The 57,671-nt window shown below is 35.5% G+C and carries 41 protein-coding genes (2 of these 41 only partly in view); 29 read left to right on the top strand and 12 right to left on the bottom strand.

Translation table 11 applies throughout. The annotated features are described in order from the left end of the window. The 4 genes from ABEB23_RS09070 to ABEB23_RS09055 all read right to left on the bottom strand — a co-directional run. Positions 1-1,519 carry the 5' portion of a tetratricopeptide repeat protein gene (locus tag ABEB23_RS09070; protein WP_348812255.1) on the bottom strand. It extends 260 nt beyond the left edge of the window, so only the first 1,519 of its 1,779 coding nucleotides appear in the window; it begins with the start codon at positions 1,517-1,519; the stop codon falls past the left edge of the window. An 88-nt stretch (positions 1,520-1,607) separates the two neighbouring features. Continuing rightward, positions 1,608-2,879, bottom strand: coding sequence for a serine--tRNA ligase (gene serS / locus ABEB23_RS09065; RefSeq protein WP_348812254.1), 1,272 nt, complete (start codon positions 2,877-2,879; stop codon positions 1,608-1,610). Between the two features lie 216 nt (positions 2,880-3,095). Further along, positions 3,096-3,635, bottom strand: coding sequence for a DMP19 family protein (locus ABEB23_RS09060; RefSeq protein ID WP_348812253.1), 540 nt, complete (start codon positions 3,633-3,635; stop codon positions 3,096-3,098). A 68-nt stretch (positions 3,636-3,703) separates the two neighbouring features. Continuing rightward, complete coding sequence (locus ABEB23_RS09055; protein ID WP_348812252.1) at positions 3,704-3,874, bottom strand: hypothetical protein; 171 nt, start codon at positions 3,872-3,874, stop codon at positions 3,704-3,706. A gap of 317 nt (positions 3,875-4,191) precedes the next feature. On the opposite strand from ABEB23_RS09055, the gene metG reads away from it, so the two are divergent. The 6 genes from metG to ABEB23_RS09025 all read left to right on the top strand — a co-directional run bounded on the left by metG (position 4,192) and on the right by ABEB23_RS09025 (position 10,228). After that, positions 4,192-6,261, top strand: coding sequence for a methionine--tRNA ligase (gene metG / locus ABEB23_RS09050; RefSeq protein WP_348812251.1), 2,070 nt, complete (start codon positions 4,192-4,194; stop codon positions 6,259-6,261). A gap of 68 nt (positions 6,262-6,329) precedes the next feature. Further along, entirely contained in the window at positions 6,330-7,013 is a 684-nt protein-coding gene (locus ABEB23_RS09045; protein WP_348812249.1) for an HAD family hydrolase, read from the top strand. A gap of 290 nt (positions 7,014-7,303) precedes the next feature. After that, on the top strand, positions 7,304-8,569 hold the full coding sequence (locus ABEB23_RS09040) for an OmpA family protein (protein ID WP_348812248.1): 1,266 nt from the start codon (positions 7,304-7,306) through the stop codon (positions 8,567-8,569). A gap of 139 nt (positions 8,570-8,708) precedes the next feature. Continuing rightward, positions 8,709-9,338, top strand: coding sequence for a CatA-like O-acetyltransferase (locus ABEB23_RS09035; protein WP_348812247.1), 630 nt, complete (start codon positions 8,709-8,711; stop codon positions 9,336-9,338). Positions 9,339-9,377: 39 nt separating this feature from the next. Beyond that, positions 9,378-9,890, top strand: coding sequence for a ferritin (locus ABEB23_RS09030; protein WP_348812245.1), 513 nt, complete (start codon positions 9,378-9,380; stop codon positions 9,888-9,890). Between the two features lie 158 nt (positions 9,891-10,048). Beyond that, on the top strand, positions 10,049-10,228 hold the full coding sequence (locus tag ABEB23_RS09025; RefSeq protein WP_438861674.1) for a hypothetical protein: 180 nt from the start codon (positions 10,049-10,051) through the stop codon (positions 10,226-10,228). A 69-nt stretch (positions 10,229-10,297) separates the two neighbouring features. Here ABEB23_RS09025 and ABEB23_RS09020 read toward each other — a convergent pair whose 3' ends face one another. Then, complete coding sequence (locus tag ABEB23_RS09020; protein ID WP_348812243.1) at positions 10,298-10,630, bottom strand: single-stranded DNA-binding protein; 333 nt, start codon at positions 10,628-10,630, stop codon at positions 10,298-10,300. A gap of 228 nt (positions 10,631-10,858) precedes the next feature. Between ABEB23_RS09020 and ABEB23_RS09015 the strand changes: the two genes are divergently transcribed. The 12 genes from ABEB23_RS09015 to ABEB23_RS08960 all read left to right on the top strand — a co-directional run bounded on the left by ABEB23_RS09015 (position 10,859) and on the right by ABEB23_RS08960 (position 28,790). Continuing rightward, complete coding sequence (locus tag ABEB23_RS09015) at positions 10,859-11,209, top strand: hypothetical protein (protein ID WP_348812242.1); 351 nt, start codon at positions 10,859-10,861, stop codon at positions 11,207-11,209. Between the two features lie 95 nt (positions 11,210-11,304). Then, positions 11,305-13,617: a M28 family peptidase gene (locus tag ABEB23_RS09010; RefSeq protein ID WP_348812334.1), complete on the top strand. Its 2,313-nt coding sequence runs from the start codon at positions 11,305-11,307 to the stop codon at positions 13,615-13,617. Between the two features lie 63 nt (positions 13,618-13,680). After that, a complete protein-coding gene (locus ABEB23_RS09005; RefSeq protein WP_348812241.1) occupies positions 13,681-14,484 on the top strand; it encodes a Rossmann-fold NAD(P)-binding domain-containing protein in 804 nt (267 codons plus the stop codon). A gap of 28 nt (positions 14,485-14,512) precedes the next feature. After that, positions 14,513-15,409 carry a DMT family transporter gene (locus ABEB23_RS09000; protein ID WP_348812240.1) on the top strand — a complete coding sequence of 299 codons (897 nt, stop codon included), beginning with the start codon at positions 14,513-14,515 and terminating at the stop codon, positions 15,407-15,409. A gap of 903 nt (positions 15,410-16,312) precedes the next feature. Further along, positions 16,313-18,631, top strand: coding sequence for a TonB-dependent receptor (locus ABEB23_RS08995; RefSeq protein WP_348812239.1), 2,319 nt, complete (start codon positions 16,313-16,315; stop codon positions 18,629-18,631). Between the two features lie 189 nt (positions 18,632-18,820). Beyond that, positions 18,821-19,486: an SCO family protein gene (locus ABEB23_RS08990; RefSeq protein WP_348812238.1), complete on the top strand. Its 666-nt coding sequence runs from the start codon at positions 18,821-18,823 to the stop codon at positions 19,484-19,486. Positions 19,487-19,653: 167 nt separating this feature from the next. Next, the gene (locus ABEB23_RS08985; protein ID WP_348812237.1) at positions 19,654-19,896 is read left to right on the top strand and encodes a FeoA family protein; all 243 of its coding nucleotides are present in this window, start codon (positions 19,654-19,656) and stop codon (positions 19,894-19,896) included. Beyond that, positions 19,890-21,992: a ferrous iron transport protein B gene (gene feoB, locus ABEB23_RS08980; protein WP_348812236.1), complete on the top strand. Its 2,103-nt coding sequence runs from the start codon at positions 19,890-19,892 to the stop codon at positions 21,990-21,992. Before ABEB23_RS08985 ends, feoB begins: the two co-directional genes overlap by 7 nt. Before the next feature lie 6 nt (positions 21,993-21,998). Continuing rightward, positions 21,999-22,127 carry a FeoB-associated Cys-rich membrane protein gene (locus tag ABEB23_RS08975; protein ID WP_348812234.1) on the top strand — a complete coding sequence of 43 codons (129 nt, stop codon included), beginning with the start codon at positions 21,999-22,001 and terminating at the stop codon, positions 22,125-22,127. 644 nt (positions 22,128-22,771) lie between these two features. After that, positions 22,772-25,633 (top strand): TonB-dependent receptor, encoded by a 2,862-nt coding sequence (locus tag ABEB23_RS08970; RefSeq protein WP_348812232.1) that lies wholly within the window; start codon positions 22,772-22,774, stop codon positions 25,631-25,633. Between the two features lie 63 nt (positions 25,634-25,696). Beyond that, a complete protein-coding gene (locus tag ABEB23_RS08965) occupies positions 25,697-26,221 on the top strand; it encodes a YfiR family protein (protein ID WP_348812231.1) in 525 nt (174 codons plus the stop codon). Positions 26,222-26,330: 109 nt separating this feature from the next. Next, the gene (locus ABEB23_RS08960) at positions 26,331-28,790 is read left to right on the top strand and encodes a PAS domain S-box protein (RefSeq protein WP_348812230.1); all 2,460 of its coding nucleotides are present in this window, start codon (positions 26,331-26,333) and stop codon (positions 28,788-28,790) included. A 53-nt stretch (positions 28,791-28,843) separates the two neighbouring features. On the opposite strand, the gene ABEB23_RS08955 is transcribed toward ABEB23_RS08960, so the two are convergent. After that, positions 28,844-29,497, bottom strand: a complete 654-nt coding sequence (locus ABEB23_RS08955; RefSeq protein ID WP_348812229.1) for a metal-dependent transcriptional regulator — start codon at positions 29,495-29,497, stop codon at positions 28,844-28,846. 87 nt (positions 29,498-29,584) lie between these two features. Continuing rightward, positions 29,585-31,456 carry an Nramp family divalent metal transporter gene (locus ABEB23_RS08950; protein ID WP_348812228.1) on the bottom strand — a complete coding sequence of 624 codons (1,872 nt, stop codon included), beginning with the start codon at positions 31,454-31,456 and terminating at the stop codon, positions 29,585-29,587. A gap of 108 nt (positions 31,457-31,564) precedes the next feature. On the opposite strand from ABEB23_RS08950, the gene ABEB23_RS08945 reads away from it, so the two are divergent. The 5 genes from ABEB23_RS08945 (at position 31,565) to ABEB23_RS08925 (ending at position 41,642) form a co-directional block, all read left to right on the top strand. Then, entirely contained in the window at positions 31,565-33,817 is a 2,253-nt protein-coding gene (locus ABEB23_RS08945; protein ID WP_348812227.1) for a TonB-dependent receptor, read from the top strand. Further along, complete coding sequence (locus ABEB23_RS08940) at positions 33,817-34,281, top strand: thioredoxin family protein (protein ID WP_348812226.1); 465 nt, start codon at positions 33,817-33,819, stop codon at positions 34,279-34,281. The genes ABEB23_RS08945 and ABEB23_RS08940 overlap by 1 nt, the downstream gene beginning before the upstream one ends. A 35-nt stretch (positions 34,282-34,316) precedes the next feature. Next, a complete protein-coding gene (locus ABEB23_RS08935; protein ID WP_348812225.1) occupies positions 34,317-35,462 on the top strand; it encodes a lycopene cyclase family protein in 1,146 nt (381 codons plus the stop codon). A 508-nt stretch (positions 35,463-35,970) separates the two neighbouring features. After that, positions 35,971-40,965 carry a RemA C-terminal-like gliding motility protein gene (locus ABEB23_RS08930; RefSeq protein ID WP_348812224.1) on the top strand — a complete coding sequence of 1,665 codons (4,995 nt, stop codon included), beginning with the start codon at positions 35,971-35,973 and terminating at the stop codon, positions 40,963-40,965. A 266-nt stretch (positions 40,966-41,231) separates the two neighbouring features. Beyond that, the gene (locus tag ABEB23_RS08925) at positions 41,232-41,642 is read left to right on the top strand and encodes a BrxA/BrxB family bacilliredoxin (RefSeq protein ID WP_348812223.1); all 411 of its coding nucleotides are present in this window, start codon (positions 41,232-41,234) and stop codon (positions 41,640-41,642) included. 78 nt (positions 41,643-41,720) lie between these two features. Here the strand turns inward: ABEB23_RS08925 and ABEB23_RS08920 are convergent, their stop codons facing one another. From ABEB23_RS08920 to ABEB23_RS08910, 3 genes are read right to left on the bottom strand one after another with little or no spacing between them, the layout of a single operon-like run. After that, positions 41,721-43,088, bottom strand: coding sequence for an efflux transporter outer membrane subunit (locus ABEB23_RS08920; RefSeq protein ID WP_348812222.1), 1,368 nt, complete (start codon positions 43,086-43,088; stop codon positions 41,721-41,723). Further along, entirely contained in the window at positions 43,078-46,251 is a 3,174-nt protein-coding gene (locus ABEB23_RS08915; RefSeq protein ID WP_348812221.1) for an efflux RND transporter permease subunit, read from the bottom strand. The genes ABEB23_RS08920 and ABEB23_RS08915 overlap by 11 nt, the downstream gene beginning before the upstream one ends. 33 nt (positions 46,252-46,284) lie before the next feature. Next, positions 46,285-47,421, bottom strand: a complete 1,137-nt coding sequence (locus tag ABEB23_RS08910) for an efflux RND transporter periplasmic adaptor subunit (RefSeq protein WP_348812220.1) — start codon at positions 47,419-47,421, stop codon at positions 46,285-46,287. 622 nt (positions 47,422-48,043) lie between these two features. Between ABEB23_RS08910 and ABEB23_RS08905 the strand changes: the two genes are divergently transcribed. The 6 genes from ABEB23_RS08905 to ABEB23_RS08880 all read left to right on the top strand — a co-directional run bounded on the left by ABEB23_RS08905 (position 48,044) and on the right by ABEB23_RS08880 (position 55,805). Beyond that, positions 48,044-48,583 (top strand): hypothetical protein, encoded by a 540-nt coding sequence (locus tag ABEB23_RS08905; protein ID WP_348812219.1) that lies wholly within the window; start codon positions 48,044-48,046, stop codon positions 48,581-48,583. Positions 48,584-48,973: 390 nt separating this feature from the next. After that, on the top strand, positions 48,974-50,176 hold the full coding sequence (locus ABEB23_RS08900; protein ID WP_348812218.1) for a hypothetical protein: 1,203 nt from the start codon (positions 48,974-48,976) through the stop codon (positions 50,174-50,176). Between the two features lie 214 nt (positions 50,177-50,390). Beyond that, the gene (locus ABEB23_RS08895) at positions 50,391-52,610 is read left to right on the top strand and encodes an FG-GAP-like repeat-containing protein (RefSeq protein ID WP_348812217.1); all 2,220 of its coding nucleotides are present in this window, start codon (positions 50,391-50,393) and stop codon (positions 52,608-52,610) included. A gap of 72 nt (positions 52,611-52,682) precedes the next feature. Continuing rightward, a complete protein-coding gene (locus ABEB23_RS08890) occupies positions 52,683-53,591 on the top strand; it encodes a hypothetical protein (protein ID WP_348812216.1) in 909 nt (302 codons plus the stop codon). Between the two features lie 5 nt (positions 53,592-53,596). Beyond that, positions 53,597-55,150 (top strand): phosphatase PAP2 family protein, encoded by a 1,554-nt coding sequence (locus ABEB23_RS08885; protein WP_348812214.1) that lies wholly within the window; start codon positions 53,597-53,599, stop codon positions 55,148-55,150. Between the two features lie 178 nt (positions 55,151-55,328). Further along, positions 55,329-55,805, top strand: a complete 477-nt coding sequence (locus tag ABEB23_RS08880; protein WP_348812213.1) for a DoxX family membrane protein — start codon at positions 55,329-55,331, stop codon at positions 55,803-55,805. Between the two features lie 100 nt (positions 55,806-55,905). On the opposite strand, the gene ABEB23_RS08875 is transcribed toward ABEB23_RS08880, so the two are convergent. Both ABEB23_RS08875 and atpD read right to left on the bottom strand, forming a co-directional pair. Beyond that, positions 55,906-56,187: a F0F1 ATP synthase subunit delta/epsilon gene (locus ABEB23_RS08875; protein WP_348812212.1), complete on the bottom strand. Its 282-nt coding sequence runs from the start codon at positions 56,185-56,187 to the stop codon at positions 55,906-55,908. Between the two features lie 71 nt (positions 56,188-56,258). Continuing rightward, positions 56,259-57,671, bottom strand: partial view of a F0F1 ATP synthase subunit beta gene (atpD, locus tag ABEB23_RS08870; protein WP_348812210.1) — the 3' portion only. It continues 99 nt past the right edge of the window; 1,413 of the gene's 1,512 nt are visible here — the last part of the coding sequence; its start codon lies beyond the right edge, outside the window — the gene reads right to left on this strand; it ends in the stop codon at positions 56,259-56,261.

Below are 57,671 nucleotides of genomic sequence, written 5' to 3'. Positions count from 1 at the left end.
GCAACAAAGTTACACCTTCTATTTCCTGACCTTTAAAACGTTGCAAAATCATCTGAAATTGCTTTATGGCTTCCTGATTTCTATTTTGATATAAAAAGTAATCCCCTTTTGCAAATGCTGCCAAAGCCGTTTGTGTCGAATCGGCAACAGTATTATCGTTTATTAAAAGAAAATACTCCAAAGCATCATTGGCAATCAATTGTGTGTTGGCTGCTTTCAATTCCTTGAACTGTTTCAAAGCCCACGCAAAATCGGTTTTGAAATAACTTGTTTTAGCCGCTTTCAAACTTGCTTCATGCGCCACGACATCATTCTTCAAATCCAATTCAATCTGTGAATAATAAATTAAAGCCTGATTGAATTTTTCTTCGAAAAGCAAGATATCAGCCAGTTCCATTTTGGCCTGAGCTTCTTCGTAATCATTCAGTTGCAATTCGAGTGCTCTTTTTACTATTGCTTTTCCTTCTTCAGGTTTTTTTAAATTAAAAGCCACAAAATGCGCCTGAATCAGCTGCAAAGATAAGGTAAAAGGACTTATTTCAAACTGTTTCAACAAAGTGTCTAATTCTGTATTAATCGCTGCGAAGTCCGTTTCCTGTGCTTTATTAATTTTCATCTTCAGCAAATAGGAATTTGCCTGTACCAATAACTCTAAGTCTTTCGTGTTTTCCAGAACAAAACCCAGAATTTCCTTTGCCGCCTCCTGATTGTCTTCTTCAATGGCCAATTGCCCCAAATTAACAATATTGGAAAGCGATTCCGGATCCCGTCTGTAAATGGCTTTTTCCTGAATAAAGGCTTTGGTCAATTCTTTCTTCTGGACATAAAACCAACTCAAATAATGATTCCAAAACAGGTCCTGATTTTTTTGGGTTCTAATAATTAACGCTTTACGCAAGGCATCATCAAAACTGGTATCAGCTTCATCCGCCATGAAACGAGTCAATTGATTTTGAATCAACATCGAACTCTGTGGATTAGCAAAAGCTTCATCCAAAAAAGTATTGATCATCATCTCCTGATTGCCCAACTGACCGTAAAGCAATCCCATCTGATAATTAAAATTAAAATTGGGTTCCAGTTCCACTGCTGTTTGATAGGCTTTCAAAGCGTATTCCAACAATACTTTTCTCTCAAAGGAAGCCGCAATACTATACACTTCATTTGGATTTTTCTTTATCCGATCTAAAGCCTGCTGATAATAGTTTTGGGCTTTGACATCATTTTTTTGAAGTTGAAAATTGTACCCCAATTCCACCAGAAGACTTCCCTGTTTGTATTTGTCCAATCGGGTCTGAATGGCTTTTTCGGCTACATTATATTGTTTCAATTGTTGGTAACAATCGACTGTTTTTAAAAAATATTGTGAATTTTGAGGGATTTCCTGCAGTAACTCTTCAAAGCTGACCAATGCTTTTTCAAAATCCCCTTTGTCATAATAATAATATGCCAATTGTTCGTTTTGAGCGAACGCAAATAGTGAGAATGACAAAGTGATATAGAGAAAAAGCTTTTTCATTTTCAATATCTGTTTTTAGTCGCAGTCACAGTTTTCAGTCACAGCATCCCGATATCTATCAGGACTGTGACTGATAACCGCAAACTAATTAATTTATAATATCAAACCCGCAGTACGGACGCAACACTTCTGGAATTACGATTCCTTCCGGAGTTTGGTAATTTTCTAAAATTCCTGCCAACACTCTAGGCAAAGCCAATGAACTTCCGTTTAAAGTGTGTGCCAATTGGTTTTTCCCTTCTTTATCTTTGAAACGCAATTTCAAACGATTCGCCTGGAAAGTTTCAAAATTTGAAACAGAAGAAATTTCTAACCAACGATCTTGCGCTGTAGAAAACACCTCGAAATCGTACGTTAATGCTGAAGTGAATCCCATGTCACCTCCGCAAAGACGCAATATTCTGTATGGCAATTTCAATTCCTGAAGAATATTCTTAACGTGTTCTACCATTCCGTCTAATGCTTCATATGATTTATCAGGATGCTCTACACGTACTATTTCTACTTTATCAAATTGGTGCAAACGGTTTAACCCACGTACATGCGCTCCATAAGAACCAGCTTCGCGACGGAAACAAGGCGTGTAGGCCGTAGTTAAAATTGGCAATTCATTTTCGTTTAAGATTACATCACGAAACAAATTCGTTACCGGAACCTCAGCGGTTGGAATTAGATATAAATCATCCGTAGCATCATGGTACATTTGCCCTTCTTTGTCCGGCAATTGTCCCGTTCCGTACGCAGACGCTTCGTTTACCATATGTGGAACCTGAACTTCATTGTAACCTGCAGCAGTATTTTTATCCAAGAAATAATTGATTAAAGCACGTTGTAATTTGGCTCCTTTTCCTTTATAAACCGGAAATCCCGCTCCAGTGATTTTTACTCCTAATTCGAAATCAATGATGTCGTATTTTTTCACCAATTCCCAGTGCGGTTGTGCTCCTTCATGCAAAACTGGAACTTCCCCTTCTTCAAAAACGTTTAAGTTTTCCTCTGGTGTTTTTCCAACAGGCACAATATCAGCCGGAAGGTTAGGTAAAGTATATAATTTTTCCAAAAGTTCTGCAGCAAGCGCATCAGCAGTTTCTGCTAATTTTTTGCTTTTCTCTTTTAATAAAACCGTTTTTTCTTTTAAAATAGCGGCTTTTGATTTCTCACCGCTTTTCATCAATTCGCCAATGTCTTTGGATAATTTATTAGATTCGGATAAAGTTCCGTCTAACTCCACTTGCGTAGCGCGACGTTTTTCATCCAGTTGTACCACTTCTTCAACAACACTTGTAGCATCGATGTTTCTCTTTGCCAAAGCCTTGATTACTTTTTCCTGATTCTCTCTAATAAATGCGATTTGTAACATAGCTTGATTTTTAAAACTCTTCTTATATAATAAAGGAAGCAAATTTAAGGAAATGTTTGATAGGAACGAGACAAAGTTTCTATGAAAAATTATTTCGCGAAGATGCACAAAGCAGACACAAGGACCCTCAGAGTTTTAAAACTTTAAAACACTTTGTTGTATCTTCTTTGAATGCCTTTGTATTTTCTTCGTGCGCCTTTGTGAAACAACTGTGATCTATTCTCTTTTAATCTCATGTCCCACGAATTCTTCTAAAGTTGCAAACATTTCGTCTACAGAAAGCACTTCAAAATCCGGGTGAGTTTTTAAAAAATCGGCATTCAAGATAACCAAGTTTTCTTCTATTTCGAAGAAAGTATCGTTATTGAGTAAATCTCTAATAGGATTTACACCCTCTAATTTCCCAGACAGAAATTTATTGAGTTTAACGCTGCTCATTAATTTCACTTTTTTGGATTGTTGTTGAAATAATTCCAAGTGTTTTTCGGCACCAAGTAATGCCAAACCTTCTTCTATCAATTCATTTAATTCGGTATTCCAACGAGAATTATAAACAAATTGAGCAAAGTTACCCGCAGCATATTGGGAGTAATAATAATCTAAATAATAACTCATCAAAGCATCATCATGAATCAAATCGTCATTAACACCTTCTTCGCGCATTAAGTTAACTACTGAAATATTAGAGTTCACCACATCTTGTGGATTTTCACTATTCATTGCAGTTTCTGAAATAATTATTCTACCAAATTCCATACTTTTATATTTAAATACTAGAGTGCAAATTTCAGTTAAAATACAACAGAAAAGAAATACAATCTGATTTATATACTATCCGATTCATTACTACTCTTCTTCTGATTCATTTTTGCAACTAAGGTTTTTAAACGCAAGGCTTTTTCTTTTTTTTCCTCCTGAAGTTTAGCTTTTTTTCGATTTAGCAATTTGGTATGTAAAGCCTTATTTTTGGTGTTTTTTTCGGGTCCTTTTGCCATGATTTCTAATCTTCAATAATTATGATGGCAAATATAAACAAAGCCATATTAAAAATGAGGAATGGATGAAAAACCCATATTCCTAGCCCCGATTACTTCACTTAATTTTTATTTTCAGCGGAGTTCAGTGAACTTCGTTTGCAGTGAAAATCCTTTTGTGCAGGGGTTCAGCACAAAAGATTGCAACGAATAAACAAATAAAACAAAAAATGCAATTTATTTACACTAGTACGAGCAAGTCGCGACTTGTCCCTACCATAAAAAATCTTATTTTTGCACCTCGTTCTGAATTAATTTCAGAATCTAAAAATAATTTTATGATACAGAATCCAAAAAGATATACGATTACAGCAGCATTGCCTTATACAAATGGACCAATCCACATTGGCCATTTAGCGGGTGTTTACGTGCCTTCAGACATTTATTCCCGTTACCTGAGATTACAAGGAAGAGACGTTTTGTTTGTTTGCGGAAGTGATGAACATGGTGTTGCCATTTCGATGAAAGCCAAAAAAGAAGGTATTACACCACAAGAAGTAATCGATAAATATGACGGAATTATTCGTAAATCATTTTCGGATTTTGGAATTTCATTTGACAATTATTCCAGAACCTCGGCTAAAATTCATCATGACACGGCTTCAGAATTTTTTAGAACACTTTATGATAAAGGTGATTTTATTGAGGAAGTAACCGAACAACTATATGATGCAAAAGCGGACCAGTTCTTAGCAGACCGTTTTGTAACCGGAACTTGCCCAAAATGTGGTAATGAAGAAGCGTATGGTGATCAATGTGAAAAATGTGGCTCTACCTTAAACGCTACAGATTTGATTAATCCAAAATCGACTATAACAGGGGAAACTCCGATTTTGAAATCAACAAAACACTGGTTTTTACCTTTAGACCGATATGAAGATTTCTTGAAAGAATGGATTCTTGTTGGACACAAAAACGACTGGAAACCGAATGTTTACGGTCAAGTAAAATCATGGATCGACGGTGGATTAGAGCCTCGTGCCGTAACCCGTGACCTGGATTGGGGAATTGATGTTCCGGTTGAAGGAGCTGAAGGCAAAAAATTATATGTGTGGTTTGATGCGCCAATTGGCTACATTTCTTCTACCAAAGAATGGGCTTTACGCGAAGGAAAAAATTGGGAACCATACTGGAAAGATAAAGACACCAAACTGGTTCACTTTATCGGAAAAGACAATATTGTTTTCCACTGCATTATTTTCCCGGCAATGTTGAAAGCCGAAGGAAGTTATATTTTACCTGATAATGTCCCTGCGAATGAGTTCTTGAATTTGGAAGGAAATAAACTATCTACTTCTAAAAACTGGGCAGTTTGGTTGCACGAGTACCTGGAAGAATTCCCGAATCAGCAAGATGTTTTGCGTTACGCTTTAACCTCAAATGCACCGGAAACAAAAGATAATGACTTTACCTGGAAAGATTTTCAGGCAAGAAATAATAATGAATTAGTAGCGATTTTTGGAAACTTCATCAATCGTGTTGTGGTTTTAACCAATAAATATTACAACGGTATTGTTCCGGAACCAAACGAACTTTCAGAAGTTGACGAACAAACTTTGACTGAATTGAAAGCATATCCAGCGGTAATTTCGAGCTCTATAGAAAGGTACCGATTCCGTGAAGCTTTGGGTGAATTAATGAATGTGGCTCGTTTAGGAAATAAATATCTGGCCGATGAAGAGCCTTGGAAAGTAATCAAAGACAATCCGGAACGTGTACAAACACAAATGTATGTGGCGCTGCAAATTGCTGCGGCATTGAGCTCTCTATGTGAACCCTTCTTACCATTTACTGCCATAAAATTAAAACGTATCCTAAATGTTACATCAAACGCAGTCGAGATGAACTGGAATACTATTAGTGAAACATCTGATTTAATTCCGGCAGGACACCAGATTGGTGAAGCTGAATTACTTTTTTCTAAAATTGAAGACGAAGAAATCCAAAAACAAATAAACAAATTGGAAGCAACAAAAACGGCTAATATCGCTGAAAACAAAAAAGCAGAACCACAAAAAGACCTAATTCAGTTTGAGGATTTTGCAAAAATGGATATCCGTGTAGGAACCATTTTGGAAGCTGAAAAAATGCCAAAAGCGAATAAACTTTTGATTTTAAAAGTAGATACTGGAATTGATGTTCGCACGATCGTTTCGGGAATTGCAGAGAGTTTTTCACCAGAGGACATTGTCGGAAAACGTGTTACTGTTTTAGTGAATTTGGCTCCAAGAAACCTTCGTGGCGTGGAGAGTCAAGGAATGATTTTAATGACTACCAATGCAGAAGGAAAACTGGTTTTTGTAAATCCTGATGCAGATGGTGTTGCAAATGGAGAGACGATAAACTAATAAAAATTAACCGCAGATTCTCTGATTATTTCTCATTAATCGGAGAATCTGCGGCAAAATAAATAAAAATGAACCTAAAAGTAATTGCTTTCGACGCTGATGATACCTTATGGATCAACGAAACCTATTTTGATGAAACCGAGAAAAAATTCTGTGGTTTGATGGAAGATTATTTGTCGCATCAAGGAATTTCAAAGGAACTTTTTAAAATTGAAATCGATAATCTAAAATTGTATGGATACGGAATTAAAGGCTATATCCTTTCGATGATTGAAGCGGCAATGCGAATTTCGAATAATACTATTCCCATAGAAATAGTTGAAAAAATCATTCAGTACGGAAAAGAATTGCTTGAAAAACCAATTGTTTTGTTGGATGGAGTAGAAGAAACCTTGGAAGCATTGCATGGAAAATATAAATTAGTGGTTGCCACCAAAGGAGATTTATTGGACCAACGCCGAAAATTACACAATTCTGGTCTTGGCCATTACTTTCATCATATTGAAGTAATGTCAGACAAACAAGAAATTGATTATTCTGATTTGATCAAACGTCTGGAAATCGAACCTTCCGAATTTTTCATGATTGGCAATTCGCTAAAATCAGATGTTCTGCCGGTTTTAGCCATTGGCGGACACGCAGTTCATATTCCGTTTCACACCACTTGGGCGCACGAAAAAATTGACCATAAAGTGGAGCATGACAACTTCAATGCTTTTGACAAAATAACGGAAGTCTTAACAAGATTATAATTAATAAATCCTCATCAAATAAAACATAATAAACTGCTCAAAACTACATTACCTTACAGTTTTTTTCCTTCCATACATTGAAATATTACCAAACCCCTTAGATTATAACATAAAAGTGAGGAATTTTTATTTTTTTAAAATCCCTCGCAAACAACTCATCTACAATCATTTAAAATCATTACCATTAATTACATTTTAACAAGATAATCATTATTTTTTATAAGTTGCTATTTGGAACCTTTTCATTAAACATTTAATTGTACTTTTGCGCAAAATCTAAAATTTAAAATATGAAAAAACTTTTACTTACGTTAGTTTTTGCTTCGGTAATATCAAATTTAAATGCGCAAACAGAAACTGAAAAAAACTCAAAAAACATTTTCAACAAGTGGTCTATAGAATTCGCTGCTGGTTTCAATACGGTTCAAAAACCGCTGACTCCAGGATATTGGACAGCTACTCCAGGCCTATTTGTAGCTGATTTAGGTGCACGTTACATGTTCAATAACAAATTTGGTTTGAAAGCAGATTTCGGATACAACAATTTTGAATCTAAAGACGATTCAAAAGATTTTCAGTCTAAATACTATAGATTTGACGTCCAAGGAGTTGCCAATCTTGGAAGAATAATGAATTTTGAAACTTGGACAAAAACTATTGGGTTATTAGGACATACTGGCTTCGGTTTGTCATACTTAGAGAATACAGATGCTTCGATTGACGATAAAATGATTAACTATATCGCTGGTGTTACAGGTCAAATCAAATTATCTGAAAAATTTGCTTTAACAGGAGATTTCTCAACTATCATACACGCCAAACAATATTTTAATTTTGATGGTTATGGTCTAAACCCGGCTCCTAGAGGGTTTAGCGGCATTGTCTTTAACACTACAGTGGGTCTAACATATTACTTAGGCAAAAACAGCAATCATGCGGACTGGCAGATCGATAATCAAAAAGAATTAGAAATCGAAGCATTGAAACAACAAATTGGTAAAATTGAAACATCCTTGCTAGATACAGACAGAGATGGTGTTACTGATTATATAGATCTTGAACCGAATACCATTTCAGGCGTAACAGTTGATACAAAAGGGAGATCAATTGATTTGAATAAAAATGGCGTTCCTGATGAATTGGAAAGCTATTTTGAAAAAACTTATGGAAAATCATCTGACCAATCTTCAGACCCAAAATACAATGAATCAATTAAGAAATTAATCAATAATGGCTACATTACTGTCTATTTCGATTCAAATAGTTCAGTTCCTACAAATTTCTCAACAGATAACATTAATTTTATCTTAACTTATTTGAGAAATAACCCTACAGCTTCAATCGACATTGTTGGTCACGCTGATGAATTAGGAAAATCAGAATACAATAATAAACTATCTAAAGCGAGAGCTGAAGCTGTTAAAAGTATTTTAGTAAAAGCTAACATCAATGCTTCAAGATTAAATATTATTGCTGCTGGGGAAGACAATTCAGTTGTAAAAGATTCGGAAAGCGCTAGAAAATTAGTAAGAAGCGTTACTTTCATAATAAAATAATCTATTTGATTTTTATTAAAAGCCCTAAAAGAAAAATTTTTAGGGCTTTTTTGTAGACCAAAAACAACTTTTCTTTATAAAAGAAGTAAAAAACATTCAAAAGAATAATTCTACTTTTGTACCTAAAACTTTTTAAATAATGAAAACACTTTTAGACCTGGAAAACTGGCCCAGAAAAGAACATTTCCATTTTTTCAGGCAATTTGAAGAACCATTTTTTGGTGCTACGGTCGAGATTGATTGTACCAAAGCATACGAAGTCGCCAAGGCATCGGATACTTCTTTTTTCATTTACTATTTGCATAAAACTCTGGTTGCAGTAAACACAATGGAATGCTTTCGATATCGTATTTCAGGAGATCAGATTTACATTAACGACCGAATCGATGGTTCTGCCACTATTGGTCGTAAAGACGGCACTTTTGGTTTTTCTTTAATTGAATACCATACTGATTTTAAAATTTTTAAACAAACAGCCTTAACCGAAATAGAACGCATTCAAAGTACAACCGGTATTTTTACAAGAGCTTTTGAAGATGATAATGTAATTCATTTTTCGGCCATTCCGTGGTTGAACTTCACTTCCCTTTCCCACGCCAGAAGTTATGCGTTTCCGGATAGCTGTCCTAAGGTTTCTTTTGGCAAAATGACTACTTCAGAAACAGGAAAAAGAACTATGCCAATGTCTGTGCACGTACATCACGGCTTGATTGATGGATTGCACCTGGGACAATTTGTAGATTCTTTTCAGGAATTAATGAATCGGTAAATGAATTATTTTTTTTAACTTTACTAAAAACTCATGGCTATGTTATCAAAAAATATCGAAACCGCGTTGAACAATCAGATTCGTATTGAAGCTGAATCATCCCAAACTTATCTTTCTATGGCCTCTTGGGCAGAAACGCATGGTTTGGAAGGAATTTCAAAATTTATGTACGCCCAATCGGAGGAAGAAAGGGTACACATGCTTAAATTAGTAAAATATGTCAATGAGCGAGGTGGACATGCTAAAGTAAGCGAATTAAAAGCTCCTAAAATTAGCTACGGAACATTCAAGGAAATGTTTGAAGAACTTTACCAACATGAAATTTTCGTTTCTGATTCGATTAATCAACTGGTACATATTACTTTTGATGAAAAAGACTATGCCACGCATAATTTCTTGCAATGGTATGTAGCCGAACAAATAGAAGAGGAAGCCCAAGCCAAACTGATCTTGGACAAAATCAATCTGATTGGCGATGACAAAGGTGGTTTGTACTTATTTGACAGAGACATTCAACAAATTGCAGTTGCCTCTGCAGCAGCAGCAAAATAGCACTCCCTTGTTAACAATTTAAATTTAGTTTAATTAATCAAATGCCTTAGAGGATTTCATTCTTTTTAAGGCATTTTTTTTGCATCAAAAAAAGTTAAAGTTTATTTAGAATACATAAAAATAACATATCTTTGTCTTGGTTTTTAATTCTTTACAAAGTGAGCAAGAAAGAAAAAGATAAGAAAAAGGATAAAAAGAAGAAAAAGAAAAAAGAGATCCTTGACAACATCAAGAAAGCAGAAAACTGCAAGTCTACTTGTTGCGAAAAATTTAAAAAAGGTGAAAACAAACGTTGCAAACGTTGTCCCATGTTCGATTTAATAAAAAAAGCGTCATAATTCAAAACATAAATGCCCTCCAGATGAGAGGGCATTTTTTTATACAATTACATATAATACTTTTAGATACTACTTTCCTAAAAGCATTACTTCAGTGACAACGACTTCCGTAATGTAGCGCTTCTCTCCGTTCTTATCGTCATAACTTCTATGGGTTAGCTTGCCTTCAACAGCTATTTCTTTACCCTTCGTTACATACTTTTCAATGATGTCGGCAGTTTTGCCCCATGCAACCACTTTGTGCCATTCGGTTTGTTCTACTTTCTCCCCTTTTTCATTTTTATAACTGTCTTTTGTAGCTATGGTCATATTAGCTAATTTTCGCCCTCCTTCAAAAGTCTTGATTTCTGGATCATTACCAACGTGTCCTATTAGCTGTACTCTGTTTTTCATTGCATTCATGGCGTGTAAATTTAAAATGTTAGTGTGTATAAATATTTTGCCGATTGTTATTTGATTTCGACATGGCAAAGATGCGACGATCTCAAAAAATTATTCGGTTACTAACTACTTACTTTCGGTTGTAACTATTTGTAAACGTTTGTAAATGGGAAAATTTTCCTATATTTGGTTGATTTAAAGATTTTTCACGGTCCCCAAACTATGAAATTCTATCAAAACCTATTAGCCATGACAAAAACCTGCTTGGAATGTGGAGAAAAAATTGTTGGTCGCGAGGATAAGAAATTCTGCAGCGATGCTTGTCGTAATGCTTACAACAATAAAATAAATAAAGACAGTACCAACTTTATGCGCAACATCAACAACAAATTGCGCAAAAATTATCGTATTCTCTCAGAACTAAATATAGAAGGAAAAGCAAAAACTACACGAGCCAAAATGCTGAGCAAAGGCTTTGATTTTGATTTTTTTACCAATATTTTACAGACCAAAACAGGAAACACCTACTATTTTCTGTATGATCAAGGATATCTCCCTTTAGACAATGATTTTTATATGCTTGTCAAAAAGGACATTTAATACCACAACCCCACCTACCTATCATGAAAAAAGATTATTTCTCAATTTTATCCGCATTCTTTATCCTGGGCATTCTAGGATTCATTTATGCTACAATGATGCCGCAATGGACATCCAATGAGGACGATTCCCTTTCGGAATTTTCTACAGACCGAGCTTTTGAAAAAGTAGCAGCCATCGCAAAAAAACCTCATTTCGTGGGTTCCAAAAACCATGAATTAGTGGCTAACTATCTTGTAAATGAGCTTAAACAATTAGGCTTAGAAACTAGCTTACAGGAAGGTTATACTTTGAGTGATTGGGGAAATTTAGTAAAATCTAAAAACATTTTGGCACGCATAAAAGGGACAAATAATTCAAAAGCCCTCTTGTTACTAACACATTATGACAGCGCACCCCATTCCTATTCTCCTGGCGCAAGCGATGCCGGTTCTGGCGTAGCTACAATTCTAGAAGGTGTACGCGCATTTTTATACAGTAAAACGCCTCATAAAAACGACATCATCATTATGTTTTCAGACGCAGAAGAGCTGGGTTTAAACGGAGCTGCTCTTTTTGTAACTCAACATCAATGGGCAAAAGACATAGGTTTGGTTTTAAACTTTGAAGCACGTGGTTCTTCTGGACCAAGTTATATGTTGATGGAAACCAACAAAGGAAATGCAGCATTAGTAAAAGAATTTGCCGCCGCCAAAACCACTTTCCCGGTTTCGAATTCTCTAATGTACAGTATTTACAAAATGCTGCCTAACGATACAGACTTGACCGTTTTCAGGGAACAAGGAAACATTCAAGGGTATAACTTTGCTTTTATAGACGATCATTTTAACTACCATACCGCACAGGATGATATTCAGCATTTAAACAAAAGTACCTTGGAGCATCAAGGAAAATACCTGATGCCGTTACTGAATTATTTTTCAAATACTGACTTAAACAATACACAGGCATCAGAAGATTATGTCTACTTTTCCATTCCATATACATTTATACATTACCCTTTTAGCTGGGTTTTCCCAATGACGCTTGTGGCATTAATTCTGTTAATCATTTTAATCTTCTTAGGAAAAGGAAAACGCTTAATCTCATTTAGAGAAATTGGCAGAGGATTTATCCCTTTTCTAGGTTCTTTAATTGTAAGCGGACTCATCACCTTCCTTGGCTGGAAGTTATTGTTGTTACTCTACCCGCAATACAATGATTTACTAAACGGCTTTACTTATAACGGCCATTCTTATATTGCCGCTTTTGTATTATTGAGTATTGCCATTGCTTTTGCGTTTTACAATCGCTATTCGTTCAAGAAAACTACGATGAACCATTTTGTTGGCCCCTTACTAGTCTGGATTTTAATTAATGGATTTATTGCCAACAGTTTAGAAGGCGCTGGATTTTTAATTATTCCGGTCTATTTTGGCATATTTGCATTTGGAGCTTTCGTCTTTACTCAAAAATCAAGCTGGATCCTTAATCTGATTTGCAGCATCCCAACTTTATTCATCATCGCCCCTTTTATTCAAATGTTCCCAGTAGGCTTGGGACTTAAAGTTTTGTTTGGAAGTGCTATCCTTACAATCCTGGCTTTTGGCTTATTATTGCCTGTATTTGGAGCTTTTCAAAGGAAAGGAATTTGGTCTTTGTTGTTTTTTGGCTTTGCCCTCGGCTTTTTTGCGAAAGCACATTATGAATCTGGCTATGAATTTGGAAAAGCAAAATCAAATAGTCTTTTGTATGTCTATAATGCCAATAACAATACTGCCAATTGGATAACCTATGATACCAATCTGGATTCCTGGACGAAAAAATATTTAGGCGAAAATCCTAAAACTGCTCCTGCCATAAATGAAACGCCTTTATTCAGTAAGTACAATTCTGGTTTTACCTTTATAGCCGATGCTCCGAAAAAAGAACTTCAGAAACCAACTATTGAGTTTTTGTATGATAAAATTATTGGTTCCCAAAGGTATTTGAAAATACGAATTTCACCAAACCGTAAAGTAAATCGTTATGACATTTTCGCGACCGAAAACATGGTCATTCATAATTTCAAAGCCAATGGCGCCGCTGCATTGGGCCAAAAAGGATCGAAATACGAACGAAACGGCAAGAAATTATTAAGCTATTATGTTGTTGGAAATGAGCCTTTGGAAATGCAATTCAGCATCGATAAAAAAAGTATTCTTGCCATGGAACTATTAGAAAGTTCATTTGATTTAATGACCAATCCTTTATTTGGAATGGCAAAAAGAGATAATTGGATGATGCCTACCCCTTTCGTTTTAACCGATGCAGTAGTTATTAAGCAAAAAATAAAACATAGTCAAAAAGTAATCGTAAATACTTTGATTAATCCTGCTGTAAAAGATAGTTTAACTGTTGTAAAAGACAGTCTAAAACCAAAACAATAAATAGAAATCATCACAGACTGAGACCCGATTAAAATTAGGGGAATAGGATTGAAAAAATATAAAATGACAAAAATTAGTATTCTGGGGTGTGGTTGGCTAGGCATGCCTTTGGCGAAAGCCTTATTACAAAAAGAATTTTTAGTTAACGGCTCCACAACTTCTCCGGAAAAAATTTCCAGCTTAGAGAATTTAGGGATAAATCCTTTTTTAATTGCGCTTGACGGCAAAAGTGTTTCGGGTGCTATTGAATCTTTTTTGGATGAAAGCAAGATTTTAATTATTGATATTCCGCCCAAATTAAGGGGAAACAGCCCTGAAGATTTTGTTGGAAAAATCACGTCTCTTATTCCGTTTATAGAAAAATCAAGCATTGAAAATGTACTTTTCGTCAGTTCAACATCGGTCTATGGTGATGACAATACATTGATAACCGAAGAGACAGCACTGAATCCTGACACAGAAGGAGGCAGACAACTGGCAATAGCCGAAACCCTTTTACAAAAAAACACTTGTTTCAAAACCACCATTGTTCGCTTTGGAGGATTGATAGGTGAAGACCGGAATCCGATAAAATTTCTATCCGGAAAAGAAAACATAGAAAACCCTCAAGCACCTATTAATCTGATTCATCAAGAAGATTGTATCGGTATTATTTTGAAAATTATAGCAAACGACTGTTGGAATGAAACTTTCAACGCGGTGACACCGTTTCATCCGTCACGTGAAAATTATTACACCCAAAAAGCCAAAGAACTAAATCTGGCCTTGCCTAAATTTAATCCCGAAACAAATTTTACCGGAAAAACGATTTCAAGTAATAAAATAGAAACCGTTTTAAATTATACTTTTGCAAAAACAAATTTGTAAAGTGAGGACTAAAATAAAAAACGCTTTTTTGTCTAAAGTTAATGCTATCGGTTTACCCGTACTCGCTTTGTGTTGGGTAAGTTTTTTTTGGGGCACCACTTGGCTCGCTTCCAAAGAAGGGGTTAAACACATGCCCGCACTACAATTGGCAGCCATCAGACAATTCATTGGGGGAGGCCTTTACATATTATTTTTTTTGTTTAAAAAAACACCTTGGCCAAAAGGCAAACAATGGAAAAGCATCCTTATTTTGAGTATTCTTAATTTCGTACTGAGTAATGGCCTGAGCACTTGGGGTGTTAAATACATCAGTAGTGGATTAGGAGCTATTATCGGAGCTATTGTCCCTTTATGGATCGTTATCATCACTTTTTTTAGAGGAGAACGATTGATGCGATTAACGGTTACTGGCTTAATCATAAGTTTTGGAGGAGTCTGTGTTATCTTCTACGATCATTTAAGCGATTTCATGATTGCTGATTTTAGATTTGGCATTTTCATTTCTTTAATCTCTACCCTTACCTGGGCATTTGGCTCCTTGTATACCAAGAAAAAAGCGGCCAGTTTTAATCCCTATTTCAGTTTAGGATTACAAATGTTTCTGTCCAGCATCCTCCTTTTTGCTTTTACGGGCGCTACAGGAACCTCCGTAAGTTTAAGTTCCATTCCGGCAATTTCTTGGTGGTCCATCGCATATCTGGTTATCTTTGGTTCGGTACTTACATTTATTGCTTTTATATATGCATTGCAACACCTTCCTGCAGAAATAAACAGCATTTACGCGTATATAAACCCTATTGTAGCGGTGATTTTAGGTTCTGCTGTTTTTGGCGAACCACTGACTATTGCCCTTGCAGTTGGCGGGGGAGTTACATTATTAGGCCTTTATCTGGTAAATTATTCTTTAAGAAAAGGACGGAGATAAATACATGTTATTTGTAATTATTATATTGAAAAATAAAACCAGACAATTCGACTTCATATCTATCCGGCAATTTTTTATTTGTTTTTTTCAATAACACACTAAAAAAATGATAATTGCTAAATTCCGGCTTTAGCAATAATCCATTCTTTTTCCAAAATTATCTAAAGGCTTCAAACTTACAATTTTACTCAAAAAGTGTTCTTCTACTTCTTTTTTATCCGTTTTTACCAAACAACAATGATCCCAAACCAAAAATTCACTAACTTTAACATACTAAAAACCAACAAACTAGTATCGTCAGTAAAAACAGCCAAATTACTGAAATAAAATTCTGAACACTGTTTATTAAAAAAACGAACTTAAGCACGGTTGTAAAATAACAAGACCTTGTGAGATGAATTCTCACTTTAGATGATTGGTACATTCGAGATACATTTGACAATAAAATTCTTTTCAAAACAGAAAAAGAAAGCACTAAACTTCAGCTATAAAAGATTAAGAACACAAATAGAAAAATTCAAGCACTGGTTATTCCACAAACGATCAGTGGCAGCTAAATAAAAATTTACGTTAAGGCATCCGTTTTTGGTTTTCTACAATGCAGAAACAGTTACCAAAATTGCCGAGGATGGGATACGTTACAATCCTAACTTCACCCTTAAAGCAATTTATCGGCATTCTATCAAAACCAAATTGTAAATGTGATAAAAACTATTTTTCAAGACCGTTGAATTCAAAAAAAAATGGATTGAACAGATTCATCGCCAAAACGTGTTAAAATTGGTGGTTATTTAAAAGATAACAGAAAAAAAATATTTCACAGAGTTGATTGAGATCATCTAATCATAACTGAAAAAAAATCTTTCAACGACAGATTATCGATTATCAATAAATAAAGAAATCATGAAAAAGTCATTACTTATTCTATTGATTCTCATAGCAAATTCAATATTTGCGCAACGAATTGTAACTGGGGTAGTAACAACAAAAACAAACGACCCTATTGAAAAGGTAAAAGTTAGCGTAAAAAAAACGAAACTAAAAACTTTTACAGATGCGACAGGAAAGTATTCCATTGAAGTACCAGCCATTAATGGAACACTCGAATTTACAAAAGAGAACTATAAAATTGAAGTGGTTGAAATTACCGGTGACTTGGTAAATTTGGACATTACAATGAGCACTGATACTGATTTGTTTGAACTGAGTCTGGAAGAACTAATGAATATTGAAGTTGTAACTGCTTCAAAAAAACCAGAAAATCGGAAAATTGCACCCGCCACAATTTATGTTGTCACCGAAAAGGATATTATTGAAAATGGTTACTATGATTTAACAAGTTTACTGGAGAACGTTCCGGGTGTGGTAACAATTAGAACCGACCATTTTGCTTTTGGAGGACAACGTGGTTTTTTAAGTAATTTTTCGCAAACGCTATTACTGATAAACGGAAGAGAAATGCAAAATTTAATCGCTTCCGAAACATTTATTGCAACACAATTTTCAACACATAACATAAAACAGGTTGAAATTCTACAAGGACCAGCTTCTGCTCTATATGGCGCAAATGCATTGGTTGGTGTTATTAATATCATCACAAAAAATGACTCTTCCGACTTTAATGGAACAGAGTATCATGCTGAAATTGGAACACAAGAAACTCAATCTCATAGTATCGTTTTTGGAAAAAGTTTAAATGATTTTCGTATTAGCGGTAGCTTTAGATATTTCCGAAGTAATCTCTGGGATTATAAGGATTTTATAAAAGACACCATAAATTTCAGACAAGGAGTTCCAAATGAAGCGTTTCCTGTAAACCAAGAATTTCAACAGAATAGCTCCTCCATTTCATATTCTGCAAAAATCTCCTATAAAGAATTTTATACGGGATTAGAAGCATACGACCTTCAAGGCAGCAAGGGACTTGAAAATATTGCCTTAGATTATACAGATCAAAACGATTACCGCCAATTAGCTCTGTACTACGCAGGTATAAATAAAGAAATCAATAACAAACTTAAAATCAATGCAGAGCTTCAATTTTATAAAGAAAGATTCTGGGGGGTTAATTATACTTTTAAAAGCGCCATTTATGATACTCTTGTAAAAAACGGACACAATCCGGACTTTCCACTTACAGACAAAGAAATTCAAGAAAATTTCATGGATGTATATTCACAAGAGTCAAGTTCAGGTTCGAAACGATATAAAGCAAATGTACAAATGAATTACGACCCAAGTCAAACCTTATCTATTATTGGCGGGTATACTTTTGATATGTATGATTTATTAGGCATCGCTGTTTCTACTAATCAATTAAATCCTGCTTTTGACGAAACACGTTCTATTGAAAACAGTATGCGTAAACCATTTTTCCGTCAGTATAAAAATTCGTTATTTTTACAATTGCAAAAAACACTATTTGACAAACTCTATCTCACGCTGGGTGGACGATTTGACCATCATGATATTTACAAGTCAATTTTCACCTTTCGCAGTGGCTTAGTTTACAAACCATATCAAAAGACTTCCATAAAATTTCTTTTTGGGCAAGCATTCCGTGAACCTAATATTTTTGAACTTGGTGCCTTATCAGTACAAAAAGAGATAATTGAACTTGATCCAGTGCGTATGAATACTTTTGAGATTGGAGTTAATCAATCGTTTACAAATAATTTGATGGCAAATATTGTTGCCTACAAAAACATCGCTACAAATTTTATTGAACCAATTGAAACGACAAGTTTCAAAAATTCAGATGAAAAAATAAATGTCTTCGGGATTGAAAGCCAATTGTTTTATAAAATAGGGAAAATGAAAACTGAAGTTGGTTACTCCTATGTTCACAAAGAAGCTGACGAGTATGCGGGAGTAAGTACCGTAAATCTGGGTGTTTATCCACACAGAATAACCGCAGGTTTAACTTTTAATGCCACTGATACATTTACAATAAATTCCAGAATCAATTATTATTCTGAAATTAAAGCAAAGCATGGTAATAGTGAGATTACACAAATAATTACCCTTCCATCTTATACTAAGTTTGATTTGACATTTTCTTATGCAAAAATAAAAGTGTACGATGCCGAACTTACTACACAACTGTTATTTACGAATCTGTTTGATTCAGAGTTATATCAACCCAACATACGAACTGGCGGTCCAAAACAATTTTTACAACATGGGAGACAAATCTTTTGTAATTTGATTTTCAAATTTTAAAAATAACAAATGAAGGAAGAAAAGACTATCATCAGTTTCATGAGAGAACTGGTCATGCATCTCGATTCTCTCGATGTGTCAAAAACGAAATTGGACTATATTTGACATAGTTGTTGGTATAATTTGTTAAAATTAAAAGAGTTTCATTTTTAAAATTAGCTTTTCGTACTTTTGCATCAAATTATTTTCATGAAATCTTTTTTTTATAAATACCGAAAATTCTTTGGGGTCTTATTGATTTTTTCTGTCATTACCATTTCTTTATTTTATTCGGCTTTAAAGCCAAAAAAATCGCTCCCAATTTATAATCCTTCTGATGTAAATCCTGAATTAGTAGACAGTACAGTACAGTATATCCGCAAATATCATACAATTGCTGATTTTTCCTTTGTTAACCAAAACGGAAAAACCATCACTCAAAAAGACTATGAAGGCAAAGTATATGTTGCCGATTTCTTCTTCACTACCTGTGGATCCATTTGTCCAAAAATGACAACCAACTTAGCGGATGTACAAAAAGCAGTGATCAATAACCCTAAAGTGATGCTGTTGTCTCATACGGTTTTTCCAGAAACTGATAGCGTTCCGGTTTTGAAAGCTTATGCAAAAAAACATGGCGTGATTGACAGTAAATGGAACTTGGTGACCGGCGATAAAAAAGAAATATACACGATGGCCAGAAAATCCTACTTGGCCGTTAAATTGGGAAAACCCGAAGAATTATACGATATGGTTCATACTGAAAATTTCGTTTTGGTTGACCAAAAAAGACGTGTTCGTGGCTTCTATGACGGGACAAAAAAAGAAGACATGCAACGGTTAATTGCCGATATCAATTATTTGTGTTCAGAGTAAAATCTTTTTCATAGGGGTTTGACATCATTTGCAATCATTTACGACATGAAACCAACGAAATTGTCCTCTATTCATATTTAAAACTAAAAATCATAAAAATGATAATTATCATTTATTTTAGTATATAAATATGTATTTTTGTAATCTTAATTCAATCTAAATAAGGTTTGCAAACAACCCTCAATTTTCTCAAAAAAGGCGAGAAAGCCATTATAAAAGACTTTGACATCGACACTGTTCCATTAAAATTGTTGGAAATGGGTTGCTTGCCTGGTAATATGGTCGAATTACTTCAAATTGCTCCCTTTGGTGATCCTTTATATTTGAATATTAATGGTTCTCATGTGGCCATTCGCGTGGAAACCGCAAAAGAAATCGAGGTTGAAATAATCAAAACCAACTTATGGTAAGCAATCACAATATCAACGTAGCATTAATAGGGAATCCAAATGTAGGTAAAACATCAGTCTTCAATCAACTGACTGGCCTAAACCAACAAGTAGGTAATTATCCTGGAATAACTGTTGAGAAGAAAATTGGATTTTGCAAACTGCCCAATAACGTCAGAGCCAATATTCTGGATTTGCCAGGAACATATAGCTTAAATGCCAGTTCTATCGATGAGAATGTGGTAATAGAACTACTACTCAATAAAAACGATAAATTATATCCGGACGTAGCTCTTGTTGTGACTGATGTAGAAAATTTGAAAAGAAATTTACTGCTTTTCACCCAAATAAAAGATCTGGAAATCCCGACTATCTTGGTGATTAATATGGCGGATAGGATGAAATACAAAGGAATTACTTTAAATATTCCCTATCTTGAAGAACATCTAAAAACTAAAATCGCACTTATCAGTTCTAGAAAAGGTTTTGGAATTGAAGAATTAAAAAAATTAATCATTTCGTATAAATCCATTCCAAGTGAACCTTGTTTGAATGCATCGAGTATTGATCCGGAATATTTCAACAGTCTTAGAAAAACATTTCCAAATCAGTTGTTGTACAAATTATGGTTAGTCATCACACAAGATGTCAATTTCCTTAATTTAGACCGTAATGAAATTCGAAGTTCATTTACCAAATCACATTCGGATTTAAAACGCTTACAGCAAAAAGAGACCATCAAAAGATATCAGTTCATAAATGATGTACTTAAAGAAGGATTAAAAATTGATACTTCTGTTGCTAAAGATTTCCGTTCCAAATTAGATAAAGTGCTCACGCACAAGATTTGGGGTTACGCAATCTTCTTCCTTATTTTGTTTGGTATTTTTCAATCTATATTTGAATGGTCAAAAATTCCAATGGACTTTATCGACAGCACATTTGCTTCTCTAAGTTCTTTGGCTGCTGAGCAATTACCGTCTGGTGTCTTAACCAATTTAATTTCACAGGGAATTATTCCTGGTATCGGAGGAATTTTGATATTTATTCCACAAATTGCCTTTTTGTTTCTGTTCATTTCCGTTTTGGAAGAAAGCGGATACATGAGCCGTGTAGTATTTTTGATGGATAAAATCATGCGAAAGTTTGGTTTATCAGGAAAAAGTGTTGTTCCGTTAATATCGGGAACAGCCTGCGCCATCCCAGCAATTATGGCCACCCGAAATATTGAAAACTGGAAAGAAAGACTCATAACTATATTAGTAACCCCATTTACGACCTGTTCAGCCAGACTTCCCGTATATGCGATAATCATTGCATTAGTGATTCCCGACAAACGTGTTTTAGGCATCATCAACATGCAGGGACTAACCCTAATGTTATTGTATTTATTAGGATTTGGAATGGCAATTTTTTCGGCTTATATTTTAAATAAAATTCTTAAAATAAAAGGCAAAACCTATTTCATTGTAGAAATGCCCAACTACAAATTACCACTATTCAAAAACGTGGCAATTAACGTAATTGAAAAAACCAAAGCCTTCATTTTTGGTGCAGGTAAAATCATTTTAGCCATTTCTATTGTTTTGTGGTTCCTGGCCTCTTATGGTCCCGGCGAAAAATTCAACGATGCGGAACGAATCGTAATTGAAAAGCACAAAGCAAATCCATTACCCGAAAACGCTTTACAGAACGAAATCGCTTCTCAAAAATTAGAGAATTCCTATATCGGTTTGATGGGAAAAACCATAGAACCAGCTATTTCTCCTTTGGGTTATGATTGGAAAATTGGTATCGCCATTATCAGTTCTTTTGCTGCCAGAGAAGTATTCGTAGGAACCTTGGCGACCATTTACAGCGTGGGAGACAGCGACAACGAAAACACTATTAAAAATAAAATGCAGGCCGAAATCAATCCGGCAACTGGGGAGAAAATTTTCAATTTTGCCTCCGGAATATCCTTGCTTTTATTTTATGCTTTTGCGATGCAATGTGCCAGTACACTTGCTATAACCAAAAAAGAAACCAATACCTGGAAATGGCCTTTGGGACAACTCATTTTCATGAGCGGATTGGCTTACGCGGTAGCTTTAATAGCCTATCAAATTTTAAAATAAAAGACTATGATTCAAGAAATTTTGGCTTTTTTAATACTGGGAGCTGCGGTAGTTTTTTTGATTCGAAAATATTTCTGGAAAAAGAAAAAATCGAATAAAAACTGCGGAGGCAATGATGATTGCGGATGCAATTAAATTATCGTTTAGATTCAAACCTTTTAGAATCCTGATACTTAAAATTACGTTTTTAGAATTTCAACAATTAACCTGATTTCAAAACATAATTTAGATTACACTCTACATAAAAAAACCATACTCTAATTTAAGCTAATTGACTTTAATTAACTAATTTTACATAGTACAAAATCATTTTTTAGACTTAAAATCAATTGGTTACATTTTAATATTCCAAAATAATGGCTTCCGATTTGAACTTAAATCTAAGTTGCCTTTGTACAAATTCCAAGACTTTTAGCTTAACTCCTACATAAGCAATTGGAATTACAGAACTAGTAACTATTGGTAATCGGTATAGGAATGAACAGCTTTTAATTAAATAAGCTATAAAACTTTCAATCCGAATGAGAACATTTTAGATTTTGATATAAATCTAATATTTACGTTGGTCATTAAAGACTTCTTTTAATTAATAGGGCAAACGATAAAAAACTTTGTTATAAGCTTAGCTGTTATAAAAAAAAATCGTTCTAATTCCGCAACGACTCTTTTCCATCAGCTAATTTCATAAAAATGATATTGTTAAGCATGTAAACAAAAGCTTCTTTCAATTATAAGATTGCATTGTTTTCAAACCAAAAATATACCTATATCACCTGATCATGAAAAAGTTTGTTTCAATATTATTTATACTGAACGCCACATTTCTTTTTGCCCAAAAAGAAATTTCTGGCCTCGTATTAGATAATGCCGGTGTTGCCATACCAGGTGTCAACGTAACCGAAAAAGGAACAAACAATAGCGTTTCTACCGATATCAATGGAGCCTATCAAATTACTGTTAAAGAAGGGGCGACTTTGGTCTTTAGTTACTTTGGTCTCACCAAACAAGAATATGACACAAATGAAAGTATTTTAAATGTAGTTTTATCTGAAGATGGAGGGCAAAACCTCAGCGAAGTAGTCGTTACCGGAACAAGAGCGACGCCTAGAAGCAGCATCACAACTACACTTCCTATTGATGTAGTATCATTTGAAGACTTACTATCAACAGGACAGACCACTTTAGACAAAGCATTACAGTACAAAATCCCGTCTTTTAACACCTCTCAAACACCCGTAAATGATGCTACATCTTTATTAGACCCTTACGAACTTAGAAATATGGGGCCAAGCAGAACCTTAATCCTCATCAATGGAAAACGAAAAAACTTAAGCTCATTACTTTATGTGCAAACGTCTCCCGGTCAAGGAGAAACAGGCGCTGATATATCGGCGGTACCAATTGACGCTATTGAAAGAGTAGAAATTCTTCGTGATGGGGCATCGGCCCAATATGGTTCTGATGCAATAGCCGGAGTAATAAACATTATTTTAAAAAAGAGAATTAACAATGCCGCAACAACCTTAAGAACTGGTATTACAGCAGAAGGTGATGGCGAAATGTTAGGCGTGAGCTTAAACAACGGATCTATGGTAGGTGAAAAAGGTTTTGTAAATTATACCGTAGACTTTTCGAAAGTAAAATTAGCCAATAGACCGGGAAAAGTCGATGCCGAAGGAGATTTCAATGATTTTATCAAAATAAATCCTGATCAATACAGCAGCTATGTCAATGATGACAATACACTTGGCGGAACCGATATAACGGGAATGACAGAGGATCAAATCAACACTGTTTTTGAAGATTATAAAGGATCCTCCGACTACAATGCAAAATTAGCCACCATAAACCAAGGAAATACAACAGGTCGACAAGAAATTGATGCGTTTTTAAAAGAAAAACCCGATGGGGGAAATATCAATGGTACTCCAGAGACAGCTGCAATAAAATTTTTGGTAAACGGCGGGTTAAATCTGTCTGAAGAAACACAACTGTATTATAATGCGGCTTATGTCTATAAAAAAGTAAACTCTTTTGCGAACTATAGGACTCCCTATTGGAGATCTATAAAAAATCCCTTCGAAAATACAGCTATCTTAAATTGGAGTACTTCATCTGTTTACCCAACCTATTTAAAAGATTTTTTTGGCGATGGATCGTTCAGTTCTTATAAAGGCTATCATCCAACTTTCACAGGAGATTTAAACGATTACAACGCTACGTTGGGTTATAAATCTATAAAAAACGGATGGAATGTTGATGCGAGTATGACTGTTGGTGGCAATTCACAAACCTATACAGTGGAAAACTCGCAAAATGCATCAGATATAAAAGATTCCAATGGGGTTAATATTTATAAGGAGAATAGCCCAATAACATTTAAACCGGGAGGAGTTTCATTCAGTCACATTGTGGGTAATTTAGATATTTCTAAAGTCTTATCTGATAAAATAAGTATCGGTTTTGGTTCTGAAGTCAGAACGGAAACCTATACAGTTTCTGAAGGAGACAAAGCTTCTTGGGATGGAGAAGGTGCCGATTCATTTTCTGGAAACCGACCGGAAAATTCAGGCCAATGGAACCGCTATAACTTAGGCGGATACTTAGACCTTGCTTATGACTTTACTCAAGATTTTTTGGTAAATGGAACCGTTCGTTACGAAGATTACAGCGATTTTGGCTCCGCTACCGTTTGGAAACTGAGTTCCAGATATAAATTTTATGACGACAAAATCACCATAAGAGGATCGTTTTCTACTGGATTCAGAGCCCCAACCTTACACCAAATTTACACTCAAAAATCACAATACTCCTTTGTTCCGGGCCAAGGAATTCAAATTAACGGCTTAATTAATAATGTTTCCGTACAAGCACGGATACTAGGGGTTCCAAAATTAGATGCCGAAAAATCCACAAATATAACTGTCGGAATAGGAGCCAATCCTTTTAAAAAATTCAATTTCACCATCGATTATTACAATATCGAAATAAAAGACAGAATCGCTTTAGGTGATAAAGTTGAAACCCAGTTTGGCAGTGTAGCCTGGTTCGAAAATTCATTTGATTCAAGAACTTCTGGCTTAGATGTTGTAACAAATTATGGCGCTATAGAATTAGCAACCGGAGAATTACATTTTAATTTATCAGGAAACATAACTTTTGAAAACAAAAGAATCTCACCGGTTGCAAGCGATAATTTCGGAGAAACATTTAATGCACTAATGTTTACGTCCAGACCTGTTACCAAATGGATTTTGGAAGTAAATTACAAAATTAAAAGATTTCAATTTTTCCTTAATAACACCTATTTTGGAAAAACAACCTTCAAACAAGGAGGCCTGGATCCAAATTTGAGAACCGAGTTTACACCAAAAATTGTCACTGATTTGGGAATTGATTTCGCTGCTACTGATAAGTTGACAGTAGCGCTTAATGTTGGTAATTTATTTAATGTGTTGCCGGAATGGAAGTTTAAAGCTGAAAACGAGGCTGGAGAAGCTATTCTAAATAATCCGACAGATGTAAAATCACAACTAAACCTGATTACTTTCAATGGCCGATATTCCCAAATGACATACCAGGGATTTCATTTCAGCCAACTGGGAACCCTGTTTAATTTATCCTTAACCTATAAATTCTAACGATTATAATTTAAAAACATAGTTCAGTTTTTCAAATCCTGAAAAACTTCATTAAAAAATAAAATGATGAAAATTAAAAAACACATATTACTTTGTGGAATACTCGCCATCTTACTTGGTGGGCATTCAATTTGGGCTCAAGAGAACGCTGGCGGGAAGGAATATGCTTTAAAAGCCGCTTTTCTTTATCGTTTTATAGATTATGTTAACTGGAAAGATTATTCTAAAAATCAAACTTTTAAGATTGCCATTCTGGAAGAAAGTCAAATTACCTCTTCGTTACTTAACATGCCCAAAAACAAAAAAATTGATGTCAAGGAATACGAAGATTTGGACGATATTGGTTTTTGCAACATCTTGTTTGTTCCGTACAATTGTTCCATTCCAATTGAAACAATACTCTCTAAATTTTCCGGAAAACCGGTATTAATTGTAACAGAAAAAAATGGTTACGGAAAAAAAGGAGCCCATATGAATTTTATTATAGTCGACAATAAATTAAAATTTGAAGTAAATCTAAAAGCAATAAATAAAGCGGGAATAGGAATCAGTTCCTTCTTATTGCAGCATGCAACTATAATTCAATAACAAACTCAAACAAAAAATTTGACTAAAGAAATAAAGATTTAAAATAAACTGATTTTATTAAATTAAGTGTATAACGTATTATTTTTTTATATCCCAAAACAACAAACAAATGATGAATCTACGCAACATATCAATTAAAAATAAACTGGTTCTAATGCAGGTTTTTACTTCTGCATTTGTATTGGGACTATGCATCACCGCTTTTGTACTAATAGACATTAAGGGATTCAAAGACCGAAAAGTAATCAGTTCAATTGCTATCGCTCAAGTGGTAGGCTTTAACAGTGTTTCTTCCATTGAGTTTTTGGATAATACTGCTGCAAAAAAAATTCTATCGGAATTAAACGTACAAACCGACATTTTAAATGCAAATATTCTGGATAAAAAAGGAAATGTTTTTGCATCCTATACAAAACCAGGCTCTGATCCCAACTATCGTTTTTCTGTTTCTGTAATGAATCCTAAAAGCTTCACATTTACTAAAGAAGATCTTTTTGTTTACAGCCAAATCAAAAAAGACAATAAAGTAATAGGATTGGTTTGTATTCGATTTGAATTATCGGAATTGAATAAAATTAAAATGGATGTTTTGCGTCTGGGAATTGTATTATTAGTCGTTGGGATAGGATTAGCCTTTTTAATTGCCATAATTATTAAAAAATACATTTCAAAACCTTTGTTAAATCTGGTAACAATTATTCAACAGATAAAGGATACTGCTAATTATAAAATTCGAATGAATGTAGAAGGAAAAGACGAAATCAGTGTTCTGTCATTGGGACTCAACAATATGCTGGAAAACATTGAGAAAAGAGACAATGAAGTGGCAAAATCAAAAGAATTATTAAATGAACAAAATACCCTTTTACAATCTGTTATACAAAATATGGGTGACGGTTTGATTGTTGTGGATGAGAACAGAAAATTCATCCTCTGGAATACTGCCGCTGAAAGAATAATTGGAATTGGCCAGATGGAGATTCCCGAAGAAAAATGGGCTGAAACTTATGGTTATTATATCCCCGAAACCAAAACAGTCTTTGCTACTGGTGAACTCCCTTTAGAAAAAGCATTACAGGGTGAAGAAGTGGACAATATGGAAATGATTATCCAAAATTACAAACATCCTGAAGGCATTTTTGTTACCGCAACTGCAAGACCATTAAAAAATCCATTTGGACAAATAACAGGCGGTGTAATGGTTATTCATGATATTACAGAACGAAAAAGCTCAGAAAACGAGATTAAAAAACTAAATGAAGAACTGGAACACAAAGTAACGGAGCGCACAGCTCAATTGGCAGAAGCCATCGAAACCCTTCGCAAAAGTGAAGAAAAATATCGTGAAATAGTGGAAAACATAAGTGATGTAGTCCATACTTCTGATTATAAAGGTTATTTTACATACATCAATCCTGCCTGCAAAAAATTAACCGGATATACTCAAAATGAAATTATAGGAAAACATTTTTCAGCTATTGTCGCCCCAGAGTGGAAAGACCGTGTGGCCGAATTCTATTTAGATCAATTCAAAAATAAAATAGATGAAACCACCTACTCCTTTTCGATTATTACTAAATCAGGGGAACAAAAATGGGTCGAACAAACCGTAATGCAATTAAAAGAAGGCAATAAGATAGTAGGGCATAAATCTATCATGAGAGATATCACCGAACGAAAAGAAGCCGAACAAAAATTAAAAGAAAGCGAAGGACAATTGCAAACCATATTTAACGAGGCTCCAGATGCGCTAATTGTCATAAATGATGAAGGAAACATTCTTAGATGGAATCCGCAAGCCGAAAAAATATTTGGATGGTCATTAGTTGAGGTTTTAGGCAAGCCAATGCATAGTATGATTATTCCTGAACGCTATAAAGAAAACCACGCCAAAGGTTTCCAAAATTTTCTTATAACCGGAGAAGGACCAATTATCAATAAAACGATAGAAATAACAGCCCTTAACAAAAAGAACGTTGAATTTGATGTTGAATTAACAGTGTCTCCCGCAACTATTTTAGGCAAGTATATATTTATTGCTTTTATCAAGGATATATCGTTAAGAAAAAAAATGGAGAATGAAAAAATAGAAGCTGATAAATTAGTACGTCTTAATGAACTAAAATTGAAATTAATTCTGGAAAATATTGGTGAAGGAATTATTGTCACCGATAGTCAAAAAAGAATTGTCCTATCGAATCACATGGCCGAAGAAATCATAGGAATAAAACAAGATCCTGCTAATCCTACAACTCTTGATTGGTCTGCAAAATATGACCTATACTATCCTGACGAACAAACCATTTTCCCTGCCCAAAACCTTCCGGTTGAAAAAGCATTGAAAGGAGAATCAACCGATGATGTTGAAATAATCATTGAAGATTCTTCAACTAAAAACAAAAAAAGGGTTTTAATTAGCGGTAGGCCAATCATAGATGAAAACAACTATGTCATTGCTGCAGTCGCGAATATAAAAGACATTACGTATTATAAAGAACTTGAAGTCGCATTAGAGGAAAGTGAACAGAAATATCGAAAATTAATTGGTTTCAAAAGCGATAAAAAATAAGCACTTATCGGTTCTGTTTTGACAATTTCTGATCATGCACTTATTTTAGATTGCTACGTTATCTTCACAAAAAGATTACTGGCAATTTTATTAGAAATCGTCAGTTCTTTATTATCGACTTTGATTTTTAGGGACAAATCGAAAGTCTCTTTCCCTATAATTTCTATTTGGGAACCTAAGGCAATGCCCTGTTTGTCCAAATATTTTAAAAAGTCGGAAGAAGTATCTTTTACTCCGACACAGATTCCAGTTTGCTTTTCCGTTAATTCTGAAAGCAACTGTTTTTCTACTTTAATAATTTGGCCATTGGCATCAGGAATAGGGTCTCCATGCGGATCTTCGGTTGGATTTCCTAAAAAATCATCCAATCTGTTAATGAGTTGCTCGGACTTGATGTGTTCTAACTGTTCTGCAATATCGTGCACCTCATCCCAGGAAAAATCTAATTTTTCCACTAAAAAAACTTCCCACAAACGGTGTTTTCTGACAATCATCTTGGCGGCCAATTTTCCGTTTTCGGTAAGAGAAACTCCTTGGTATTTTTTATAGTTTACCAAATCTTTTTCGGCCAATTTTTTAAGCATATCTGTTACTGATGAAGCTTTGGTCTCCATTTTTTCAGCAATAGCGTTAGTGCTTATTTCCGAATCCGAAATAATCGTTAAGTGAAATATGGTTTTTAGATAATTTTCTTCTGAAAAAGTCATTTGATTTTTAATTGCAGATTAGTGAACATTGTTTGAAACGGATAACGGGATTAGCTCCTATAACGGCAATAATTCCAGTTCGCAAATTTAATGCTTTACAATTAATAATGGTATCGAAATTTTATGACGCAGTTTATCGACTGTGGTCCCAAAAAGCAGGTCTTTCATGCCTGTATGGCCGTGAGTTCCCATGACTAAAATATCAAAATTGCCCTTATTTACAATTTTCGGAATTACTTTATTTGGTTTACCAAAGCCCAACTGTGTTTTGACATTAAAACCTTTCTCTCGAAACATTTCTTTATATTCTAATAGAAGTTTCTCATCGATAGTGGTTTCGTGATCGTCTACATGTTTACCATACATCATGGCACCCACGGTTTCCACAACATGGATCAGTGTATATTTTGCTTCCAAACCACCAAGATTAAAGGCGCTATTGATGGCGACTTCATCGGCGAATGAAAAATCTACCGAAATAGCGATATTCTTTTTGTTCTGAGAGTCAGCTTCAGAAAATTTCAGAACCATATTGTGTGGTGAATGATTTTGAATATCTAATTTTGCTTTTGAGATAAAAGGCTTAAACACGATATAAAGCAATAAAATCAAGAATCCTAAAGCAAGCGGAACTACAGTCAACCAAAGAACGATAGGATTATCGGAAGTTTCCAACCATCCTTTTATCTCTGAATAAACTAATCTGGCATTGAGCGAAACAATTATCGTTGCGATAATCCATGCAGCCACTTGAGTAATTTTACCGATGTGAAATCCTTTCATTTTTGATTTATCACTAACGAAATGAATCAACGGAATAATGGCAAATCCTAATTGCAAACTTAAAATTACCTGACTTAAAATCAACAATTTTCCAGTGACACTTTCACCATAGATCAGAATAACTATAACAGCAGGAACAATGGCAATTAATCTAGTAATGATGCGTCGAACCCATGGCTGAATACGTAAATTCAAATAGCCCTCCATCACAATCTGACCTGCTAAAGTTCCCGTAATTGTAGAACTTTGTCCCGCAGCAATTAAAGCAACGGCAAATAAAATAGGCGCCCATTGGGTTCCTAATAACGGCTGAAGAAATTGATGTGCATCTTGAATTTCGGCCACATTAAACATTCCGTTTTTATAAAATGTAGCGGCAGCCAATATCAGAATAGCAGCGTTTACAAAAAAGGCCAGGTTCAGCGCTATGGTCGAATCAATAAAATTATACTTGAGTGCCTGTTTTATTCCACTATCAGTTCTGGAGAATTTTCTGGTTTGCACCAATGACGAATGCAGGTATAAATTATGTGGCATTACCGTTGCCCCGATAATTCCGATAGCGATATAAAGTGCTGCCTCACTTGGCATCGAAGGAATCAATCCGTAAACTACTTTGTCAATTTCAGGTTGTGCAAAGATCATTTCGAAAATAAATGAAAACCCAATGATGGCAACCAGCACTATAATAAAAGCTTCCATTTTTCGGATTCCTTTATTAATAAGAAACAGTAATAAAAAAGTATCCAGCACGGTGATTATCACACCCTCAATCAACGGAATATCAAACAATAAATTAATACCGATTGCCATTCCCAATACTTCTGCCAAATCACAGGCGGCAATGGCTATTTCGGCCAAAAAATAAAGAATATAATTGATGAAAGGTGAATAGGTTTCCCGTGAAGCCTGAGCTAAATCACGCTGGGTAACAATCCCCAATCTCGCACTTAAACTTTGTAGCAGTAAAGCCATCAAATTACTCATCAATAAAACCCAAAGTAAAGCATATCCAAACTGACTTCCTCCGGCAATATCCGTCGCCCAGTTTCCGGGATCCATATATCCAACACTTACTAAATAGGCCGGACCAAAAAAGGCAAGTATTTTTCTAAAAATGGAGGTTTTATTTTGTGTCGGGACCGATTGATTTACTTCTTCTAATGATTTGCTCATGGCTGAAATTGAATTACTAAAGCAAATATATATAAAAAACTTTTATATGAGTAATTATTTTTTTAGCTTTGTCTAAATTTTAATTTAATAAATTCTAAAAATACAATTGTGAAAAATTTAATTTTGTTTTCATGTATCCTAATTAGTGCTATTTCATTTGCCCAGGCCACAATGAAAGGAAAAATTACTTCTGAAGAGCAATCTTTACAAGGAGCTAATGTTATATTGAAAAACTCCAAATATGCAACCATAACCAATCCAGACGGCAGCTACACCATAGAAAACATCATTCCTGGAAATTATGAAGTCATTGTTTCTTACACTGGTTTTAAAACTCAAAAGAAAAACATAATCGTAACTGACACTACCGAAATAGTTTTAGATTTTGATTTGAAAGACAGTCACGTACTTGATGAAGTAGTGATAACCGGAACTTTAAAACCCGTTAGCCGTCTTGAAAGTCCGGTTCCTGTTGAAGTATACAAACCAACTTTTTTTAAAAAAAACCCAACAGCTAATATTTTTGAAGCATTACAAAATGTAAATGGTGTACGACCTCAACTAAACTGTAATGTTTGCAACACCGGCGATATCCATATCAACGGACTGGAAGGACCATATACTTTAGTTTTAATTGACGGAATGCCTATCGTAAGCGGACTCTCTACAGTTTACGGATTATCCGGAATTCCCAATTCTCTTTTGGAGCGAATAGAAATAGTCAAAGGCCCTGCCTCGTCCTTATACGGAAGTGAAGCTGTTGGTGGATTGATAAACATCATCACCAAAAACCCAAAAAATGCTCCCACTTTTTCAGCCGATGCATTTGCAACAGGTTGGGGCGAACTTAATTTTGACTTGGGTTTTAAAGCCAATATTGGAAAAAACACATCATTATTAACAGGAGTCAATTATTTCAATTACAGTAATCCAATTGACAATAACGACGATAATTTCACAGATGTAACTTTACAAGACCGTATTTCAGTTTTTCAAAAATTGAATTTCAGTCGAAAAAGCAATAAACTATTTTCGATGGCCGGACGTTTTTTCTACGAAGACCGTTGGGGTGGTGAAATGCAATGGGAGAAAAAATACCGTGGCGGAAATGAGGTTTATGGTGAAAGTATTTATACCAAACGATGGGAATTATTGGGAGCATACGAACTTCCTGTTAAAGAAAAAATGCTGTTTTCCTTTTCTTATACTGACCATGACCAGAATTCAGTTTATGGAGCAATTCCATTTCTGGCCAAACAACGCATCGGTTTCGGGCAATTGACTTTAGACAAAAAAATAAACAATCATGACGTCCTTCTGGGAACCGCCCTTCGTTACCAATATTATGACGACAACACAACAGCCACAATTAAAACAGATATTAACTGGATTCCTAGTGTTTTTGTTCAAGACGAAATTCATTTAGCTGAAAAACACAATCTATTATTAGGCGCCCGCTACGATTACAACAACAATCACGGTTCAATTTTCACTCCTCGCTTGGCTTACAAATGGAAAATAAACGATAATAATATTTTACGATTCAATACTGGAACTGGTTTTAGAATTGTTAATCTATTCACCGAAGAACATGCCGCATTAACCGGTTCGCGCGAAGTAATAGTCCTTGAAGAACTAAAACCTGAACGCTCCTATAATGTCAATCTGAACTACTTGTCTAAATTTTATTCCAAAGACGGAAACTTCATCGGATTGGAAACCTCTGCCTGGTATACCCATTTTTCAAATTCTATTCTTCCGGATTACGATACCAACCCTAATCAGATTATCTACAAAAATCTCGATGGCTACGCGGTTACCAAAGGAATCAGTGCCAATGTCGATATGGTTTTCAATAGTGGCTTAAAAATTATCTTAGGTGCCACGTTTATGGATGTGACAAAAACCGAAAACGGAGTCACAACCCAACAAATTCTAACTGAAGACTTCTCAGCAACTTGGGCAGTTTCCTACAGACTTCCAAAAATATTCCTGGATATTGATTATACAGGAAATGTTTATGGCCCAATGCGTTTGCCTCTTTTGGGTGACTTAGACCCTAGACAAGAATATTCCCCAACATGGAGTATTCAGAATATTCAATTTACTTTTACTAAATTTAAAGATTTCGAAATATACGGAGGGATAAAAAATCTTTTGAATTGGACTCCCAACAAAGGCAATCCCTTTATCATTGCAAGAGCACACGATCCTTTTGACAAAAATGTAGAATACGATTCGAATGGAAATGTTTTGGCAACACCTGAAAATCCGTATGCTTTGACCTTTGATCCGGGTTATGTTTACGGTCCCAACCAAGGAATTCGTGCTTTTTTCGGATTCCGTTACACTTTAAAATAATGAAGAAACGGATTTATATACTGCTGATTTTCTTTTGGGTAATTCCATCTGGATTTGCCCAATTAAAAACCTATTCGTTTGAAGAAGCAGAAGTATTAACGAGACAAAAACCCAAACCACTAGTAATTTTCATCCACACTTCTTGGTGCAACTACTGCAAGATGATGGAAAATTCTACTTTCAAAAACCCAGAAATCATAAGTCTATTGAATGACAATTTTTACTTTGTTTCGTTCGATGCCGAAAGCAAAGAAAACATCCACTTTAACAATCATACTTTCAAATTCACACCCAAAGGACAAAACACAGGAATCCACGAACTTGCCACAGCACTAGCCACAATTGATTCGGAAGTCATCTATCCTACCATCACTATTCTAGAATCTGATTTTTCGATTGTTTTCCAAAAGCACTCTTTTTTAAATGCCAAAGCGTTGATTTCGATTCTCGAAAAAATAAAATAATTGGTTACTTTTGGGAAGCATTTTCGAAAATCTATATGAAGCATTACGATTACATCTTCACAGGCACAGGTCTATCGGCTTTGATGACCGTGTATAAAATGGTGCAATCTGAACAATTCAAAGATAAAACCATTTTACTTTTAGATGAAAATGCTAAAAAAACCAACGACAGAACTTGGTGTTTTTGGGAAAAACCCAATGGATTTTGGAGTAAAATTGTTCACACAAAATGGGATTCGGCCTTATTTGCCAATGAAGATTTTAAACGCAACTTAAATCTAAAACCGTATCAATACAATATGGTTCGAGGTTTGGATTTTTACAATTTGGTTTTTAAGGTGATTTCAAAACAAGCAAACATTAGTTTCTGGAATCAGAAGGTTCTCGAGATTGAAGAATCTGAAACCATAATTTTTGTTCAGACAGAAACAGAATCCTACTCTTGCAGCAAGCTTTTTAATAGTATTTACAACAAAAACAAAGTAGCAAACCAGTCCCAATATCCAGTCTTGCAACAGCATTTTACCGGTTGGTTTATAAAAAGCAAAGAAGCCGTTTTCAATCCAGAACAAGCAACTTTTATGGATTTTTCCATAGAGCAAAAAGGCAACACCCGTTTTATGTACGTGCTACCTACTTCAAAAACAGAAGCTTTACTGGAATACACCCTTTTTTCCCATCGCCTTTTAAAAAAAGAGGACTACGAAACCGCGATTGAAGACTATATTCAAAAACTTGGGATAACCCAATATGAGATAATCGAGAAAGAACAAGGAAGTATCCCGATGACTTGTTATCCTTTTTGGAAACAAAACACAAAAAACGTTATCAATATTGGTAGCGCGGGTGGTTGGACCAAAGCAAGCACAGGATATACTTTTAAAAATTCAGACAAAAAATCAACAGAATTGATTGCTTTTCTTCAAAAGCAAACTGACTTCACAAAATTTCACAAACGAAATAAATTCTGGTTTTACGATCTGCTTCTATTGGATATTTTAGATCGAAAAAATGAATTGGGCTCTACTATTTTTTCTTCTATGTTTAAAAAAGGAAATCCTACTTTGATTTTCAAATTTTTGGATGAAGAGACTTCTTTAACAGAAGATATTCAGGTTATTTTAAAATGCCCGAAAAAATTATTTCTGGAGGCCTTGGTACGATCTTTTTTTAAGTTCTAAAACCAACTGCACTAACAAAAGACATTCTGTTTATGAAAAATTCTACGATCTTAATTGCAGTAAACCTTTGGTAAGTCTTTTCAAACTTCATCAAAATTCTTCTTACTTTTTTATACCGATTTTTTATTTCTTAACTTAAGAGAATATGTCTTAAAAATTACTTGGCTCCAAAAAACCTTACCAGACACCAAAAAGGTTTAAAATACTCATAACTAATTTACAATCTAAAAAAGTTATCCAACTAAAACGTTGTAGTTGATCTCGTGTTTTTTTCTTTGAATCTATTGTTATGATAAAGTATTATGTTTGATTTAAATAATTTATTCCTACTAAAATTATTATACAAATGAAACAAAACTACACAAAAAATATTTTTTGCGTTAAAATTGTGCGAAAAATAAAATCAACTATTTTTCAATGTTTTTTTATCCTATTATTTTTAACATCAATAAGCGGAACATCATACGGACAGACTACAAATACCTGGAGTGGCACAACCAATGGTCTAATGAACACCTCCACAAATTGGAGTCCCAATGCAACACCTGCCAACAATAACATCATTACCATAGACAACAATACAAATGTATCGATGACCAACGACATGACAAACCTAAGTCGTTTTAAATTGACATTTGGAAGTAACGCAACGAGTCCAAGAACAATATCCGGGTCTACTGAAAATAGTTTTTATGATTACAGTGGCGTGAATCCCTGGATACAAAATAACGCAGTAAACATTACGCACAGCATCAGTTTTCCATTAAGAGGTCCTGATAATTCAAAAAACTTTGAATTACTAGCAACGGCAGGCTCATTAGATATTTCGAGCACTATTAACACCACAAACACAACAAATAGCCTTCTATTAGTCTATGGCAACAACACAACTATTGACTCTAGCAACAGATGGGTTCGTTTATCAGGAGTTGTTTCAGGAGGAGGGGGAATTAAAGTTGATCGATTTGGTGTACTTAAATTAAACGCTATAAATACCTATACTGGTCAAACAACAATAGACAAGGGAGAACTATGGATCGAAACCGCCGGAGATGCTATTTCGAGCGGAAGTGCGATATACGTTGGTAACGGAGGTCAAACTACAAACGTTACCAAATTTTATCTGTCTGGGACTAGTGGAGGGACAACATTTACCCGCAACATCAATATGAATACTGGTGATGCATCCACACGCTTTCTTGGTGGTTTAAATACTTCAGGAACAAATACCTTTTCTGGCACCATAACCGGCACCGCGAGCAATCTAAATCTAGAGTCTTTAAATACTGGAGGAACAACCAATTATGCAGGAGTAATAAGCGGATCTGGTGCTTTATTTTCACTTGGATCAGGTACAACTCAATTATCCGCCGCTAACATCTATACTGGAGCTACAACCATTAATTCCGGAAACACACTAAAACTTGGCACTTCTTCCACGGTAAATACTGCCGGACCTTTAGGAACAGCCTCATCAGGAACAACTGTTAGTTCTGGAGCCGTTTTAGACATGAACGGTTTTTCATTAAGTAGTGGTGCTACAGAAGCCTTAACATTAAACGGAACAGGTATTTCAAGTGGAGGAGCACTAGTAAATAACTCCGGCACCACATCAATCTGGGCAGGAACAGTTTCTTTAAACTCATCTTGCAGCGCAGGAGGAGCTGGAAACCTATCCCTTTCTGGTGTTGTCTCAGGAGCAAATTCTCTAGAAAAAGTAGGTACTGGAATTTTAACATTGGTATCGTCTTCAAACTCCTATTCTGGTACTTCAAGTATAACAGGAGGGACTTTACTTTTAGGAGCAGCGGGCGTTATCCCAAATGCATCTAATATGATTTTAAATGGAGGAACATTCAAAACAGGGACAACCACTGGGTTTTCAGAGACAATCGGCACATTAACTTTATCCGATAACTCCACTCTTGCTTTAGGCACAGGAACTCACACAATAAATTTTAGTGCAAGCAACGCTATAGGATGGACAGCTGGTAAAACCTTAACCATCAACGGATGGACAGGAACAATGGGTACCACTGGAACTTCAGGAAGAATATTCATTGGAAGCAACTCATCAGGACTAACGACTGCTCAATTAGCTCAAATTACTTTTAATGGTTTTGGAGCTGCCACTATATTATCGACCGGTGAAATAGTACCGTCCTGTACTCAACCTACCATAACCACTACAGGCACTATTACAGCAGTTTGTTTCGACACAATCACACAAACTACCTCATTGACCTACACAGAAACAACAAACACACCCGTTTCTTATAGTATAGATTGGAATACTGTAGCCAACACAGCCCAGCTTGCTGATCAAGCAAATACTGCTTTTACATTTTTACCAAGCGGAGGAATTTTAAGCTCTGTCGCTATTTCAGCAGGAGCACTTGCCGGAACATACGCAGGAATAATGACCCTTACAACCGCATCAGGATGCGCCAGTACCCAAACTGTAAGTGTAACAATTCTTGAAACATTAACACCAGGAGCAATATCCGGAACTTCTATACAATGTCCTTCGCTTACTTCTCAAGTCTATAATATCAACGCTCTTAGCGGCGCCACAACTTACACTTGGACAGTACCGACAGGCTGGTCAATAACAGCAGGAACAGGCACTAACTCGATAACAGTTACTACAGGCAGTCTTGACCAAAATGGAAATATTACAGTAACAGCGACAAACAGTTGCGGAATTGGCTCCCCACAAACATTAGCTGTTACTGTCGTAAATACTCCACCCACAATTTCTTCTCCCACCAGTGCATCGATTACAAAAACGACAGCAACATTAGGCGGAAATATAACCGCTATTGGCTGTTCAAACGTTACAGAGCACGGTATTTATTACAGCATGACAAGTGGTTTCGCCGATGGCACAGGAATAAAAGTATCTACCTCAGGGTCTTTTTCAACGGGAGTTTTTACACAAAATGTCACTGGCCTTTCTGACGGAATCGTTTATTATTACAAAGCTTTTGCTACTAATATTGGAGGCACTGTATACACAACACAAGGAACTTTTACAACCACTTATGAGACCACTTTACCCGAAACCGATATTTTTGAATCATATGCTTTCTTAAAAACATCAAAGACAGCAGCAGGTGTAACGACGACGACGAGTGAATTTTATGAATTAGACGCCGCATATGGCAGCTCTATACCTAAAGGATTTAAACAAGATTTAGGCACATTCCCTCCCGGGACCAACTACTATCTGGGCGCTGAAATAAAAACGTATAAAACAACAGCATCAACGCATAAAGTATGCGACTGTTCTTCTTGGTATTACATTTACAAAACAACAGAAACAGTTCCTGAGGCCACTGACTTCCCCTTGCCAGCAAACGGAACGGACTTTATTGCGTCCAGCAACGGATTGTTTATGAAATCAGCTACACTATCAGAAGTGTCCGGAAGTTTCAATGCTAATGTAAGTACATCTGATCTCACATATAATGGCCTTATAAATCATAATATTAAAAAATTCCAAAACCAGGCTACAGATACAGATACAGAAATGATATTTCCAACTTGTGTTGGCGATTTTAAAGTAGCCCTCGCTCTTTTGACAAAATTCAGTTCAACTGGAGACTGTTCCGATACCTCAAGTTTATATTACAAACGAGACATCAACGAACCAAAGAGATTTGATAGGTCGGGAACTATAGTAACCCTGAATCCTAGCCATCCCACAGTTGAAACAATTGATGCCGTAAAAAATTCTCAAACAGATATTTTCTACACCTCAAGCATCACAATAGCTGGTAATTCTAATCCAACACATACGTGGAACGGAACCTCTTGGTCTCCTTCAACAGGTTTTGGCATTGACAGCAACTTACTTTTCAGTGCTAATTATACAGTTGGAGCTAACACAAGCCCAGGAGGCACAACAGCTGGATTTACTGTAAACAGCATCCAAGTTGCAAATGACGTAACTGTAACTATTCCGAACGGAAAATTTATCAAGGTATATAATGAAGGAAACACTAATATTAGCGGAAAAGTGATTGTTGCAAACCAAGCCAATTTTGTACAAAGCTGCAATGAAACCGGAATACTGTCACCAAACATTGAACTTACAAAATCAACAAGAGCGATGAATTTCCTCGATTACATTTATTGGGGATCGCCGGTCAAAGAAAATATTATTTCACAATTACCTTCCGATTTTGACCGCAAGTACTATTGGCAATCAGGACCGGGAGGAAATTGGAAAAAATTAATCACCACAATTCCAGCACAAGGATTCATTACCAGAATAAGAACTGCCGCAACCAAAGTTCCTGTAACCTTCAAAGGGACTGCCAACAATGGTATTATTACTATTCCTGTAATTAAAGAAGATGATAATGAAGGTAATCCTGTCAATTACACTTTAATCTGTAATCCTTATCCTTGCGCATTGGATGCCAAAGCCTTTTTATCAAATACAAAAAACAGTTTCCTTGGAAGCACCTTGTACTTTTGGACCTCCATAACCCCTCCACTCGATATAAAATATACCTCTCAAGACCCATATAAATACAACTACAATCCTGCCGACTATGCCTCTTGGAATTTCACCGGTGGAATAGCCACTGCTTCAAAAGCAGTAACAGACCTAATTGGAGACGGCTCCTTAATTCCAACAGGAAAAATAGCTTCAGGACAAGGCTTTAAAGTAGCAGTAAAAAACAATGGCGATGTATATTTTGATAACAGCATGCGATTGACGACAGATGTAAACACACAGTTTTTCAAACAGGTTCCAAAAGAACCAAAAACTTCAAAATCAAAAGATTCAAATAAAATCAAAACGGCACCGAAGTTAGAAGAAGGCAGAGTATGGCTAAACATTAGTAATCAAGATAATTTTAAACAAATGCTATTAGGCTATATGAATGGCGCCACTAACGATTATGACGAAAGATATGACGGAAAAGTGCATTCAGACAGCCCAATAACCATCTATAGCCTTTTAAATGATACAAGAATGTCAATTCAAGGAAGACAGCTACCATTTGATGAAGAAGAAAAAATTCCTTTAGGATACGACACATCCGTGGAAGGGGAATTTTATATCAACATTGACCAAGCTGATGGCTTCTTAGAAAACAAAAGCATCTACCTAGAAGATAAATTATTAGGAACAGAACATGATTTAAGTCAAAGTGCGTACATGTTTTCAACTGCTACAGGCGTTTTTGACAACCGCTTCGAATTAAAATACACCAATAAAACTTTAGACATAAATGAACTGGAAACAAAAACAGAATCTGTAGTCATTGTAGGTTCTAAGAACCAAATAAAAATTAATTCAATGAAGGAGGAACTCGAGACTGTAACTATTTATGATATAAGCGGAAGAAGTATTTTATCAAAAAAAGACATCAATAAAAAAGAACTTTTATTAGCTAATCCAACCAAACAAAACGGGGTATTGATTGTAAAAGTAACTTTGAAAAACAACGAAAAAACAACGAAAAAAATTATTTTGCAGAACTAGTTTTCGGCTAAATCACATAAAAAACATACCAATGATAACAATAAAAAGCCATATTGACTTTTTTAATAAAAAAATTTCCCGTTTTATCTCTAAAATAATCTTTCCTGTTAATAGACTACGAGACCATATTTTAGAAATCAACAAAAAAATAACTCAAATTATTGAACTATAACAAAACTTTATGCTTCTGAGAATATTCTTGGTTTTAAACTTTGTAACTTTGCAAAACTTAGAAACAAAAAATAATAAACTTTAAACAAAGAAATATGTATCCAGAAGAAATGGTGAAACCAATGCGTACCGAATTAACGGATGCCGGTTTTCAAGAATTACATACAGCTGAAGCAGTTAAAAACGCTATTAATGCAGAAGGAACAACTCTTGTGGTTGTAAATTCAGTTTGTGGTTGCGCAGCAAGAAATGCACGTCCAGGAGCAAAAATGAGTATCGATAATGCAAAAAAACCTGATCATATTGTTACGGTTTTTGCAGGTGTAGACAAAGAAGCTGTTGATGCGGCAAGAGGATTTATGTTCCCTTTCCCTCCATCATCTCCAAGCATTGCTTTATTCAAAAACGGAGAATTGGTTCATATGTTAGAGCGTCACCATATTGAAGGTCGCCCTGCAGAATTAATTGCAGAAAACCTGAAAGATGCTTTCAACGAGTACTGCTAGGTAAAAAATAATCCCGTAAAAAAAACCATTCGTCCTAACGAATGGTTTTTTTTATTGTTTAAGTTGTTGTATAAGGCCTTAATTCCAGCCTCCTCCTAAAGCTTTATACAACGCTACAGTCGAACTTAGTTGCCTTTGCGACAACCTTGAAAGCTCCAATTCGGCATCATACAAAGAACGTTGTACATCTAATACTTCGAGATAGGAAACATATCCGTTATAATATCTGGCATTAGACAACTCTAAATTCTTTTTTGCCGCCATTACTTGTTTATTGCGTGCATTCCATTCTTCCTTATAAGTTTTCACGTCCTGTAAGGCCTTCTCTACTTCAGCAATAGCAATAAGATAGGCTTTTTGATAGGCGAACTTAGATTGCTCCGCTTGTTGTCTGTAAATCTCTACCCTGCGTTTATTTTTTCCAAAACTAAATATCGGACCAGCAACTCCCGCGGCAGCATTTTGACTATAGGAACTTCCTAAAAAAAGATCACTTAAATTGGCACTGGCAAAACCAGCCATAGCAGCAATATTAAATGAAGGATAGCGCATAGCCTGTGCAACCCCAATTCTCTCGTTTGCAGACATATAAAATAGCTCCGCCTGTTTAACATCGGGCCTGTTCTCAAGCAACTTTGATGGCAAAGACAATGGAATTTCGGTCACAACTTTTTGATCAGCATTTTCCCTACCTCGTTCAATTTTACCCGGAACCTGTCCTATCAAAATAGAAATAAAATTTTCCAGAGCAGTAATCTGTCTTTGAATACTGGGAATCCCTGCTTCTGCGATAGCTACTTGTTGTTCAATTTGAACTTTATCTACCTCCGACACATATCCTTTTAAAAACCTTTCATTAATGATATTGTAAGTTTCTTGTCTGTCACTTAAAGTCTTTCTGGTAATTACTAATTGATTATCTAAATCCCTAAGTTGAAAATAGGAAATCGCAATATCACTGACAATACCGGTTAGTATAACTTTACGGGCTTCATCCGTTGCCAATAATTCAGCTTGTAAAGCCTTATTTTCATGACGTACTTTACCCCAAAAATCAAGTTCCCAACTCATATTTGCCTGTACATTCGATGTTGGAAAAACCTCCTTATTACTGTTTATAGTACCACCGTACTGAAAAGAAGGAAACAAATCAGCTTTAGAATACCCTAACTCCGCTCTGGCCTGATCTAATCTGGCCATCGCAATTTTCATATCATAATTACTTTCAATTCCTTTATTAATAAGACTTTTAAGAACATCATCATTAAATAGATCAAACCATTTCAAGTTAACAACAGATTTAGATGTGTCAACAATGGCTTGTGTATTTTGAAATGTTTCAACTTTTTGATCTTCGGGTCTGCTGTATTTAGGTCCTACCAAACAACCTACAGGAAGCCATGCAAGTACGAAAACAACAACGACTATTTTAAATTTATTCCTCATGATCTGTAGTTTTTGAATCCATATTATTTTCAGTAGCTACCACTTCATTTTTCTTTTTTCCGATATTTTCAATCATTACAAATAAACCCGGCACAATTAATACTCCGAGAACCGTAGCTATTAACATACCGCTGAACACAGCCATCCCCATTACGATACGGGCCTGCGAGCCTGCACCTGTAGCTGTAAGCAAAGGAACAACCCCTAGTATAAAGGCAAAAGCAGTCATTAATATTGGACGAAAACGAAGTTTCGCAGCTATCATTGCCGATTCGTAAAGAGGTTTGCCTTTTTCATATTCCTCTTTTGCAAACTCTACGATAAGGATCGCATTTTTTGCAACCAATCCAATAAGTAATACCAATCCAATTTGCGCAAACACATTGTTTACATAGGCATCACTTCCAAATCTTGCCAAAAACAACCCTAAAAATGCTCCAAATACCGCTAAAGGTGCCCCAAGCAATACGCTAAATGGCAATTTCCAGCTTTCGTATTGTGCCGCCAAAATTAAAAACACAAATACCAGAGCCATTAAAAACACCGAGCCTCCTCCGGGTGAATGTTTTTCTTGATAGGAAAGGTTGATATAATCGTAACTCATATCGGCAGGTAAAGTTTCCTTGGCCACTTCCTCTAAAGCATCCAAAGCCTGTGCACTACTGTACCCATCATTAGGGCTTCCCCCAATTTCAGCTGCCCTAAATAAATTAAGACGGTTGGTGAAATCTGGTCCCGTAACTTTCGTAGCCGTAACCAGGGTTGATACAGGTAACATATCACCATTGTTATTCCTTACATAAATCTTATTTAAATTTTCAGGTTTTAACCTGTCAACGGCTTCACCTTGTAAATACACTTTATACTGACGTCCAAAACGATTAAAATCATTTACATAACTTCCACCCAAAAAGGCACCCAATGCTTCCGTAACCTTAGAAACGGGCACTCCTAATTTCATTGCTTTTTCGTTATCAATCTCTAACTTAATTTGCGGTGTACCTGCGTTAAAAGTGGTATAAATTCTTTTTATTTCAGGGCGTTTTTGAGCTGCCGCAATAAAGGCTTGTGTTTGCTGGGCTAGATATTGCGCGGAGTTTCCACCTCTATCCTGTAACATCAAACTAAAACCTGCGGATGCTCCTAAACCTTGAATTGCAGGAGGTCCAAACGCAAAAGCAGTTGCGGTGGTAATTTGGGTTGATAATTTTTTATTTAATCGATCAACCAATTGTTTAGCTGTTTCTGCTCTTTCTTCCCACGGTTTTAATGATATGAAAATAAAAGCATTATTAGGCTGATACGAATTGGTAAGCATACTAAATCCATTAATAGTAGTGTAAGATAGAATTGATTCTTCTTCTTTTAAAAATCCATCTATTTTATTTGAAATTTCATCTGTTCGCTGAAGAGAAGATGCAGGTGGTAATGCTACATTTACCAAGACATAACCTTGATCTTCTTCCGGTATAAATCCTAACGGAATCTTTTTACCCAATAATGCGACCGCCGCTAAAATTACCGCAAGTAAAACAACAATGCGAAGTCCTTTTTTCGCAAAAAAGGTAGCTCCTTTTAAATATCCTCCGGTAACTTTTTCGAAAATCCTGTTGAAACCTGCAAAAAATTTAGACAACCATCCGGTTTGCTCTTCAACCGGTTTTGTAGGCTTTAACAACATCGCGCAAAGGGCGGGACTTAAGGATAAGGCACTAAATGCAGAGAAGGCCACAGATACTGCAATCGTAATGGCAAACTGCTGATAAAAACGGCCGGTTATACCTGGTGTCATTGCAACCGGCACAAATACTGCAATCAAAATAAGTGCAATGGCGATTACCGGACCCGAAACTTCTCGCATAGCCTGAATAGTTGCTTCCCGAGGAGTCTTGCCTTTTTCTATATGATGCACCACCGCTTCCACCACAACAATAGCATCATCCACAACAATACCAATTGCAAGTACTAATCCCAGCAAAGACAAGGTATTAATAGAGAATCCTAGCATAGGAAAAACGGCAATAGTTCCAATTAATGAAACAGGCACTGTAATTAACGGGATTAAAGTAGCACGCCAGTTTTGAAGAAATATAAATACAACTAAAATAACGAGTACGATAGCTTCAAAAAGCGTGTGAACAATATCCTCAACACCAGCCGTAATCGCAAGTGTAGTATCTAATGATTCTTGGTAAGCAATGTCTTTAGGAAATTTTTCCGCCATCTTTTTCATTGCTTCTTTAGCAAGTTGAGCTACCTCCAAAGCATTACTGCCCGGCATCTGAAATACCGTAATTGCAGCAGCTGAACTACCGTTTCTACGGGCGCTTGAACTGTAGTTTTCTGTACCCAATTCAATTCTGGATATATCACTTAATAGGACTTCAGAACCGTCTGATTTACTTTTTACCACAATTTTGCCAAACTCCTTTTCCGTAACTAAACGATCTTGGAGTGTTACACCATAAGTAAACTCCGTTCCTTTTAATGCAGGCTCAGCACCAAACTTCCCACCGGGGCTAATCATGTTTTGAGCATTCAATGCATTCTTTACGTCTTCAACCGTAATCTCAAGTTTACTCATTACATCAGCCTTCAACCAAACTCTCATAGAATAGTCGCTTCCTCCAAAAAGTGAAACTTCACCAACCCCTTTTATACGAGCCAATTGATCTACTATATTGATGTTAGCATAATTATTCAAAAATTTTGAATCATATTTAGGATTTGTAGACGTAAGTGTAAATAACATCATCGGAAACGATAGTGATTTTTTCACGACTACCCCCTGTTGTTTTACACTTGATGGCATAAAGGGAGCAGACTGTGCCTGACGATTTTGGGTGAGCATATTGGCATTATCCAAATTGGTCCCTACATCAAATGTAACTTCAATAGTACAAGCTCCATCTGATGTATTGGTAGATTTGATGTAAAGCATTTGCTCTACTCCATTTACCTTTTGTTCAATTGGAGTAGCAACAGCTTGTTCTACATTCAGGGCATTAGCTCCTGTAAAGTTTGTAGTAATTTTTACTACAGGCGGATTGATATCCGGATATTGTGATATCGGCGTTTTTTGTAATGCCAGTAATCCGAGTATCACAATGATGATACTGATTACCATGGCTACAATTGGTCTTCTAACAAAAAATTCTCCCATAATGATGTTTCTAAATTATTTAGTTAGCGCAGATTAATTTTCTACTTTACCAGGATTCCACTCTTTAATTTTTGGTACAATAACGCTTCCGCTTTTCAACAAAGAAGTCCCTCCCATCGCAATTTTATCATTTGCAGTCAATCCATCAGTAACTATATAAGAGTCTTTGAATGCCGGACCAATTTGGATCATTTTTATTTCTACTTTATTGCTGTTATCTAAAACATAAACTTGGTAAACTCCCTGCATTTCAATGACTGAGCGCTGTGGAATAACTAATGCATTTTTACGAATATCTGTAACCACACTAATCTTCACAAATTGACCTGGCCGAATTAATCGGTCAGGGTTAGCAAACGCAGCTTCAAAAGTTACCGCACCTGTAGTTGGATCTATTTGTCTGTCCGCAAAACTGATTGTACCCGTTTCCGGATAAATCGAACCATCGGATAATAGTAATGAAACTGACTTCCCTGCTCCTTTAAGGTTTGAATCTTTTTTTGTAATTTCTTTAAAAATTCGAAGATATTCCTGTTCACTCATCGTAAACCGAACTCTTACATCACCTAAATCTGAAATCGTATTTAAAACCGAAGCAGCTCCCGGTCGAACATAATCACCTTGCCTAACTTTTGATATCCCAATCAATCCAGAAATTGGAGCAACAATTCTGCAATACCCCAATTCAATTCTTGCATTTTCCAAATTTGCTTTGGAAGCTTTTATGGAGGCTATGGAGGCATCATAAGCAGCTTTTGCGGCTATCAATTCTCTTTGACTGACAGCGTTCATTTTGGCCAACGGCACCATCATATCATAATCTGATTTTGTTTTGGCTAATCTGGCTTCTACTTCCGCTAATGAACCTTCCGCCTCATTTACTTTGGCTTGAAATGGCAAAGGGTCAATTGTGTACAATAACTGTCCTTTAGTCACTACACTTCCTTCTTTAAAATTGAGGCTTTCAATCACACCATCAACTCTAGGATTAATCTGTATATCCGATTGCCCAAAGGTTTGCCCAGTATATTCCGATTCCAGTCTTACATCCTGCTGCAGCACCTTTACAACCGAAATCTCGAGGGGCTTAGCCTCTGAAGCTACTTCCTTTTTGCACGACGGCATCAAAAAAATCAATAGTATTGCCAGTAAAAAGTTCGTTTTTTTCATTTTCAAATTTTATTAAGATGTATCAATATTGAACTAATTTGTTATAACTTAAGCCAGATTACTATTTAAAAAGAAATCAATAAAATTTACAACCAATATACTTGTACTATTTGGGGTGTTTTTAACTCCTGTTTTTTGAGAAGTATAAAAATTAAAATACAAGCAAGACAAAAAGAATTTTATTTTCCTGAAGAACTCATAAAAATAAAGTGTTAAAATTTGCATAGTAAATTTAAGACATTTTTTTATAAATCAAACAATTACACACTATTTCTTCTTCGAATATTCCTAATTTTTTATTTATTACATTACAAACAACCCTGCAACTTATAATATCACCATCTTTTTATACATTTTAAGACAAATATCATACATTCTTAGAAAAGCCATAAAAAACAGCCCTATAGACAAATCGCAGAATGCATTAATTGTAATTAAAAAGCCATCACAATATCAATATTTTCTTAATTGAACAAAATGGATTTATTTTAATACAAATAATTAACACAAAAGTTCCGAAAACCTTTTCGATTTAATATGTTAATTAAATTATGTTAAAAAAAACTTAAAATTAAATACAAAAGCCGTCACGCTATCAAATAGTTTTCTATTTTCGACAACTATGAAACGAATTGCATCACTTTTCTTACTGGTTACATTGTTCTACAATGTGCTTGGATATTATCTGATGTTTGCACAACAACAAGAGCAAGCGTGGGTGGCGTCTATGGAAAAAAATGACACTTCAAAATTTAAGGTCATTCATCTTAATGCCTCTTTATATTCTTTTATTGAAGATACAGACTTTGAATATGTAAATGAAAATGTAACCGTCAATAATAAAACCTATCATGTTTTTAAGAAAAGAATTCAAAACAACATTTTAAGCCTGTATTATCTTCCTAATTCACATCAAGACGAAGTTGGTAAAAAACTAAATGACATTGTTGACAACCAATTATTCAACAATGGTACTTCTAAAGATACCCCTGTAAAAAAATTATTAAAGTCCTTTATAAAAGATTACGTAGCCAATGATGCTACTATTGTATATTTTTCTCCAAAAAAATTGATTGAAACCATTGCCTATAATACTACTACAAAAGAGGCAATACATGCGGGATACCATTCTCTGGGCTATTCCCCGCCTGATTTCGTTTAACCCTATTTTCTATTACCAAAAATCTGGATTCTTTGTCATAAGACAAAACGGATCTTTATGAATTAGTTTTCCTCTTCAAACTGCTTTTTCTATCTAACTAACACTGAAAAAAGCCAGCTAAGCTAAACTATTTCTTTTCAAAATCTATTAGAAACTACTTTTTGGTGCTTTAGACAAAATATCTTAACCAATTAAAGGTGATTTGAAATCTGTATTTTCAAATTCCAATTAGCAACCATTTTCAATTTATTCTTTTGGGAACACCAACAAGAATACCTTTTCACAATTGGACTATACTGAAATTTAGTCCTTTTGACAATCAACTTTCTTTCTACCAGAGATTTATTGATCTTTTTACAATAAAAAAACCAAACCAACTACTAAAAACCAATGAAACAACTATCCTTTTTATCTACATTTATTATAGCATTCAGTATTTCACTAACACTTTTTACAGAAAAAACAAATGCACAAGGCTGTGTTGCTATTCGTCAAATGGGAGGCCAAAACATAAATGCTTCCAATTCATACAATCTGAACGAAGGCGAATTTCAAGTAGGAACTAATTATCGCTATTTCCACTCCTGGAGACATTTTGTAGGTAAAGAAGAACAACTGGAACGCCAAACAACAGGAGGTGGTCATGACGAAAATGGCAAAGAACTTGGAAATGCGGTAAACATCTATTCTCACAATATCGACTTAAATATTTCCTATGGTTTAACCAATAGAATCTCTATAAACGCCACATTACCCTATGTAAACAATGAACGCTCACAAGTACTACGACAAAAAACACCCGTAGTTGACACATTACGCTACAGTGTTTATGCACAAGGAATAGCTGACGCCAGGTTAAGTGTTAACTATTGGTTTATAGATCCAATGAAAGTTAAAAAAGGCAACATCATGCTTGGCTTAGGATTAAAATTAAATAACGGCAGCCATGACAAAACGGATGATGCCCCACAAGCGGATGGAACCACGAAAAACGTTGTTATGGATCAAGCCATTCAACCGGGTGATGGAGGTGTTGGTTATACCGTCGAAATTCAAGCATTCCAACAGTTGACAGGACGCCTTTATGGCTTCGCCAACGGGTATTATCTTTTCAACCCTACAGAATCTAACGGAACTTTCAAGTCTGCACCAAAACCGGGTCTTGAAGGATACGAAATCTACGCATGCCCAGATCAATATTTTGGTCGTGCCGGATTATTTGCTGCCGTAGATAAAAATGAAAACTTTACCGTTTCGTTGGCAGGAAGATTCGAAGGTATCCCTGCTTATGATGCTTTTGGTGGCCAGGTGGCTTATCGTCGTCCGGGTTATGTAATCGCAGTAGAATATGGCTTTGCCTATCGTTTAGGCAATCATGGATTTAGTTTGTTAATACCTTATAATGTCGTAAAAAATCGTATTCAAAGTGCAGCCGATATTGCCAGTCAAGATTTACAAAATTCAGTAATTACAGACCCGAGTCAATACGTTCATGTTCAAGGAGACGCAGCTTTTGCCGATTACTCCATTAACCTTGGCTATTCTTACAGATTTGATTTATCTAAAAAAATAAAAGTAACGATGCCAGAATAATTCCATTCACTTAAACAATAGTACAAGTTTATACCTCTTAATCAGATAGATACAATAATACTTTACAGAATCAAAAATAATTAACCCAGAATACTAATTTCCAATACGTTTCTAAAACTGACACAACGAACACTATAAAATTTACTATAACTAAAAAGCGAGCCGTTTTGCGAATAATTTACTAAACAGAAAAATGAAACTTAAATTTAAGAAAATGAACATCAAACACACAATCACATTCTTTTTACTTTCGTTTTTACTTTACTCTTGTGAGTTTTTCACAAATCCTAATGATAAAATGACTGAAATCTTAACAGAAAAACACAAGCAGTTTAGTGTCAAAGAGAATCCTTTTTGTCCAGAAGCTGAATTAGTGTTTTTTGATTCCTTATCAACTGCGCCAGCTGAAACGACCAACAGATTTACAGCAACTCTTTATAAAGGAAATAGTCTTTTAAAACTAGGAAGAGAAGAAGAAGCCGTTTCGACATTTGAATCGATCATTCAAAGAATCGGACTATCAAATAGTAATAGTCCTGAAGTTTTGCGCAGCACCGCAATTTCCTATATGCGTTTAGGAGAAAGACAAAATTGTATTGTAAACCACTCAACCGAATCCTGCATCATGCCTATCAGAAATTCAGGAATACACATAAAACAAGCTGGTTCAAAAAAGGCAATTGAAATCTATGAGCTTCTTTTAAAGAATAACCCAATGGATTATGAATCCAGATGGCTTCTAAATATTGCCTATATGACATTAGGTCAATATCCATCAAAAGTTCCTTCTAAATGGCTTATTCCAAACTTGGACAAAGACAATTCTATTTACACCATCAAAGCTTTCACAGATGTTGCACCTAATTTAGGTGTCAACAATAGAAATATGGCCGGTGGTATTATTGCAGATGATTTTAACAATGACAACTATTTAGACCTTATAACTTCCGATTGGAGTTTGAACGGAGCTATGCATTACTATCAAAATGATAAAAAAGGAGGATTTACAGATTATTCTAAAAAGTCCGAACTAGCCAGATTCAAAGGAGGATTAAACATGATCCAGGCCGACTATGACAATGATGGCGATATTGATATTTTTGTCTTAAGAGGTGCGTGGATGGGGAAATTTGGCAAACAACCCAACTCTTTACTACGAAATAATGGCGACAATACCTTTACTGATGTTACTATAAAAAGCGGTCTATTTTCTGAAAACCCGACACAAACTGGCGTTTGGAAAGATTTTAATAATGACGGATGGTTAGATTTATTTATTGGCAATGAAAGCAGACCGGAGTTTCAAGAAATTTATCCTTGTGAATTATATATAAGTAATGGGGATGGCACTTTTAAAGAAGTTGCCGTTACAGCAAAATGTGCCATTGTAGATTTTGTGAAAGGAGTTACAGCCTGTGACTACAATAATGACGGTCTGGAAGATTTGTATGTATCCGGTAATAGAAAAATAAAGACCTTACTTAAAAACACGGGGTTAAAAAATGGCATTCCCCAATTTGAAGATGTAACCCAAAAAGCCGGTCTGGCAGACATAAAAGTGGGAACATTTCCAACTTGGTTCTGGGATTACGATAATGATGGATGGCAAGATATTTTTGTATGCGGCTATCAATTTGATTTAACTATTGCTCATACTGCTGCAACAGAAGCGCTAAATATCCCTAACAAAGCCAGTAAGATGTATTTATACCGTAATAACCATGACGGCACTTTTACCAATGTTTCGAAAAAAGCAGGTTTAAATAAATCAGTCTTTGCAATGGGTTCCAACTTTGGAGACATCGACAATGATGGTTACTTAGACATGTATTTAGGCACCGGAAATCCAGATTACAAGTCACTGGTACCTAACCGCCTTTTCAGAAACATGGGTGATGGTAAATTTGCTGATGTTACCGTTTCCGGAAGAGTTGGTAACCTACAAAAAGGTCATGGTGTTGCCATCAACGACATCGACAATGATGGCGATGCTGATATTTTCATAGAAGTGGGTGGCGCCTATATTGGTGATTCCTTCAACAACTCCTTTTATCTTAACCCTGGTCAGAACACTAACCGCTGGATAAGTTTACAATTGGAAGGCACTGACACAAACCGTTCTGCAATCGGAACACGTATCAAAATTAGCTTTAAAGAAAACGGAATAAAAAGGGTGGTTCACAGAGAAGTAAACTCAGGCGGCAGCTTTGGAGCATCTGCATTGAGAAGAGAAATAGGTATTGGTCAAGCTAACATAATAGACGAGATAGTAATTACATGGTCCAAAACCCGCAAAACACAAGTCTTTAAAAACATAAAACCGAACCAATTTATAAAGATAAAAGAAGGAAATAAAACCATTACCAAAGTAAATATCAAGAAAACGATCTTTCCTTCCGATCCTTCGAAAACATCAATATGCAAAATCATTTAGTAAAACACTAAATCAAATTATAAACCAACCAACTTTAAATACCAATTATTAACTATTAACTTTTTAAATAAAATGAAAAAAATTTATCTGAGTTGCCTCTTTTTAATTCCCTTTTTTATCAATGCACAAACCGAGATTGACGCTATTATGATGAGTAAAAATAATTTTTGCTTTGGAGCCGTTTATCAATATAGTGGCTGGGATGAATACTGGGAAGGCGATTTTAAAAGAGAAAACTTAAATTTAGGTACTGTAACAACTAAATCTCTTGGAATCATGGGGAACTATGGTATATCAGACAAATTGAATGTTCTTTTCAACCTGCCTTATGTAAAAACCAATGCCTCCGCGGGAACGATGGAAGGACAAGAAGGAATTCAAGACTTGTCACTTACCATTAAATACATGCCTTTAGAAAAAACAATAGGAAAATCTACTTACTCTCTATATGCTTTAGCTGGTTTCTCTACTCCCTTATCCAATTATACGGCCGATTATTTACCATTAAGCATTGGTTTGGAAAGCAAGACCGCATCTCTACGATTAATGGGAGACTACCAACGTGGTCATTTCTTCACGACTTTTTCCGGGGCATATGTAAAAAGATCAAACATTTTTATTGACCGCGACTCGTATTACACTACCGAAATGCATTATACCAATGAAGTAGATATGCCAGACGCGATCTCTGTCAATGCCAGAATAGGATACCGATCTGACCGACTGATTGCAGAATTCATTATTGATAATTGGGTAACACAAGAAGGAGGGTTTGACATTACATCAAACAACATGCCTTTCCCAAGCAATACAATGAATGCCTTAAAATATGGACTTGGCGCTAAATATACATTCAAAAAGATCCCTGAATTATCCCTTGTCGGCGGATATAACTATGTAGCAGAAGGAAGAAATGTTGGGCAATCGAACAGTTTCTTTGGGGGTGCATTTTATGTGATAAATTTTAATAAAAACAAGTAAACGAGATGAAAAATAAAATACAAAAAACAGTATTTACGAGCCTAATAGCTTTGTTTATTGCTTGTACTTATTCTTGCAACGATGACATTACAGAAAGAAACGAAGAATTTCATGCCTTAAATCCAAGCAACACCGATGAACAAGCAGGAACCTGGAAAACCTTTTTATTAACTGCGCCTGATGAGTTTCCTTTAGACGCTCCAACTCCGGCAAATACACCGGCATATACAAGGGAAATCAACGAAATAAAAAGCTATCAAGCCAATATAACAGAAGACCAAAAGAGAATTATAAAATATTGGAGCGCAGGAGGCGTTTTACGCTGGAATGAAATTATGCGAACTTTAGTAGCAAAACACAATCGTCCTCCTTACCAAAATGAAGACGGCACCTATCCTGCCCCTTCGGGTCTTAATCCTTTTGCCAATCCGCAATTTCCGTTTTCAAATCCACCCTATGCTTCAAGAGCATATGCCTACGTAAGCGCTGCACAATCTGATGCAATGATTGCGGCCTGGCATTATAAAAAATTATACAACAGAGCAGCCCCGTTTACGGTGGATCCAACTTTGCAGGTTTTAATCCCAAAAAGCACAATGCCTTCTTATCCGTCAGAAGACGGAGTATTGTCAGGAGTTACTGTTGAATTATTGAAATTATTATTCCCAACTGAAATCGCATACATTCAGGAAAAAGCAGAAGAAGAAAAATTATATCGCATCATTAGCGGAGCCAATGTCCGCAGTGATGTCGAAGCCGGAATCATTTTAGGTAGAAAAATTGCATCCAAGTTCATCGCCCGTGCCGCTACAGACGGCGCTGGTGCAGCAATTGGCACACCTGAAATTTGGGCACAATTAGAGACTCAAACAGCCGCAAAAGGAGAAACACCTTGGAAATCTCTTGAAGTTCCTGCAAGACCCCCAATGTTACCTCTATTTGGAAAAGTAAAATCATTCCTGATGACACCAGAAATGGTTCTCGCCAATCGTCCTTCCCCTCCATCCACAAAATCAGAAGCGTTCAAAAAAGAACTGGCCGAAATAAAAAGCTACAGTGAAAATACCTCCAGAAAAAACATGCAAATTGTCACTTTTTGGGCTGATGGTGTTGGAACATCTACACCACCAGGGCATTGGAATGCTATCGCTGCAGAATCATTTATAGATAAAAATTATAGCGAAGTACGATGGGCAAGAAATATGGCTTTACTAAACATCGCCATGATGGATGCCGCAATAAGCTGTTGGGATGCCAAATATGCACACTTTAACCCAAGACCATGTCAAGTAGACCCTTCCATAAAAACAATGACAGGAACCCCTAATTTTCCTTCTTTTGTGTCTGGTCATTCTACTTTCAGTGGTGCAGCCTGTGTCGTTCTATCACACATGATTCCTGAAAAAGCTCAAAATTATAAAGCTATGGCAAAAGAAGCATCCGATTCTAGAATGCTTGGCTGTATTCATTATAGAAGTGATTGCGAAAAAGGACTTGAATTAGGCGAAAAAGTAGGCGGATATGCAGTTGCAAGAGCCCTTACTGACGGAGCTGAATAATTATACTATTTAAGTTGATAATTTTATTAATAGTTTATTTCGAATGGTTTGTTTTAAATGATGAATAAAATATCAATTACAAACCTAACAGGCGTTGGAAACCTGTTAGGTTTTTTTATCAAAACATATTACCTCATATTACTATTATTACTATATTCAACCCATAAAAAGAACCACCATGAGACGCACTTTCTACTCACTCTATTTTAAATTCAGTAAAATAACAGAAAAATATAGTGTCAACATCATGCGAATAGCACTTGCGACAGTTTATATATGGTTTGGAGCTTTGAAGATAGTTGGAATAAGTCCCGCCGGTGACCTAGTGGAACAAACGGTCTATTGGTTTAAACCTGAAATATTCATTCCTCTTCTTGGTGTATGTGAGGTAATTATAGGCCTTGGATTACTCATAAAACAATTCATTCCTTATACGATTGTATTATTACTAATGCATATGGCCGTTACCTTCTTTCCTGTTTTTATACTACAGGGAGTATGTTTTGACAATTTTCCTTTCTGCCCCACTTTAGTTGGTCAATATATTATAAAAAACCTTGTATTAATTGCAGGAGCCTTAATAATTGCGGGAAAGTACAATGAAAAATTCTACATTACAATGCATTTAGAAATGGATAAAAACCAACAAGTTTAGAATTTATAACTTAATATAATCTGCAAAATATCAAAAATTTATAAAGCAAAAAAAACGCCTAACATATTTGTTAGGCGTTTTTTATTTATTGGCGATTCAATTAGTCGGCTAAAAGAATCACTTTATTGTCTTTCATTTCAATAGTCCCTGAATCAACTGTTAATGTGTATAGCTGATCATTTACTCTTGTAAATTTGCTAATTGTTTCGCTTGAAATATCAAAACTAGGTGCCGCAATTTTTACAGTTCCTTTTTTAAGCAATGAAACAATTGGCGCGTGGTTATTTAAAATCTGAAACTCTCCATCAACACCCGGAAGTGATATTGAAGTTATTTCTCCTGAAAATAATTTTGCTTCTGGTGATACTATTTCTAATAACATAATTTTTAGTTTACAGTCTCAGTTGACAGTCTCAGTACTGAATACTGAACACCGAACACTGAATACTAATTTTAAGCTTCTGCCAACATTTTTTCTCCAGCTTCAATAGCTTCTTCAATAGTTCCTTTAAGGTTGAAAGCCGCTTCTGGTAAGTGATCTAATTCACCATCAATAATCATATTAAATCCTTTGATGGTATCTTTAATATCAACTAAAACTCCTTTCAAACCTGTAAATTGTTCTGCAACGTGGAAAGGCTGAGATAAGAAACGTTGTACACGACGTGCTCTTGAAACGGCTAATTTATCATCTTCTGATAATTCCTCCATACCAAGAATCGCGATGATATCTTGTAATTGTTTGTATTTCTGTAAAATTTCTTTCACTCGTTGAGCACAGTCGTAATGATCATCACCTAAAATATGTGGGGTCAAAATTCTAGAAGTAGAATCTAACGGGTCAACCGCTGGATAAATACCTAGCTCAGCAATTTTACGAGACAATACTGTTGTAGCATCTAAGTGAGCAAATGTAGTTGCTGGCGCCGGGTCAGTTAAGTCATCCGCAGGAACGTAAACCGCTTGCACAGATGTAATAGAACCTTTGTTTGTAGAAGTAATACGCTCTTGCATAGCTCCCATTTCAGTTGCCAATGTTGGTTGGTAACCTACCGCAGATGGCATACGACCTAAAAGTGCCGAAACCTCAGAACCTGCTTGTGTAAAACGGAAGATATTATCAACGAAGAATAATACATCTTTACCTTGATCAGAACCTGCTCCATCACGGAAATACTCAGCGATAGATAATCCAGAAAGTGCTACACGAGCACGAGCTCCTGGTGGCTCATTCATTTGACCAAAAACGAAAGTCGCTTTAGACTCTCTCATTCCTGGCATATCAACTTTAGATAAGTCCCATCCTCCATTTTCCATAGAGTGCATGAATTCCTCACCATATTTTATAATTCCTGACTCTAACATCTCACGAAGCAAGTCATTTCCTTCACGTGTTCTTTCACCAACTCCTGCGAATACAGAAAGTCCACCGTGACCTTTTGCGATATTGTTAATCAATTCCTGAATCAATACTGTTTTACCAACACCTGCACCACCGAACAATCCAATTTTCCCTCCTTTTGCATAAGGCTCAATCAAATCGATTACTTTAATACCTGTAAATAAAACTTCAGAAGAAGTTGATAAATCTTCAAATTTTGGTGCAGCTCTGTGAATCGACATACCATTTTCACCAGTTTTAGGCAAATTCCCTAAACCATCAATTGCATCACCAATTACATTGAACAAACGACCATAAACATCAGCACCGATTGGCATTTGGATTGGATTCCCCGTTCCAACTACTTCATAACCTCTACTCAAACCATCTGTTGAGTCCATCGAAATGGTACGAACGGTATTTTCACCAATGTGAGATTGTACTTCAAGAACCAATAAAGTTCCATCTTTTCTTGTGATTTCTAA

Source organism: Flavobacterium maritimum (genome assembly GCF_040049085.1).
GTDB lineage: Bacteria > Bacteroidota > Bacteroidia > Flavobacteriales > Flavobacteriaceae > Flavobacterium > Flavobacterium maritimum.
This window is presented reverse-complemented; position numbering and strand designations above follow the sequence as displayed.

What these genes read in the sequence shown, in the direction of transcription:
- ABEB23_RS09040 (WP_348812248.1), top strand. Translation starts at nt 7,304, where the DNA reads ATGAAAAAACTTTTACTTACGTTAGTTTTTGCTTCGGTAATATCAAAT.
- feoB (WP_348812236.1), top strand. Translation starts at nt 19,890, where the DNA reads ATGGTAAGCAATCACAATATCAACGTAGCATTAATAGGGAATCCAAAT.
- ABEB23_RS08875 (WP_348812212.1), bottom strand. Translation starts at nt 56,187, where the DNA reads ATGTTATTAGAAATAGTATCACCAGAAGCAAAATTATTTTCAGGAGAA.
- ABEB23_RS08885 (WP_348812214.1), top strand. Translation starts at nt 53,597, where the DNA reads ATGAAAAATAAAATACAAAAAACAGTATTTACGAGCCTAATAGCTTTG.
- ABEB23_RS08880 (WP_348812213.1), top strand. Translation starts at nt 55,329, where the DNA reads ATGAGACGCACTTTCTACTCACTCTATTTTAAATTCAGTAAAATAACA.
- ABEB23_RS08950 (WP_348812228.1), bottom strand. Translation starts at nt 31,456, where the DNA reads ATGAGCAAATCATTAGAAGAAGTAAATCAATCGGTCCCGACACAAAAT.
- ABEB23_RS09010 (WP_348812334.1), top strand. Translation starts at nt 11,305, where the DNA reads ATGATGCCGCAATGGACATCCAATGAGGACGATTCCCTTTCGGAATTT.
- ABEB23_RS08925 (WP_348812223.1), top strand. Translation starts at nt 41,232, where the DNA reads ATGTATCCAGAAGAAATGGTGAAACCAATGCGTACCGAATTAACGGAT.
- ABEB23_RS08905 (WP_348812219.1), top strand. Translation starts at nt 48,044, where the DNA reads ATGAAACGAATTGCATCACTTTTCTTACTGGTTACATTGTTCTACAAT.
- ABEB23_RS09020 (WP_348812243.1), bottom strand. Translation starts at nt 10,630, where the DNA reads ATGAATGCAATGAAAAACAGAGTACAGCTAATAGGACACGTTGGTAAT.
- ABEB23_RS08995 (WP_348812239.1), top strand. Translation starts at nt 16,313, where the DNA reads ATGAAAAAGTCATTACTTATTCTATTGATTCTCATAGCAAATTCAATA.
- ABEB23_RS08895 (WP_348812217.1), top strand. Translation starts at nt 50,391, where the DNA reads ATGAACATCAAACACACAATCACATTCTTTTTACTTTCGTTTTTACTT.
- ABEB23_RS08965 (WP_348812231.1), top strand. Translation starts at nt 25,697, where the DNA reads ATGATGAAAATTAAAAAACACATATTACTTTGTGGAATACTCGCCATC.
- ABEB23_RS08960 (WP_348812230.1), top strand. Translation starts at nt 26,331, where the DNA reads ATGATGAATCTACGCAACATATCAATTAAAAATAAACTGGTTCTAATG.
- metG (WP_348812251.1), top strand. Translation starts at nt 4,192, where the DNA reads ATGATACAGAATCCAAAAAGATATACGATTACAGCAGCATTGCCTTAT.
- ABEB23_RS08910 (WP_348812220.1), bottom strand. Translation starts at nt 47,421, where the DNA reads ATGAAAAAAACGAACTTTTTACTGGCAATACTATTGATTTTTTTGATG.
- ABEB23_RS08915 (WP_348812221.1), bottom strand. Translation starts at nt 46,251, where the DNA reads ATGGGAGAATTTTTTGTTAGAAGACCAATTGTAGCCATGGTAATCAGT.
- serS (WP_348812254.1), bottom strand. Translation starts at nt 2,879, where the DNA reads ATGTTACAAATCGCATTTATTAGAGAGAATCAGGAAAAAGTAATCAAG.
- ABEB23_RS08900 (WP_348812218.1), top strand. Translation starts at nt 48,974, where the DNA reads ATGAAACAACTATCCTTTTTATCTACATTTATTATAGCATTCAGTATT.
- ABEB23_RS08920 (WP_348812222.1), bottom strand. Translation starts at nt 43,088, where the DNA reads ATGAGGAATAAATTTAAAATAGTCGTTGTTGTTTTCGTACTTGCATGG.
- ABEB23_RS08930 (WP_348812224.1), top strand. Translation starts at nt 35,971, where the DNA reads ATGAACACCTCCACAAATTGGAGTCCCAATGCAACACCTGCCAACAAT.
- ABEB23_RS09045 (WP_348812249.1), top strand. Translation starts at nt 6,330, where the DNA reads ATGAACCTAAAAGTAATTGCTTTCGACGCTGATGATACCTTATGGATC.
- ABEB23_RS09035 (WP_348812247.1), top strand. Translation starts at nt 8,709, where the DNA reads ATGAAAACACTTTTAGACCTGGAAAACTGGCCCAGAAAAGAACATTTC.
- ABEB23_RS08935 (WP_348812225.1), top strand. Translation starts at nt 34,317, where the DNA reads ATGAAGCATTACGATTACATCTTCACAGGCACAGGTCTATCGGCTTTG.
- ABEB23_RS09060 (WP_348812253.1), bottom strand. Translation starts at nt 3,635, where the DNA reads ATGGAATTTGGTAGAATAATTATTTCAGAAACTGCAATGAATAGTGAA.
- ABEB23_RS09015 (WP_348812242.1), top strand. Translation starts at nt 10,859, where the DNA reads ATGACAAAAACCTGCTTGGAATGTGGAGAAAAAATTGTTGGTCGCGAG.
- ABEB23_RS08970 (WP_348812232.1), top strand. Translation starts at nt 22,772, where the DNA reads ATGAAAAAGTTTGTTTCAATATTATTTATACTGAACGCCACATTTCTT.
- ABEB23_RS08975 (WP_348812234.1), top strand. Translation starts at nt 21,999, where the DNA reads ATGATTCAAGAAATTTTGGCTTTTTTAATACTGGGAGCTGCGGTAGTT.
- ABEB23_RS08890 (WP_348812216.1), top strand. Translation starts at nt 52,683, where the DNA reads ATGAAAAAAATTTATCTGAGTTGCCTCTTTTTAATTCCCTTTTTTATC.
- ABEB23_RS09055 (WP_348812252.1), bottom strand. Translation starts at nt 3,874, where the DNA reads ATGGCAAAAGGACCCGAAAAAAACACCAAAAATAAGGCTTTACATACC.
- ABEB23_RS08990 (WP_348812238.1), top strand. Translation starts at nt 18,821, where the DNA reads ATGAAATCTTTTTTTTATAAATACCGAAAATTCTTTGGGGTCTTATTG.
- ABEB23_RS09005 (WP_348812241.1), top strand. Translation starts at nt 13,681, where the DNA reads ATGACAAAAATTAGTATTCTGGGGTGTGGTTGGCTAGGCATGCCTTTG.
- ABEB23_RS08955 (WP_348812229.1), bottom strand. Translation starts at nt 29,497, where the DNA reads ATGACTTTTTCAGAAGAAAATTATCTAAAAACCATATTTCACTTAACG.
- ABEB23_RS09030 (WP_348812245.1), top strand. Translation starts at nt 9,378, where the DNA reads ATGTTATCAAAAAATATCGAAACCGCGTTGAACAATCAGATTCGTATT.
- ABEB23_RS08940 (WP_348812226.1), top strand. Translation starts at nt 33,817, where the DNA reads ATGAAGAAACGGATTTATATACTGCTGATTTTCTTTTGGGTAATTCCA.